Annotated in this window: 54 protein-coding genes and 3 pseudogenes (1 of these 57 cut by a window edge); 36 read left to right on the top strand and 21 right to left on the bottom strand. The window is 56.7% G+C overall.

Annotated features, from left to right (window positions below; translation table 11 throughout):
- The 6 genes from GOX63_RS22280 to GOX63_RS22255 all read right to left on the bottom strand — a co-directional run.
- Positions 1-600: the 5' portion of a phosphotransferase enzyme family protein gene (locus GOX63_RS22280; RefSeq protein WP_170328680.1), read on the bottom strand. 333 nt of this gene lie to the left of the window's left edge; the window shows 600 of its 933 coding nt (coding positions 1-600); its start codon is at positions 598-600; its stop codon lies off the left edge, out of view.
- On the bottom strand, positions 597-1,892 hold the full coding sequence (locus GOX63_RS22275; protein ID WP_170328679.1) for an aspartate aminotransferase family protein: 1,296 nt from the start codon (positions 1,890-1,892) through the stop codon (positions 597-599). The genes GOX63_RS22280 and GOX63_RS22275 overlap by 4 nt, the downstream gene beginning before the upstream one ends.
- A gap of 15 nt (positions 1,893-1,907) precedes the next feature.
- The gene (locus GOX63_RS22270; protein ID WP_170328678.1) at positions 1,908-3,392 is read right to left on the bottom strand and encodes an aldehyde dehydrogenase; all 1,485 of its coding nucleotides are present in this window, start codon (positions 3,390-3,392) and stop codon (positions 1,908-1,910) included.
- A gap of 7 nt (positions 3,393-3,399) precedes the next feature.
- Positions 3,400-4,932 (bottom strand): tripartite tricarboxylate transporter permease, encoded by a 1,533-nt coding sequence (locus GOX63_RS22265; RefSeq protein ID WP_170328677.1) that lies wholly within the window; start codon positions 4,930-4,932, stop codon positions 3,400-3,402.
- An 8-nt stretch (positions 4,933-4,940) separates the two neighbouring features.
- The gene (locus GOX63_RS22260) at positions 4,941-5,477 is read right to left on the bottom strand and encodes a tripartite tricarboxylate transporter TctB family protein (RefSeq protein ID WP_170328676.1); all 537 of its coding nucleotides are present in this window, start codon (positions 5,475-5,477) and stop codon (positions 4,941-4,943) included.
- Positions 5,478-5,539: 62 nt separating this feature from the next.
- Positions 5,540-6,469, bottom strand: a complete 930-nt coding sequence (locus GOX63_RS22255) for a tripartite tricarboxylate transporter substrate binding protein (RefSeq protein WP_170328675.1) — start codon at positions 6,467-6,469, stop codon at positions 5,540-5,542.
- Positions 6,470-6,577: 108 nt separating this feature from the next.
- On the opposite strand from GOX63_RS22255, the gene GOX63_RS22250 reads away from it, so the two are divergent.
- The gene (locus GOX63_RS22250; protein WP_170328674.1) at positions 6,578-7,357 is read left to right on the top strand and encodes an IclR family transcriptional regulator; all 780 of its coding nucleotides are present in this window, start codon (positions 6,578-6,580) and stop codon (positions 7,355-7,357) included.
- 32 nt (positions 7,358-7,389) lie between these two features.
- Entirely contained in the window at positions 7,390-8,742 is a 1,353-nt protein-coding gene (locus GOX63_RS22245; protein ID WP_170328673.1) for an aminotransferase class III-fold pyridoxal phosphate-dependent enzyme, read from the top strand.
- Between the two features lie 36 nt (positions 8,743-8,778).
- On the opposite strand, the gene hpaR is transcribed toward GOX63_RS22245, so the two are convergent.
- The gene (gene hpaR, locus GOX63_RS22240) at positions 8,779-9,219 is read right to left on the bottom strand and encodes a homoprotocatechuate degradation operon regulator HpaR (RefSeq protein WP_170328672.1); all 441 of its coding nucleotides are present in this window, start codon (positions 9,217-9,219) and stop codon (positions 8,779-8,781) included.
- A gap of 105 nt (positions 9,220-9,324) precedes the next feature.
- On the opposite strand from hpaR, the gene GOX63_RS22235 reads away from it, so the two are divergent.
- The 9 genes from GOX63_RS22235 to GOX63_RS22195 are packed head-to-tail and all read left to right on the top strand — an operon-like array spanning position 9,325 to position 18,014.
- On the top strand, positions 9,325-9,723 hold the full coding sequence (locus GOX63_RS22235) for a 5-carboxymethyl-2-hydroxymuconate Delta-isomerase (protein ID WP_170328671.1): 399 nt from the start codon (positions 9,325-9,327) through the stop codon (positions 9,721-9,723).
- Between the two features lie 3 nt (positions 9,724-9,726).
- The gene (gene hpaE, locus GOX63_RS22230) at positions 9,727-11,238 is read left to right on the top strand and encodes a 5-carboxymethyl-2-hydroxymuconate semialdehyde dehydrogenase (protein ID WP_170328670.1); all 1,512 of its coding nucleotides are present in this window, start codon (positions 9,727-9,729) and stop codon (positions 11,236-11,238) included.
- 56 nt (positions 11,239-11,294) lie between these two features.
- A complete protein-coding gene (gene hpaD / locus GOX63_RS22225; RefSeq protein WP_170547257.1) occupies positions 11,295-12,149 on the top strand; it encodes a 3,4-dihydroxyphenylacetate 2,3-dioxygenase in 855 nt (284 codons plus the stop codon).
- 44 nt (positions 12,150-12,193) lie between these two features.
- Positions 12,194-13,036 (top strand): 3,4-dihydroxyphenylacetate 2,3-dioxygenase, encoded by an 843-nt coding sequence (hpaD, locus tag GOX63_RS22220; protein ID WP_170547254.1) that lies wholly within the window; start codon positions 12,194-12,196, stop codon positions 13,034-13,036.
- Positions 13,037-13,060: 24 nt separating this feature from the next.
- Positions 13,061-14,542 carry an NAD-dependent succinate-semialdehyde dehydrogenase gene (locus GOX63_RS22215; protein WP_254436071.1) on the top strand — a complete coding sequence of 494 codons (1,482 nt, stop codon included), beginning with the start codon at positions 13,061-13,063 and terminating at the stop codon, positions 14,540-14,542.
- Positions 14,542-15,396 (top strand): fumarylacetoacetate hydrolase family protein, encoded by an 855-nt coding sequence (locus tag GOX63_RS22210; protein ID WP_170328667.1) that lies wholly within the window; start codon positions 14,542-14,544, stop codon positions 15,394-15,396. The genes GOX63_RS22215 and GOX63_RS22210 overlap by 1 nt, the downstream gene beginning before the upstream one ends.
- A complete protein-coding gene (hpaH, locus tag GOX63_RS22205) occupies positions 15,393-16,193 on the top strand; it encodes a 2-oxo-hept-4-ene-1,7-dioate hydratase (RefSeq protein ID WP_170328666.1) in 801 nt (266 codons plus the stop codon). Before GOX63_RS22210 ends, hpaH begins: the two co-directional genes overlap by 4 nt.
- Before the next feature lie 14 nt (positions 16,194-16,207).
- Positions 16,208-17,263: an aldolase/citrate lyase family protein gene (locus GOX63_RS22200; protein WP_170547251.1), complete on the top strand. Its 1,056-nt coding sequence runs from the start codon at positions 16,208-16,210 to the stop codon at positions 17,261-17,263.
- Between the two features lie 13 nt (positions 17,264-17,276).
- On the top strand, positions 17,277-18,014 hold the full coding sequence (locus GOX63_RS22195; protein ID WP_170328664.1) for a metallophosphoesterase family protein: 738 nt from the start codon (positions 17,277-17,279) through the stop codon (positions 18,012-18,014).
- 196 nt (positions 18,015-18,210) lie between these two features.
- Here GOX63_RS22195 and GOX63_RS22190 read toward each other — a convergent pair whose 3' ends face one another.
- From GOX63_RS22190 to GOX63_RS22165, 6 genes are all read right to left on the bottom strand, one after another.
- Positions 18,211-19,269 (bottom strand): ferredoxin--NADP reductase, encoded by a 1,059-nt coding sequence (locus tag GOX63_RS22190; RefSeq protein WP_170547247.1) that lies wholly within the window; start codon positions 19,267-19,269, stop codon positions 18,211-18,213.
- A gap of 11 nt (positions 19,270-19,280) precedes the next feature.
- Positions 19,281-19,754 carry a hypothetical protein gene (locus GOX63_RS22185; protein ID WP_170328662.1) on the bottom strand — a complete coding sequence of 158 codons (474 nt, stop codon included), beginning with the start codon at positions 19,752-19,754 and terminating at the stop codon, positions 19,281-19,283.
- Between the two features lie 18 nt (positions 19,755-19,772).
- Positions 19,773-20,924: an aromatic ring-hydroxylating oxygenase subunit alpha gene (locus GOX63_RS22180; protein WP_170328661.1), complete on the bottom strand. Its 1,152-nt coding sequence runs from the start codon at positions 20,922-20,924 to the stop codon at positions 19,773-19,775.
- Positions 20,925-20,933: 9 nt separating this feature from the next.
- Complete coding sequence (locus GOX63_RS22175) at positions 20,934-21,197, bottom strand: hypothetical protein (RefSeq protein ID WP_170328660.1); 264 nt, start codon at positions 21,195-21,197, stop codon at positions 20,934-20,936.
- Entirely contained in the window at positions 21,194-21,784 is a 591-nt protein-coding gene (locus GOX63_RS22170) for a TetR/AcrR family transcriptional regulator (RefSeq protein WP_170328659.1), read from the bottom strand. Before GOX63_RS22170 ends, GOX63_RS22175 begins: the two co-directional genes overlap by 4 nt.
- 536 nt (positions 21,785-22,320) lie before the next feature.
- Entirely contained in the window at positions 22,321-23,001 is a 681-nt protein-coding gene (locus GOX63_RS22165; RefSeq protein WP_170328658.1) for a GntR family transcriptional regulator, read from the bottom strand.
- 286 nt (positions 23,002-23,287) lie between these two features.
- On the opposite strand from GOX63_RS22165, the gene GOX63_RS22160 reads away from it, so the two are divergent.
- The 3 genes from GOX63_RS22160 (at position 23,288) to proC (ending at position 26,155) form a co-directional block, all read left to right on the top strand.
- Positions 23,288-24,277 (top strand): TAXI family TRAP transporter solute-binding subunit, encoded by a 990-nt coding sequence (locus GOX63_RS22160; RefSeq protein WP_170328657.1) that lies wholly within the window; start codon positions 23,288-23,290, stop codon positions 24,275-24,277.
- Between the two features lie 74 nt (positions 24,278-24,351).
- Positions 24,352-25,293 carry a D-amino acid aminotransferase gene (locus GOX63_RS22155; protein ID WP_170328656.1) on the top strand — a complete coding sequence of 314 codons (942 nt, stop codon included), beginning with the start codon at positions 24,352-24,354 and terminating at the stop codon, positions 25,291-25,293.
- A gap of 4 nt (positions 25,294-25,297) precedes the next feature.
- Positions 25,298-26,155 carry a pyrroline-5-carboxylate reductase gene (proC, locus tag GOX63_RS22150; RefSeq protein WP_170328655.1) on the top strand — a complete coding sequence of 286 codons (858 nt, stop codon included), beginning with the start codon at positions 25,298-25,300 and terminating at the stop codon, positions 26,153-26,155.
- Between the two features lie 39 nt (positions 26,156-26,194).
- Here the strand turns inward: proC and GOX63_RS24185 are convergent.
- Positions 26,195-26,341, bottom strand: a pseudogene (locus tag GOX63_RS24185) (adenylate/guanylate cyclase domain-containing protein); the annotation flags it as partial.
- Between the two features lie 5 nt (positions 26,342-26,346).
- Here GOX63_RS24185 and GOX63_RS22140 point away from each other — a divergent pair.
- Positions 26,347-26,712: a hypothetical protein gene (locus GOX63_RS22140; RefSeq protein WP_170547244.1), complete on the top strand. Its 366-nt coding sequence runs from the start codon at positions 26,347-26,349 to the stop codon at positions 26,710-26,712.
- An 85-nt stretch (positions 26,713-26,797) separates the two neighbouring features.
- Here GOX63_RS22140 and GOX63_RS22135 read toward each other — a convergent pair whose 3' ends face one another.
- Positions 26,798-27,688 (bottom strand): LysR family transcriptional regulator, encoded by an 891-nt coding sequence (locus GOX63_RS22135; protein WP_302478384.1) that lies wholly within the window; start codon positions 27,686-27,688, stop codon positions 26,798-26,800.
- Positions 27,689-27,783: 95 nt separating this feature from the next.
- Here GOX63_RS22135 and acdA point away from each other — a divergent pair, with 95 nt between their 5' ends.
- Both acdA and GOX63_RS22125 read left to right on the top strand, forming a co-directional pair.
- Entirely contained in the window at positions 27,784-29,001 is a 1,218-nt protein-coding gene (gene acdA, locus GOX63_RS22130; RefSeq protein WP_170328652.1) for a 3-sulfinopropanoyl-CoA desulfinase, read from the top strand.
- Positions 29,002-29,030: 29 nt separating this feature from the next.
- A pseudogene (locus tag GOX63_RS22125) lies at positions 29,031-29,222 on the top strand (thiamine pyrophosphate-binding protein); the annotation flags it as partial.
- Here the strand turns inward: GOX63_RS22125 and GOX63_RS24250 are convergent.
- The 3 genes and pseudogenes from GOX63_RS24250 to GOX63_RS22105 all read right to left on the bottom strand — a co-directional run.
- Positions 29,201-29,428: pseudogene (locus GOX63_RS24250) on the bottom strand (IS6 family transposase); the annotation flags it as partial. The pseudogenes GOX63_RS22125 and GOX63_RS24250 overlap by 22 nt on opposite strands.
- A 501-nt stretch (positions 29,429-29,929) precedes the next feature.
- Positions 29,930-30,688, bottom strand: a complete 759-nt coding sequence (locus tag GOX63_RS22110; protein ID WP_170328651.1) for an SDR family NAD(P)-dependent oxidoreductase — start codon at positions 30,686-30,688, stop codon at positions 29,930-29,932.
- 278 nt (positions 30,689-30,966) lie between these two features.
- A complete protein-coding gene (locus GOX63_RS22105; RefSeq protein WP_170328650.1) occupies positions 30,967-31,620 on the bottom strand; it encodes a GntR family transcriptional regulator in 654 nt (217 codons plus the stop codon).
- On the opposite strand from GOX63_RS22105, the gene GOX63_RS22100 reads away from it, so the two are divergent.
- The 14 genes from GOX63_RS22100 (at position 31,619) to GOX63_RS22035 (ending at position 48,284) form a co-directional block, all read left to right on the top strand.
- A complete protein-coding gene (locus GOX63_RS22100; RefSeq protein ID WP_254436070.1) occupies positions 31,619-32,920 on the top strand; it encodes a Gfo/Idh/MocA family protein in 1,302 nt (433 codons plus the stop codon). The two genes, GOX63_RS22105 and GOX63_RS22100, sit on opposite strands and share 2 nt — an antisense overlap.
- 88 nt (positions 32,921-33,008) lie before the next feature.
- Complete coding sequence (gene dctP, locus GOX63_RS22095; protein ID WP_170328649.1) at positions 33,009-34,019, top strand: TRAP transporter substrate-binding protein DctP; 1,011 nt, start codon at positions 33,009-33,011, stop codon at positions 34,017-34,019.
- A 30-nt stretch (positions 34,020-34,049) separates the two neighbouring features.
- Positions 34,050-34,625: a TRAP transporter small permease gene (locus tag GOX63_RS22090; RefSeq protein WP_170328648.1), complete on the top strand. Its 576-nt coding sequence runs from the start codon at positions 34,050-34,052 to the stop codon at positions 34,623-34,625.
- Entirely contained in the window at positions 34,622-35,917 is a 1,296-nt protein-coding gene (locus GOX63_RS22085; RefSeq protein WP_170328647.1) for a TRAP transporter large permease, read from the top strand. Before GOX63_RS22090 ends, GOX63_RS22085 begins: the two co-directional genes overlap by 4 nt.
- Entirely contained in the window at positions 35,917-37,803 is a 1,887-nt protein-coding gene (locus GOX63_RS22080) for a bifunctional sugar phosphate isomerase/epimerase/4-hydroxyphenylpyruvate dioxygenase family protein (RefSeq protein WP_170328646.1), read from the top strand. Before GOX63_RS22085 ends, GOX63_RS22080 begins: the two co-directional genes overlap by 1 nt.
- Before the next feature lies 1 nt (position 37,804).
- Complete coding sequence (locus tag GOX63_RS22075; protein WP_170328645.1) at positions 37,805-38,677, top strand: shikimate dehydrogenase; 873 nt, start codon at positions 37,805-37,807, stop codon at positions 38,675-38,677.
- Entirely contained in the window at positions 38,674-39,489 is an 816-nt protein-coding gene (locus GOX63_RS22070) for a citryl-CoA lyase (protein WP_170328644.1), read from the top strand. Before GOX63_RS22075 ends, GOX63_RS22070 begins: the two co-directional genes overlap by 4 nt.
- Positions 39,479-40,666, top strand: coding sequence for a Gfo/Idh/MocA family protein (locus GOX63_RS22065; RefSeq protein ID WP_254436068.1), 1,188 nt, complete (start codon positions 39,479-39,481; stop codon positions 40,664-40,666). Before GOX63_RS22070 ends, GOX63_RS22065 begins: the two co-directional genes overlap by 11 nt.
- Positions 40,656-41,330 carry a hypothetical protein gene (locus tag GOX63_RS22060; protein ID WP_170328642.1) on the top strand — a complete coding sequence of 225 codons (675 nt, stop codon included), beginning with the start codon at positions 40,656-40,658 and terminating at the stop codon, positions 41,328-41,330. Before GOX63_RS22065 ends, GOX63_RS22060 begins: the two co-directional genes overlap by 11 nt.
- Positions 41,323-42,513 (top strand): Gfo/Idh/MocA family protein, encoded by a 1,191-nt coding sequence (locus GOX63_RS22055; protein WP_170328641.1) that lies wholly within the window; start codon positions 41,323-41,325, stop codon positions 42,511-42,513. Before GOX63_RS22060 ends, GOX63_RS22055 begins: the two co-directional genes overlap by 8 nt.
- Before the next feature lie 154 nt (positions 42,514-42,667).
- On the top strand, positions 42,668-43,582 hold the full coding sequence (locus tag GOX63_RS22050; RefSeq protein ID WP_170547239.1) for a sugar phosphate isomerase/epimerase family protein: 915 nt from the start codon (positions 42,668-42,670) through the stop codon (positions 43,580-43,582).
- Positions 43,563-44,972 (top strand): aldehyde dehydrogenase family protein, encoded by a 1,410-nt coding sequence (locus GOX63_RS22045; protein ID WP_170547236.1) that lies wholly within the window; start codon positions 43,563-43,565, stop codon positions 44,970-44,972. The genes GOX63_RS22050 and GOX63_RS22045 overlap by 20 nt, the downstream gene beginning before the upstream one ends.
- On the top strand, positions 44,972-46,753 hold the full coding sequence (locus tag GOX63_RS22040; RefSeq protein WP_170328638.1) for a thiamine pyrophosphate-binding protein: 1,782 nt from the start codon (positions 44,972-44,974) through the stop codon (positions 46,751-46,753). Before GOX63_RS22045 ends, GOX63_RS22040 begins: the two co-directional genes overlap by 1 nt.
- A gap of 523 nt (positions 46,754-47,276) precedes the next feature.
- Positions 47,277-48,284, top strand: a complete 1,008-nt coding sequence (locus GOX63_RS22035) for an alpha/beta hydrolase (RefSeq protein WP_170328637.1) — start codon at positions 47,277-47,279, stop codon at positions 48,282-48,284.
- A gap of 283 nt (positions 48,285-48,567) precedes the next feature.
- Here the strand turns inward: GOX63_RS22035 and GOX63_RS22030 are convergent, their stop codons facing one another.
- A complete protein-coding gene (locus GOX63_RS22030) occupies positions 48,568-49,764 on the bottom strand; it encodes an NADH:flavin oxidoreductase/NADH oxidase family protein (protein ID WP_254436067.1) in 1,197 nt (398 codons plus the stop codon).
- A gap of 101 nt (positions 49,765-49,865) precedes the next feature.
- On the opposite strand from GOX63_RS22030, the gene GOX63_RS22025 reads away from it, so the two are divergent.
- The 3 genes from GOX63_RS22025 (at position 49,866) to GOX63_RS22020 (ending at position 52,282) form a co-directional block, all read left to right on the top strand.
- Entirely contained in the window at positions 49,866-50,765 is a 900-nt protein-coding gene (locus tag GOX63_RS22025; RefSeq protein WP_170328636.1) for a LysR family transcriptional regulator, read from the top strand.
- A 288-nt stretch (positions 50,766-51,053) separates the two neighbouring features.
- Positions 51,054-51,557 (top strand): NAD(P)-binding domain-containing protein, encoded by a 504-nt coding sequence (locus GOX63_RS24180; RefSeq protein ID WP_217356268.1) that lies wholly within the window; start codon positions 51,054-51,056, stop codon positions 51,555-51,557.
- Positions 51,452-52,282, top strand: coding sequence for a hypothetical protein (locus tag GOX63_RS22020; protein ID WP_217356274.1), 831 nt, complete (start codon positions 51,452-51,454; stop codon positions 52,280-52,282). The genes GOX63_RS24180 and GOX63_RS22020 overlap by 106 nt, the downstream gene beginning before the upstream one ends.
- Positions 52,283-52,292: 10 nt before the next feature.
- Here the strand turns inward: GOX63_RS22020 and GOX63_RS22015 are convergent, their stop codons facing one another.
- A complete protein-coding gene (locus tag GOX63_RS22015; RefSeq protein WP_170547233.1) occupies positions 52,293-54,227 on the bottom strand; it encodes a BTAD domain-containing putative transcriptional regulator in 1,935 nt (644 codons plus the stop codon).
- Between the two features lie 193 nt (positions 54,228-54,420).
- On the opposite strand from GOX63_RS22015, the gene GOX63_RS22010 reads away from it, so the two are divergent.
- The gene (locus GOX63_RS22010; protein WP_170547230.1) at positions 54,421-55,002 is read left to right on the top strand and encodes a GNAT family N-acetyltransferase; all 582 of its coding nucleotides are present in this window, start codon (positions 54,421-54,423) and stop codon (positions 55,000-55,002) included.
- 135 nt (positions 55,003-55,137) lie between these two features.
- Here GOX63_RS22010 and GOX63_RS22005 read toward each other — a convergent pair whose 3' ends face one another.
- Positions 55,138-55,701, bottom strand: a complete 564-nt coding sequence (locus GOX63_RS22005) for a TetR/AcrR family transcriptional regulator (RefSeq protein ID WP_170547227.1) — start codon at positions 55,699-55,701, stop codon at positions 55,138-55,140.
- Between the two features lie 78 nt (positions 55,702-55,779).
- On the opposite strand from GOX63_RS22005, the gene GOX63_RS22000 reads away from it, so the two are divergent.
- Positions 55,780-56,188: SDR family NAD(P)-dependent oxidoreductase (locus GOX63_RS22000; protein ID WP_170328632.1), on the top strand; the 409-nt coding region annotated here is incomplete at its 3' end.

The following is a 56,188-nucleotide window of genomic DNA, read 5'->3' as shown; positions in this document are numbered from 1 at the left end:
AGCGTGGATCAGGCCGTAATCCAGCTGATTTTCGATCTCTTGCAAATGGCTGTTCGCTGCCTTGCGAAACGCGGTGAGCAAGGCGCGATCCTCGTCCGAAAGCGTGGGGTTCTCCCAAAACCGACCCCAGAGAGGGGCATCGCCCAGCAGCCCGGCGCGGTCCCAGGACCAGCGCGCAAACTCATCGGGTCGGGTCCAGGCATCGCTGACCTCGTGCAGCTTTGCCATTTCGCGTCCGAGAGTCCGGAATATCCCGGTGCGGTCGTCATGGTCGATCCCTGTTCCTGTCGAGCCCAGAGGGCGACCGGGCAGCCAATCCAGCATATCGACCTGAACGCCGTCCAGCAGATGTAGATAGCTGCCATCCGTAGCCGGTACGGGGGTAGGGACGCCGACGCCGTTGGTACCAAGCTCGGCGATCCACAGTAGCTCGGACCTCAAGGCGGCATCCGAGTGCATCCCCTGACGGTGCAGGCGCAGGGCAAAGTTCCTTGTGTCCGTTTGAACCCGGTAGACATGGTTTTCCCGGGCCGCGACCAGCGACCATTCAGCGTCGTTCATGCCCCAAAGGGTCAGGGCTTTCTCGACAATCAGAGTCATAGGGTCAGCGGGGTTTCGGCCAAAACCTCGTCCAGTGTGTCAAACAGCAGATCGGCATTCTCTTTCGAGAACGGCATCGGTGGCCGGATTTTTAGCGTGTTTTTGTGGCGGCCCAGTTTCGAATGGATGATCCCCCGGCGCCGCATCGCATTGATTACCCGATCGGTGAACTCGCTGGCCGGTTCTTTGCTTTGACGATCCAACACCATCTCGGCCCCGAAGATCAGGCCCGAACCGCGCACGTCACCGATGAACTCGTATTTCTGCTGCAACGCTGTCATGCGTGCGCGGGCGTGATCGCCGACTGCTTTGGCATTGGCGACAAGGTTCTTGTCCTCGATTTCTTCCAGCACCGCCATGGCTGCGGCGCAAGAGACTGGGTTGCCGCCGAACGTGTTGAAGTACCGATAACCCTTGCGAAACGTTGTCAGGATTTCGCTGCGCGTCACCACACCGCCCACAGGGTGGCCATTGGCCATCGGTTTGCCCATAGTCATGATGTCCGGCACCACGCCCATTTTCTGATGCGCCCACATATGGGTGCCGGTGCGGCCAAAGCCCGATTGGACCTCATCACAGATCAGCAGGCCGCCGGCCTTGCGCACCACCTCGGCCACAGGTTTCAGCCAGCCGTCAGGATGGTCGGGAAAGCCTTCGTTCAGGAAATAAGGGCATACGACCAAGGCGGCAAAGCCGACGCCGGACTTTTCATGCTCGGCAATCTGTTCGGCCACGGCATCGGCGAACTTGCGGCCGTCCGGGTCCGGATTGCGATAGCTGTCGGGCGCCTCGACAAACCGAAAATACTGACCCAGACCAAAGCCAACGGTCGGCACGTTCGACTTGCTCAGCTGGCTGACCAGAGAGGTGTTGCCGTGATAGGTCGCATCCGTGGCGATGATACCGCGCTTGCCGGTCATGCCCTCGGCCATGCGCAGGGCGATGTCGTTTGCCTCGGACCCGGTGCAGGTCAGGATGGCGGTGGCCAGCGAGGCATCCATCGTGCCGGTCAGCTTCTCGACATAGTCCAGAATGCCGTCATGCAGATAGCGGGTATGGGTGTTCAGCGTCGACGCCTGACGGCAGATCGCCTCGACCACGCGCGGGTTGCAGTGCCCCACATGCGGAACATTGTTATAGCAATCCAGATACTTGCGCCCGTCCGCATCCCAAAGCCAGACGCCTTCGCCTTTCACGATATGAAGCGGTTCATCGAAGAAGGTTGAAACATTCGGACCCAGCAGTTTGGCCCGGCGTTCAACAAGCTCGGCGGATTTCGGGGGAAGCGTCATGCGGTCGGCCCTTGGTCAGAGTTTTATCCAGGCGGTTTTCAGGTCGAGATATTTCTCGAGTGCGTGCAGAGACTTGTCATGCCCGTTGCCCGACTGGCGCACCCCGCCCAGCGGCACGGTCAAGTCAGACCCGCCATAGGTATTCACGTGCACGACACCTGCGCGGATACCCGCGATCATGCGGTGCGCGCGGCTCAGGTTCGACGTCCATACGCCCGAGGAAAGACCATAGACCGAGTCATTTGCCAGCAGGATCGCCTCCTCCTCGTCCTTGAAGGGCGTCACGGCGAGGACCGGGCCAAACACCTCGTTCTGGAACAGGTTGTCGGTGGCTTTCACTCCGGTCATCACCGTCGGCGCCATATAATAGCCGCCGGTTTCCTCAAGGATGCGCCCGCCACCGGTACGGCGCTCGGCGCCTTCTGCCTCGGCCTTGGCGACGAATTCTAGATTGGAGTCCAGTTCGGGCAGCGAATGAACAGCGCCGATTTGCGTGTCCAGATCCAGCGGGTTGCCGACCCGCATCGCCTCGGCATGTTTGACCAGTTCGGCGACGAAATCGTCGTGGATGTCCTCTTGCACAAGCAGGCGCGACCCCGCGATGCAAATCTGGCCCGCGTTGCGGAAGATGCCGCCTGCAGACACTTTGGCGGCCTCGCTCAGGTCCGGGGCGTCGTTGAAGACGATGTTAGGGGATTTGCCGCCCAGTTCCAGATAGCAGCGTTTCATGTTCGAGCGTGCCGAATACTCCAGCAGCCGCCGACCTGTCGCGCCCGAGCCGGTGAACACCATGATGTCCACATCCATCGACAGCGCCAGCGTTTCGCCTACCACCCGGCCCGAGCCGGTGACGACGTTCAGCACCCCGTCTGGCAGTCCGGCCTCAGCGGCCAATTCGGCCAGTTTCAACAGCGACAAGGATGCGCTTTCGGCCGGTTTCAGTACCACCGAGTTCCCGGTGGCCAACGCCGGTGCCAGCTTCCAGCTTCCGATCATCAGCGGCATGTTCCAAGGCACGATTGCTCCGACAACGCCAACCGGTGCGTGGTGGATCAGGCCAAGCACGCTTTCTGCCGTCGGGGCGATCTGGCCATAGACCTTGTCGATCGCCTCGGCGTAATAGCGGAACGTGCCAGCAGCCGACATCGGCTCGGCCTTCATGGCCATGTTGATCTCGGTGCCATTGTCGCGCACACCCAGAACCGCCAGTTCCAGGGCGTGCTTTTCGATCAGGTCGGCCAGTTTCAGCAGCACTTTCTTACGCTCGGCCGGGGAGCGGCGCGACCAGCGGCCATCTTCGAACGCTGCCCTTGCGGCGGCAATCGCGGCCTCCATATCTGCCGGAGTACCTTCGGCAATCTGGGTCAGAACCGCGCCATCAACCGGCGAAAGCACATCCCTGTGACCGCCTTCCGAGGCAGCGACCCAGCGTCCCCCGATGAAGTGCGAACGAGGGGGCAGAACCTGAGATCGCAGGGCGTCAATATCGGATTGGTTCATGGCAGGGTTACCCTTGCTGATTGGGGTGATCGGAATCGACCGGTAGCGCGGTCGGCTCGGGTTTCAGCTTGTTGCGGAACTCGTAGTACAGCGTGCGCAAATGCAGCAGCAGGATCAGCACGATCAGCGCCGTCAGGATCGCCGCGATCGGGCGGTCGACAAAATCCAGCGGGGATTTGACCCGTGCCATGGCGCTGCGCAGTTTGACTTCCATAATGCCGCCCAGAACCATGCCCAGGATGATCGGAACAATCGGCAGGTCCAGCCGTTTGAGGATCAGGCCGAATACACCAAACCCGGCGGCAATGGCGCAGTCGGTGATCGAGTTGCGCAAGCTATAGACGCCAACAAAAGCCAGAATCAGGATCATGATGCCCAAAAACCGGGTCGGGATCTGGATGATCTTGAGCAGCAGGTTGGTCGAGAACAGCAGGAACACCAGAACGATGACGTTCAGCAAGATCAGCGCCATGTACAGCGCCATGACAAAGTCCATCTGGTTTTCGAACAGCTGCGGACCTGGGATGACGTTGTGCACGTAGAACACCGACAGCATCATCGCGGTGAGCGCCTCGCCCGGGATACCCAATGCCAGCAGCGGGATCATCGCGGCACCGGGAACGGCGTTATTAGCGGCCTCAGACGCCACCAGCCCCTCGGGCGATCCATCGCCGAACTTGTCGGGCTCTTTCGAGGTTTTCTGCGCATAGGTGTAGGACAGGAATTGCGAGGTGAACTCACCCGTGCCCGGCACCATGCCCATGAAGACGCCGATGCTTGAGGACACCGTGGCCACGCGTTTGATGCCCAGCAGTTCCTTGAGGCCGGCAAAGATGTTGCCGCTGACATGGGCCTCGCCCGGTGCGTGGTTCTTTTCCAGCAACAATAGCAGCGCCTGACTGATCGCAAACAGACCCAGCACGACCACGATCAGGTCGACGCCCGAGGCCAGCCAGCTTTGGTCAAAGGTAAAGCGGCGGGTGTATTTGACCGGCTCAAGCCCGACGGTGTTCAGGAAAATCCCGAAGGCGGCCAGCATACCGGCGGCAAAAATCTGTCCGCGGTGGGCGAGGATCACCAGAATGATCCCCAGAAGGGCGGCCAAGAAAATCTCTCGGCTGCCGAAATGTGGGGCGATCAACGCCAGAACCGGCGACAGGATCATCAGGCAGATGATGGCAAAGACACCACCAAAGAACGACGCGGAATAAGCCAGTGACAACGCACGATGCCCCTGTCCGCGTTTGGTCATGGGATAGCCGTCATAGGTGGTCAGCGCATTCACCGCCGTGCCCGGGGTGTTGATCAGAATGGCGGGGATCGCGCCGCCGTACATGGACGAGCCATAGATGCCCAGCAGCAGCGTCAGGCCGACAATGGGCTCAAATGCGAATGTAGCGGGCAAAAGGATGGCAATCGCCACCGCCGCGCCGACGCCGGGCAGTGCGCCGATGATGACCCCACCGATCGAGCCGATCAGAAGGGCGACGATCACCTGCCATTGCGTCAGAATAGAAAGTCCGGACAGAAACGTTTCCATAGCGACCCTCAGAGATAAGTCAGCGCAAAGGCGCGTACGGTTTCCGGCAGGTATTCATAGATGGCACCTGCGGGGATTTTGACCTGCAGAAAGGCGCGGAAGATGACCGTCACCGCAACACCGAACGCTGCCGCAAGGCCAATGGCCCCGGCACTTCGGAACCCGGTGCGGATTGCAAGAAAGACCGCGAACAGAACGGTGGATGGCAGGTATCCCAAAAGGGGGACAATCGCGACATAGACCAGAAAATAGGCGACGTATTCAAAGGACCGCAGCCAAAACGCCACCTCGGGCCAGCGCCCCGGAATACGGTCTGAAATGGCCGAGCTGAGCCAGTGCAGAAAGGCAAAGATGGCCATGGCCCAAAGCGAGACCATTGGCCAGAAGCCGGGTTGTGCAAACCATTTGGTCCGTTTGACGACCTGGGTCTGCTCACCCAGCTGGGTCAGAAGGAAAACAGCAAAAACCAGAAAGGCCAACGCAAAAACAACATCGCCGGGCCGGCGGTATCGTTTGAACATGTCCTGCAGTGTTTTGGCTATCATAGTCCCCTCCCTGACCGCTGAAAAAGTCGCGCGGAATGCATCCGCGCGACCTTGTGGTTGGTTTATTCGCCCACGAGGGCCTGGATGGCGCCAATCGTTTCGCTGTCGCTTGCGATCTGGGCGTTTGATGCGTCGGCATCCAGCCAGTAGATCAGAACGCCTGTCTCACCGATCAGGTTCTGTGCCTTTTCGGTCTGCAGCGCCTTTTGTGCTGCTGCGGCGATTTTTTCGCGGACTTCTGCCGGGGTGTCCTTGTGGACGAACAGACCGTTCCAAAGCGCCACATTCAGATCGGGATGCAGTTCGCTGACCGTTGGAGTGTCTGGCGTCAGGCTAATGCGCTCGTTGCCAATGCTTGCCAGAACGTTGACGTCGTCCAGGCAGGGCAGGATCAGTTGCAACGTGGTGTTGATCACGTCGACATCGCCGGAGGCCAACGTGTTGCAGTCCAGCGCATCAAATGCAGCCTCACTGGCAAAATCAAAGCCCGAGCTGATGGCGGCGGCAAATGTCACCTGAGTGGGCGGCAGGAACGAGCCGAAGTGACCCAGCGCCACGTCGTTTTCCTTGCCATAGGCGACCAGTTCTTCCCAGTTGGTGAATGCCGCGTCTTTGCCTGATGCAATCACGAACGGATAGGTCATGAAAATGCCGATCGGCTCGAACGGGTTGGGGGACAGTTCGGGAATGCCGATCTGGGGGCCGCCGATGGGAACGTCCGTCACGAAGGACCCGATGGTATAACCATCCGCTGGGGCGGTCGCCACTTCGACAGCGCCGGGGAAGGGGCCGCCGCCACCGCCGGGTTTGTTCACGACCGCGGCAGGAACGCCGTACATCTCTTGAAACTCGTCCGCGATGATCCGTGTCAGAACGTCTTCCAGATCGCCCGGAGGCCACGGAACGACAAAGGAAACCGGCTTCTCTGGATACTCGGCCAGTGCGGCGGTTGCAGAAGCAACAAACGCTGCGGCTGTTAGAACTTTCTTCATTGACACCTCCCGTTAGTGGTTCAATATTTGATCCGCGTTAGCAAGAATAATGTTGCTTTGTTAAGCTTGTTCTGTCAAGTATTACCTTAACGGGAGGATGTGAATCATATGGGTACCGCCCTGAACGCCTTGAAAATGCTAAACTACTTTTCGAACGCTCGGCCGGAGATTGGGCTGAGCCAGTTTGCGCGGTTGTCCGGATTGAACAAAGCCACCGCGCTGCGCCACCTTCGGGCGCTTGAAGAATACGGGCTGATCGAACAGAACCCCATGACCAAGTCCTACGCGGTTGGGCCCGCCGCGCTGCGTCTGGCGGCGTTGCGCCAGATCGCCCGTCCCGGGATCGAGAGTGCCCGCCAGAGAATGCAGGTCGCTATGCAGGATGTTGGCGAAAGCCTGCATCTTTCGCTGCTTGAAAAGGACTCGCTTCAAACCGCGCTGGTGGTCGAAACGAACCGCCACAGCGTGCGGGTCAGCCTCGATCCCAGCGAGATTCTTCCGATCAATGCGACCGCATCAGGTCTTTGTATGCTTAGCTTTGGACCATCCTTCTTGCTGGAGCGTCTCGGGCAGGAAGAACAAGTGCGATACACGGACGCCACGCTGACCGATCCGGCCAAAATCAAAGAGCGGGTCGCGACGATCAGCCGAGCCGGTTGGGCGAACAGCAGTGGAAGCTATGAAAATGGCGTTTTTGGCTATGCTGCCCCCATATTCGGCATTGATCAGGTGGCGCTGGGAACCATTGCGATTGCCGTTCCCGAAGGCCGTGCCGACGACGAACGGCTGCCCGAAATCCTAACCGCCCTGCACGCTCTTTCGACTGACCTGACCGCAAGTTTTGGCGGTCAGCTACCCGATACATTTCCAACCGAATTCCACCCTTGAACGGGTGGACACAAACCCCGGAGACCCGAGAAATGAAAGACTCGAACTTTCTGAAAGAAAACAACGCTCGTTACTTCTGGCACCCGATGGCTCACCCCGCCGATAGTCAGAAGAACCCGCCGACCATTCTGAACGGCGGTGAGGGTGTCAGTATTATCGATGTCGATGGGCACAAGGCGCTGGATGCGGTCGGGGGGCTTTGGAACGTCAATCTGGGTTATTCCTGCGAACCGGTAAAGCAGGCCATTGCCGATCAGCTGAACGCGCTGCCCTATTATTCGACCTTCCGTGGCACCAGCAACGACAAGGTGATCGAACTGTCGTATGAGCTGGCTCAGTTCTTTGAGCCTGACGGCCTGACCCGTGCGTTCTTTACCTCGGGTGGCTCGGATTCAGTCGAGATCGCGCTGAAACTGGCGCGGCAATACCACAAGGTCCGTGGTGAGGCCGGGCGCACCAAGTTCATCAGCCTGAAGCAGGGCTATCACGGCACCCATTTTGCTGCGGCCTCGGTCAACGGCAATCAGAAGTTCCGCGCGGCCTACGAGCCGATGATGCCGGGCTGTTTCCATGTGCCCGCCCCGTGGACCTATCGCAACCCGTTTGACGAAACCGATCCGGAACGTCTGGCACAGCTCTGCGTCAAGGCGCTTGAGGCCGAGATTGCGTTTCAGGGCGCGAACACAGTTGCTGCCTTTATCATGGAGCCGGTTCTTGGGGCAGGTGGCGTGATCCCACCGCACAAAAGTTTCATGCCGATGGTGCGCGACGTGTGCTCGAAACACGGTATTCTTCTGATCTCGGATGAGATCATCACCGCCTTTGGTCGTACCGGCAGCGAAAGCGGCGCGCGGCATTGGGGCGTGCAGCCCGACATCATGACCACGGCCAAGGCCATCACCAACGGCTATTTCCCGTTTGGCGCGGCGATGATCTCGGGCGGCGTTGCAGAGGTGTTCGAAAGTGACACAACAGGTAAGGCGTCGGTCGATCAAGGCTATACCTATTCCGGCCACCCGGTTGGTGCCGCAGCAGCCCTGGCCGCGCTGTCCGAGATCAAGCGCCTGCGTGTTTGGGAAAACGCCGCCGCGCGCGGGGAGGAACTGTTTGCCGGATTGCAAAAGCTGGCCGAGAAATACGATGTCATCGGGGATGTGCGCGGTGGCGAGGGGCTGATGTGCGCGCTGGAACTGGTCTCGGATCGAGCGACCAAGGCGCCTGTCGCCAAACACCTGCCGCTGCAGGTTCAGAAAGCGGCTTACGAAGACGGCGTGATGGTGCGTGTGTCCGGCAACAACATCATCCTGTCACCACCGCTGATCATCACCTCCGAGGATGTGGCCAAGATCCTGTCGGCGCTGGATACCGGTCTGGCGACTCTTTAATCACCACTCACCTGACCTCGCCCGCCACGGGCGGGGTCAGACTTTTACGGCCTGCAGTTCTTCAAGCAAGTCCAGCAGTTGGTCCAGCTTCTCGCGGCCCATCTGTGCCTCGATATTGCTGGAAATCGCCAACGACGTGGCAAGGTTGTCTTCCAGAACTGCGCGGCCCGCATCGGTAATGCGAACCATAGTGCGGCGCTTGTCTTCGTTGTCCTGGCGACGGGTGATCTGGCCCTCGGCCTCCATCGTGCGCAGAATGCGGGTGAGGCTGGGCAGCAGCAAGCAGGCCTCGTGGGCGATGGCGCTTTGTTCAATCTCGCCCAACTCGTCCAGAACCCTCAGGATGCGCCACTTTTGTTCAGTTAGCTGAATGTCATGCAGCATATCCCGGATCGGTGCCATGACGGTTTCCCGTGCGCGCAACAGTGCAATCGGAAGAGATCGGGAAGTTCTTTTTGTGTGGCTTTGGGTGGTCATGCGGCCTTCTAAAGCGCCATTTCCGAAATTGCAAAGATTAACAAGGCAAGTTCTTGACAGTGTGATTGCAAAATAGTAAACATGTTAAGCAATAAGGGAGGGCACATGCCACATTTTCACGTCGAATATTCCAGGAACCTGGAGGACAAGGTCGACATGGGTGGTCTGTGCGAGTGCATCCGGGCCACGGCTGCCGAGATCGATACCTTCCCGATGCCGGGCATTCGCGTCCGTGCCGTTCGGGTCGATCACTATGCCATTGCAGACGGCAATCCGGCGCATGGCTTCATCGATATATCGATCCGTCTGCGCGCCGGTCGGTCCGACGACGTCAAGCAAGACGCCACGCAGCGCATTTTCGAAGCGGTCAGAACGTATCTGGCCCCCGCCTTCCTACACCATTCCATCGCACTCTCGCTTGAGATGCGCGACATCGACCCAAAGCTTTCGCCCAAGACCGGTACAATCCGCGATCACCTTGGCGCGACCACGCAGGAGACCTGAACCATGAGCGCACTGGATACAAACATCGAAAAACTCGCGGGCTTTTTGGCGCGGTTCAAAGAAACAGGCATCAAGAACCGCATTGCAGGTGAGGACGTTGCCGGTGCCGCAGGGGTGTTTCAATCCACCTCGCCGGTCGACAAGTCGGTGATCTGCGATGTTGCCCGCGGCACGGCGGATGACATCGATACCGCCGCGAAAGCGGCCCATGCGGCCTTCGCCGAATGGCGCGACATGCCCGCCACCGAGCGCCGCCGCATTCTGCTGAACGTGGCTGACGCCATCGAGGCGCGCGCCGAGGAAATCGCGCTGTGCGAATGCTGGGACACCGGCCAGACGCTGCGGTTCATGTCCAAGGCGGCCCTGCGTGGCGCCGAGAATTTTCGTTACTTTGCAGATCAAGTGGTGCAGGCGCGGGACGGTCAGCATCTGAAATCGCCGACCCTGATGAATGTCACCACTCGCGTGCCGATTGGTCCCGTGGGCGTGATCACCCCATGGAACACGCCCTTCATGCTGTCGACCTGGAAAATTGCGCCCGCTTTGGCCGCAGGTTGCACAGTGGTTCACAAACCGGCCGAGGATTCGCCACTGTCGGCTCGCCTGCTGGTCGAAATCGCCGAAGAGGCCGGTCTGCCAAAGGGTGTGCTGAACACCGTGAACGGCTTTGGCCCCGACGCGGGTAAGGCGCTGACCGAGCACCCTCTGATCAAGGCCATCGCCTTTGTCGGTGAAAGCCGCACCGGCAGCATCATCACCAAGCAGGGTGCGGATACGCTGAAGCGGATGCATTTGGAACTGGGTGGCAAGAACCCGGTCATCGTCTTCGATGACGCCGATCTGGATCGGGCGCTGGATGCGGTGATCTTCATGATCTACTCGATCAACGGCGAGCGTTGCACCTCGTCTTCGCGCCTGCTGGTGCAGGACAGCATCAAGGAAGAGTTCGAAGCCAAGCTGATCGAACGCGTGAACAACATCAAGGTCGGCCACCCGCTGGATCCGGCGACCGAAATCGGCCCGCTGGTGACGGAAGAGCACTACAACAAGGTCACCAGCTATTTCGACATCGCCAAAGAGGACGGCGCGACCGTCGCGGCCGGTGGAGTGAAGCTGGGTGACGAAGGGTACTTCATCCGTCCGACCCTGTTCACCAACGCCACCAACCAGATGCGCATCGCGCGCGAGGAAATCTTTGGCCCAGTCCTGACCTCGATCCCATTCTCGACCGAGGAGGAGGCGCTGCAGATGGCCAATGATACGCCCTATGGTCTGACCGGTTATGTCTGGACCAACGACCTGACGCGTGCACTGCGTTTTACCGACAAGCTTGAGGCCGGGATGATCTGGGTGAACTCGGAAAACGTCCGTCACCTGCCCACACCCTTTGGTGGCGTCAAGGCCTCGGGTATCGGGCGCGACGGCGGCGACTGGTCGTTCGAGTTCTACATGGAGCAAAAGCACATCGGCTTTGCCACCGGTCAGCACAAGATCATGCAACTGGGCAAGCTATAACGGCCTGCCCAGACAGAACCTGGAAACGCGCGCACTTCAACATTCAGGAGGAGAAAATGGGAGAAATCGTTCTCGCAGCCAAAATGACCCATGTGCCGACCATGCTGATGTCCGAGCAGGAAGGTCCGGTCAAAGGCGCGCGTCAAGCCGCGATTGATGGCCACCGGGAGATTGCGCGGCGCGCAAAGGAGCTGGGTGCTGATACCGTGGTGATCTGCGATACGCATTGGGTTGTGAACGCGGGTTTCCACATCAACGCGAACAGGCATTTCGAGGGCCTGTTTACCTCCAACGAATTCCCGCAATTCATCAAGGACCTGCCTTACGCATATGACGGTGACCCGGCGCTTGGGGATGCCATTGCCGATATCGCCACGAAAAAGGGCGTGCACACGCTCAGCCATCAGGTGGACAGCCTGGAGCTGGAATACGGCACCCTTGTTCCGATGCGTTTCATGAGCCGCGAGGCGGATTTCAAGGTGGTCTCGATTGCCGCCTGGTGCACCGTTCACAGCCACGATGAAAGCCGCCTTGTCGGCGAAGCCATCCGCGAGGCGGTCGAGGCCAGCGACAGTAAGGTTTTGCTGGTCGCGTCCGGATCGCTGAGCCACAAGATCTGGCCGAACAAGGATTATGCCGCAAACAATGGTACATTCACCATCAGTTCGGAATTCAACCGCCAGGTGGATCTGCATGTTCTGGATATGTGGCAGGCCGGAGATCACGCCACATTCCTGAAAATGCTGGGTGAATATGCCAATTTCTGCTGCGGCGAAGGGTCGATGCACGACACGGCCATGCTTTACGGTGCGCTGGGATGGGACACGTATGATGCGAAATGCGAGGTTGTCACCGAGTATTTCCCGTCCTCCGGCACGGGACAGACAAACGTGATCTTCCCGGTGACCTGAACGGGCTGACAGGCGCGCATCGCAGTTATGGAGAGGAGACGATCATGGGAAAGATTGTACAGGCAGCGAAGATTACGCATGTGCCAAGTATCTGGATGTCCCACACGATGCCGAAATACAAAGGCATCCGCCAACCTGCCATCGATGGGTATGCGCGCCTGCGTCAGGATGCGATCGACCGCAAGGTCGATACCTTCGTCATCTTCGACACGCATTGGATCACCAATCAGGGTTTTCACCTGAACACGAAGGAGCACCACAAGGGCCGTTTCATCAGCCACGAACTGCCGCACATGCTGGCGGATATGGAGTTCGACTATCGCGGCGATCATGAGTTGGGGGAAACCATCCTTGATGTTCTGCGCGAGCGTGGTGAGCGGGCCTTGGGTCATTCGCACCCCGATATGGGCATGGAATACGGCACCTTGCTGCCGATGCACTTTATCAATGATGGCGTGAATGCGCGGGTTCTGCCCGTGGCAGTCAATCAGTTCTCGTCGATTGCTGAAAACCGGGTCTGGGGTGAGGCGATTGCCGAGGCCGTCAAGCGGTCTGATCGGAATGTATCGATTCTGGCCTCGGGGTCGCTGAGCCATGATTTCACGCCCAATGAACGCTCGGTCGATGGTCTGAATTCGGTAAACGGCGAGTTCAACCGCCAGATGGACATGCGCGTGCTGGATCTGTGGGAGCAGGGCCGTTTTGAAGAGTTCCTCAAACTCCTGCCCGACTACGCCAAGAAATGCGCCGGCGAATGCGCCATGAATGATACCGCCTTGCTGTTCGGAGCTCTTGGCTGGGGCAGCTACAAGGGCAAGATCGACATCTACACCCCGTATTTCGGAAGCTCCGGAACGGGTCAGGCCAATATCAGCTTCTCGGTCTAAGGCCGGAAACACAGGAAAATTCGAATGACTGAACTGCGTCTCAACGATCCCAGCCTGCTTGCCGAAATGGCTCTGGTCGGGTCCAGATGGGTGGATGCCACCGAGGCTGAAAGCGCGATTGATGTAACCAACCCGGCCACGGGTGAATTGATCGGCCAGGTGCCTAATCTGGGTGCTGCGGAAACGGCGGAGGCGATTGCAGATGCGCAGCGTGCCCGGAAAGATTGGGTCAAACGCACCGCGAAAGAACGCAGTCAGATTCTGCGTCGTTGGTATGATCTGATGATGGAAAATCAGGATGATCTGGGTGCAATCTTGACCACCGAACAGGGAAAGCCACTGGCCGAGGCCAAAGGTGAGATCGCTTATGGCGCCAGTTTCATCGAGTGGTTCGCCGAAGAGGCGCGCCGTGCTTACGGTGATGTCACGCCCGGTCATGCGCCGGACAAGCGGATCATCACGGTCAAACAGCCCATCGGTGTTGTGGCCGCGATTACGCCTTGGAATTTTCCCAATGCCATGATCACCCGCAAGGCCGGTCCGGCCTTTGCTGCGGGCTGTTCAATGGTGCTGAAACCGGCAAGCCAAACTCCATTCTCGGCCATTGCGCTGGCTGTTCTGGCCGAGCGCGCGGGGCTGCCTGCAGGTCTGTTCTCGGTCCTCACCGGTTCGGCGCGCGCCATTGGCGGCGAGATGACGTCGAGCCCGATCGTGCAGAAACTGACTTTCACCGGATCGACCGAGATCGGCGCGATGCTTTATGCGCAATGTGCTCCGACGATCAAGAAGCTGGGGTTGGAGCTGGGCGGCAACGCGCCGTTCATCGTGTTCGACGATGCCGACCTGGATGCCGCCGTCGAAGGGGCCGTGATCGCCAAGTTCCGTAACAATGGCCAGACCTGCGTTTGCGCAAACCGCATCTATGTACAGGCGGGTGTCTATGATGCCTTCGCGGAGAAACTGTCGGCCAAGGTCGCGACCCTGCCGACCGGCAACGGGTTTGACGAAGGCATTATCTTTGGCCCGCTGATTGATCAGGCCGCCGTGGACAAGGTGGCCGAACATGTCGAGGACGCGACTTCGAAAGGTGCCAAGGTTACGCTTGGTGGCAAACCCCACGCGCTGGGCGGCACCTTCTTTGAACCCACCATCCTGACCGGCGTGACCTCGGACATGGCGGTGGCAACCGAGGAAACCTTTGGCCCCGTCGCGCCCTTGTTCAAGTTCGATGCCGAACGCGAAGTCGTAGCTGCTGCCAATGATACCGAGTTCGGGCTTGCCTCGTATTTCTATTCCCGGGATCTGGCCCGCGTCTGGCGTGTGTCCGAGGGGCTGGAATATGGCATGGTTGGCGTCAACACCGGCCTGATCTCAACCGCCGAAGCTCCATTTGGTGGCGTCAAGATGTCGGGTCTGGGGCGCGAAGGCTCACGCTATGGGCTCGATGACTTCATGGAACTCAAATACATCTGCATGGGTGGCATCGACGCCGCCGAGGAGGCCTGATGCGCTTTGCGACTTACTCTGCCAATGGAGAAACCTTTTTTGGCGCAATCACGGATGCCGGCGCCATCGCGCTGAATAGCGAATTTCCCTACTACGGAACCCTTTACGAGGTGATTGCCGCCGGGGCGTTTGACGATCTGGTCAAAGCCGCAGAGGGCAAAGCGGTGACCCATACCGACTTTACCTACGAAATGGTGATGCCGGATGCGCGTCGCATCCTGTGTGTCGGGGTGAACTTTCCGGATCGCAATGCGGAATACAAGGATGGCAGCGCGCAGCCGAAATACATGTCGCTGTTCCCGCGTTTTGCCAGCGGTTTCACCGGTCATGACCGCCCGCTGATCCGCCCACCGGAAAACCATACGCTGGATTACGAAGGTGAAGTGGCCATTGTCATCGGCAAGGCTGGGCGCCGGATTTCGCAAGAGAACGCCTATGACCACATTGCAGCCCTGACCCTGTGTAACGAAGGCACGATCCGCGACTGGGTGCGCCACGCCAAGTTCAACGTCACCCAGGGCAAGAACTGGGACATCTCGGGTGCCATCGGTCCGTGGCTTGTGCCCTTCACCGATGCGGCGCAACTGGATGACGCCCGCATTAAGACCCGTGTGAATGGCGAGCTGCGTCAGGACGATACTCTTAACCGCATGATGTTCCCGATCCGGCGCGAGATCGAGTATATCTCGACCTTCATGACCCTGCAGCCGGGCGATATCATCGTCACCGGAACGCCGACCGGGGCAGGGGCACGGTTTGATCCTCCGAAATATCTGGCGCCGGGCGACGTGGTTGAGGTCTCGGTCGAAGGCATCGGCACGTTGCGCAACACGGTTGAGGACGAACAGCCATGACCCCCGAGGATCATACACGTGCCGCCGCTGATCTGCTGCAGGCTGAACGTACGCGTGAGCAGATCGGTCTGCTGACCCTGCGCCATCCCGAGATGGGGATGGACGACGCCTATGAGGTGCAAAACGCCATCTATCGCCAGAAACTGGCCAAAGGGCGCAAGGTGATTGGCTGGAAGATCGGACTGACCTCGAAAGCCATGCAATACGCGCTGAACATCGACATCCCTGACAGCGGCATCCTGTTTGATGACATGGCCTTTGAAAATGGTGGAACGGTTCCGGCGGGCCGGTTCATCCAGCCGCGGATCGAAGCCGAGATTGCCTTTGTGATAAAATCTGCGGTTGGCGGCGAAAACGTCACCCGCGACGATATCATTGCCGCCACGGATTACGTCACGCCCTCGATCGAAATCCTCGACACCCGTATTCAGCGGGTCGACCCCGAGTCTGGCAAAGCGCGCACGGTGTTCGACACGATCAGCGACAATGCGGCTAATGCGGGCATCGTGCTTGGGGCGGAGCGTCATGCGGTGGAAGCCGTTGACCTGCGCTGGGTCGGTGCGTTGACCTTCCGTAATGGCGAGATCGAGGAAACCGGTCTGGGTGCGGGTGTGCTGAACGATCCGGTCGAAAGCGTTGTCTGGCTGGCCCGTCGAATGGCGCAATACGGCCAAAGCATTGAACCCGGTCAGATCATCCTGTCCGGCAGCTTTATCCGCCCGGTCGAGTGCCCATCGGGAACAGAGATCCATGCCGATTTCGGGCCGTTCGGCTCGGTTGATATCAATTTCGCCTGAAAGGAGCGCCGCAAATGCCTGCACCGAAGAATACGTTCAAAGCCGCTCTCAAGGCCGAACAGCCGCAGATCGGGTGCTGGATAGGGATGGCCAACGCCTATACGGCTGAGATTGCAGCAACCGCGCAGTTCGACTGGCTGCTGGTCGACGGTGAGCACGCGCCGAACGATCTGCGCTCGATCCTTGAACAGGTGCAGGTGATCGAGGGATCGGGCAGCATTCCGGTTGCGCGCCTGCCGATTGGCGAGACCTGGATGATCAAGCAGTATCTGGACGCAGGGGTGCAGAACCTTCTGGTGCCCATGGTCGAAAGCGGCGATCAGGCGCGTGAGCTGGTGCGGGCGGTGCAATACCCGCCTAATGGCGTGCGGGGCGTGGGCTCGGCACTGGCGCGAGCCTCGCGGTTTGCGGCGATTCCGGATTATCTGAAAACGGCGGATGAACAGATTTGTCTGCTGGTGCAGGTTGAAAACCAAAAGGGTCTGGCGGCGCTGGACGACATTCTGGCAACTGATGTGGACGGGGTGTTTATCGGCCCATCCGATCTGGCCGCCGATATGGGTCATATCGGCAATGCGGGTCATCCCGATGTGGTCGCGGCAGTGTTGGATGCGCTGACCCGTATCGTGGCTGCGGGCAAGGCCGCAGGTATCCTGACGCTTGATCCGGCGATGCAGCGCAAGTGCCTGGATCTGGGGGCCACATTCGTGGCAACCAATATCGACGTCACACTGTTTGCAACAGCGATGCGTAATGCCGCCAAAGCCGGGCTGAGCCTGTTGCCGGACCAGACAGCCTCGGGCGTCGCGGAAACCGCTGCGGCCAGTAAGTACCTGCAGCAACTCTGCAAGCACTGGTCGCACAAGGCTGAGGTTTTCTTTGACGAAACGAAAGGCAGCGTGGCCTTCCCGGATGGCGACAGCGTGACCCTCGAAGCAAATGACAGCAGCCTGACTGTAACTGCGGCGACCGGTCCGCGGGGGGATTTGGCGCGCTGGAAAGACGTGATCGAAGCCCATCTGGTGCGTTTTGCTTTTCGGGAAGAGTTCCGCATCGATTGGTCTGAGTAAGAGCGCCTGAAAAATGCCAGAACCTATCTATGCCATCGGCGATATCCACGGTCAGTTGCACATGTTGGAAGACGCGCTGGCACGCATCGAAAACGATGGCGGGTCCGATGCCCAAATTGTCTTTATCGGTGACTACACCGATCGCGGCGCCCATAGTCGCGAGGTTCTGGACCTTCTGGTGAAAGGACAGTCCGAAGGCAAAAACTGGACCTTTCTACGCGGCAACCACGACCAGATGTGCGCTATGTTCCTTGAGGACTATCCACGCAACGATGCCCGCCTGTTGGTCGGGTATCACTGGCTTCATCCCCGGATAGGAGGCGTTGAAACGCTGAAGTCCTATGGCGTTGAGGTGAAAGAAGGGGATCGAACCTATCAGATCCACGCCAAGGCCAAAGCCGCTGTTCCGCAGGCCCATGTCGATTTTCTGGTGGGTCTGGTGCCTTACCATCTACACGAAGACCTGTTGTTTGTGCATGCAGGTATCCAGCCCTGGGTTCCCTTGCATCGTCAGGACCCCGACGATCTGATCTGGATACGGGAAGAATTCCTGAATTGCCCCGATCCTCACCCCTGGCTGGTTGTTCACGGCCATACTCACGTCACTACCCCTGAACATCACGGAAACCGTGTGAACATAGATACCGGGGCAGGATATGGTAAACCGCTCACGGCCGCAGTTTTTGAAGGCTCAGAGTGTTGGATATTAGAGGGCAAGGGGCGAACGCCCCTGACCTGCGACAGGTTATGAATGGGAAACGGGGGCACTTTCTCGCAGAGCGACGCGCAAGGCCCGTTCCGCAACCAACTCTGACTGTCTTGAGCGACACCCTTACCCCGCACTCAAGGGATAACCGCCCCTGCAGACCCGCCGCCGTTACTTCCTTTTGGGAAGCGACCTGGTTTCTAAAGCTCGTAGGCGTGAAGGCTGAAGCCCATCAAAGAAATTAGTCCTCAAACCTCAAAGCAATGTTCTTTTGCGTGGCAACACTTTGGCAGCACAGAATGAGCCCCTTAAAGATATCATCGTCTTCAAGCGCGATCCGGTTCCGCATATGGACGGTGCCTTCGGTCAGGTGGGCCATGCAGGCCCCGCAAACTCCGGACTGGCAACTGAATGGTGGGTTTAATCCTGCTGATCGGGCAGCTTCGAGTAGGGTCTGGCCCTCAGCAACCGGAACGTCATGCCATGCGCCATTCAGCTCAATTTGGGCCGTTGCCGCGATCCCGGATACACTCAGGTCGCCTTCGGTATCCCCGCCAAAGCTCTCCATGTGAATGCGGTCATCGGGAACGTCCAAATTTTGCAGCGCTGCCCGAATATCCGTGTTCATGCTGCCGGGGCCGCAGATCCAGTATTGGGCGTCCTGTGCAACCGGAGGCGTTTCGCCAATTGCGGCCCCGATGGCAGCGGCGTCCAACCGCCCCGTGCGCCAGGGGCTGAACCAGCTGAGCAAGGCGGGGTGGGAAAGAACATGGCGTAGAGTGAAACGCTGCGGGTATTGCGCCAGTATCTGCTCCAACTCCTGTTGGAAAAGGATGTGGTCAGCGTTTGTGTTGCCAAAGACCAGATGCGCTACGGAATGAGGCTCGTCTGCCAGAACGGCGTTGATCATTGCGTATAACGGCGTGATGCCACTGCCGGCACCAAAGAAATAGTGGGTGCGGCGTTTCAGGGCTCCGGGGTTCAAAGTGAACTGTCCGAAAGGGGGCATGACTTCGACCGTATCCCCCGCCGACAGGGTGTCGCCGATATAGTTCGAGACGATCCCGCCTTTCACGCGTTTGACAGTGATACGCAGCGCGGATCCGGGCGGGTTCGAGATCGTGTAGCTGCGCCGGTGCTCCTCTCCGTTGATCAGAAACCTGACCGTTAGATGCTGCCCGGCTGTCCATTGAAACAGATCGGTCAGGGCCAGAGGGACGTCAAAGGTGACGCTGGTGGCCGCGCCTCCGATCTCCGTGCGGATTTCAGATACGGTTAGTGGATGAAAGTCACGTTGCATCGGGATACCCATCATCGGTAGTCGTAAGTCGTGGACAAAGACCGGATCACCGATCCACCCAGGTAGGGTTCAAAGACAAACTCATCGGTCTGACGCATTTTGCCAGCATATCCCTGCCAATCGTAATCGACGTGGGTCACTGCGGTGACGTGTTGGACGCCATCTTCGGATCGTGCAGTAACCTGAGGCACGGACCGTGTGGTTTCTATGTACCCCTCCAACGCCTTGGCGAGTTCCGGATCTTCCGCATCGGTGACATCGGCGATCCGGTATGAGAAGACGTCATCCGCTTGCCCCATGCCATATTTGAGGATGACCCGATGCGTGGCGTCGGGGTGCCAATTGTCCCATGTGGCCAGCAGGCTTTGTTCGTCTTTGGCTTGCACGATGCGTGCGGCGATGTCCTCAGGCGCGTCTGCCTGCGCCGTCAGCACCAGACCCGAAGCAAGCGCAATACCGATCAGGGTGGCATGTACTGGTTTCATGATCAGCCTCAGCATAGCTCAGTCGTCCTGCATGAACGCCAGAACAGCTTTCTGGTGCTGTGTGATCGGGCTTTCGCCAACCCCAGCCGGACCGATTTCAAGGTACGGGCTTTTCAAAGACTTCTGCTGTTGTTCGCAGGCATAGATATCCTCGGCCGTGAAATCTCCGGATGCCATCGGGTCGTCTTCGCCTGAGGCATCATCCCCGTGGTATTTTGCGCCGCCGAAATCCTTCCAGAAGCCCCAGCTTTTCCACTGTTGTTTCTGAAACGTCCAGTCCGATACGTTCGCCAGTTTTGTGCGGTTCTCGACCCGCGTCAGGTCCGGGGCAAGCGGAGTGATGATGAACAGGTTCCAGCTTTCCTCGCTGGCCCCGATGCCAATGCCGGGAAACAGCATCGGAACCCATGCCCCGACATGCGGTTCGGGGATCGTGCGCGGCATCGGGATGTTGGCTTCGTGGTTCTTTGCATAATCCGCCGCCGGGGGTTCCCAAAAGTGATAGTGCGGCCCTTGCCATCCGTATTCGGCCTTGGCGTGGTCATACATATGCAGGGTATTCGAATGCAGATGGCTCAGGTGGTAGACATCGATGTAGTTCTCAACGACGATCTTCCAGTTGGCCTTGATCTCGTAGCTGTTACGTCCTTCTGTGTATTCGACAAGTTCTTCAGGCTTGTGAGGGCCGAGGTGCGGGTCCACTGCCCCAAACCACTCCGCCAAGGTTGGCGCGTCCGGGTCGGGATGTACGAACAACATGCCGCGCCAGACATCCACGCTGGCCGGCTTTAGGCCAAGGCAGGACTTATCGACACCGTTTGGAAACTCGGATGCCTCATCGGGCACCGAGATCAGATTGCCTTCCAAATCGTATGTCCAGTCATGATAGGGGCAGGTGAGCGCCTTTTGTGTCTTGCCAACGGCCCGGATCAGTTGGGTGCCCCGGTGGCGGCAGATATTATGAAAGGCGCGCAGGCGGTGATCGCGTCCCATCACGATGAACAGATTGTTCAGGCCCGCCTGAACGGAAAGATAGTGCCCCGGACCTTCGATATCCTCGATCAACCCCGCGAACCTCCAGGTGCGCGAAAAGATCATCTGTTGTTCTCGATCGAACCAGTCCTGTGCGGTGTAAGCCTCGACCGGCAGATGGTGATACATTTTGGTCATCTCAAAACCTCAGGCAAGCAGATGGGCGTATTGGGGAAAAAGGCTGGCGGCGATCATCATCAGACCAAGCACCGCCCATAGACCGACGATGGCCCAAAACAAGATCGGGTCCTCTGTGCGGTTGATCTCGAAGACCAGAAAGGCCTGCCCGTTCAGAATTGTCGGGACGACCCACCATACAAAGAGCAATCCCCACACCCAGTAGAGACCCAGCGCAGTGGCTGCCAACAGGATGGGTAGAGCGATATAGTTCGCTGTTCTGGCGTGGCTCATTGTTTGGTCTCCAAGGTCGAGGCCAGCAAGGAGGCCGCCAGTTTCAATTCGGCGCGCCAAATTGCTGGCGGCTCCAATGGAGACAGGGCATCCATGCTGACAAAAATTGCCGAGATTCCCTGTGTCACCGCACGAATGCGTGCATCCGACGCATCCGGGGTGGCGCGTTTCAGGATATCCTCGACCACGTCAAAGAATTCCGTGAGGCTGTCCATCAGGTCTTGCCTCAGATCCGGTCGAGCCGGAACAGCTGTCACCAGCGCCTGATATGCCAGCATCAACCGCGGATCGGTTCCGCTGTCGTCGGCAAACAGCATGTCTACAAGATCAGACGGCGTTGCCCTGTTCGGTAAGGCCTGACGAAGCCCGTCCAGCGATTCTGCAAACCCGGCAATGACATAGTCGGCCAGTGATGTGATCATCTCATCCTTGTTGCCCAGGTAATGACGTAGAAGTGGGCGTTTGACGCCAGCTTCCTCGGCAATCCGTTCCTGTGTCGCACCTTCGAGCCCGAACCGCGCCACGCATGTGAGGTACGCATCCAGAATCTCTTGGGACCTTTGATCTTTCAGCGAAGGTCTTGGCATTTGGGCTCCTTAAATTGTCACAATTGACAAATAAAGATCGACCTTAGTTTGTCAATGGTGACAATAAACTTTTTTGAAACACTTATTCAAACGAAGCCGCGCGCGATCAGCAGAGATCTAAAAGGCGAAGGAGACACCTCCGCCAATCGATTTTTAACGGAATGGGCGGAACGAGAGCCTTCGCTGTGCCAGCGATCAGCGCGGCACCGAAGCCCAAAATCAGGCTTCCGGATCGTGCTTGTATTTGTGAAAGAAAATTACTTCGAAACCCCTGAACTCGATAGGTCTTTTCAACAAGCTCAGGGGTCTACTTCCAAGGACACTATTCTGAACCGTTGCTTTCGCCGCCACGTCTGTGGCCTCAGATCTCTGCCAACGCACCCTCTGGTGCCGGTACCATTATGTGCCAGAGGCAATGAAGATCCCCATCGGCTACAGCCACTGCAAGGTGTTCACTGAATTTTGCTCAAGTGGTTCAACCGCGATATGTCGCCCATCAAGTGAAAAGGGCTTGATCCAAGGGAAACTGACGCGACTTATGTAGCGTTTCTTTCATTCAGAAATTTCATCGTGTTTTCCAATCCTTGCCGCATGTGGTCTTCAAGGTGAACCAGCATGTCATCCAAGCTGTCACCATTGGCGAGCTCGATGTATTTGTCGTGAGATTCCCGCAACGGACCGCCCCGCCCATGCGCCTTCTGATGCATGGCAAAATAGAATTGGAGGTTGGGTTTCAGGCGTTCCCAGCTTTGCAGCAAAAGCGTATGCCCCGAAAGTTCATAGCACCATGAGTGGAGGTGCATTTCGGCCATGATCGCGCCGTAGGGATCGTTGTCAGATATGCAATCGCATAGCCTGTTGTTCCTCATCTGAAGGTCGGCGAGGCTGATGAGGTCACGCTTGTCCCAGCAGAACTGAAAAGCCATCTTTTCGAGCCCGGTCCGGAAAGAATAGATTTCGTCCAGATCAACTGGATCCAGTGTGCGAAGGAAGGTTCCGCGGAACGGGATGTAAACAAGAAGCCCGATCTCACCCAATTGAACCATCGCTTCGCGCAATGTGGCGCGGCTGACATCCAGCTGAGCAGCAACCTGGGTTTCAAGCAGTTTTGCCCCGGGCTCCATATCTCCGGTCAAGATCAGCTTCTGGAGTCGCTCCAGTGTCCTGTCTTTCAATGTATCGCCGGATTTCTCGGCCGAAGATGCTTGTCGTGTCATGTCGATCCCGTTGCTGGAACACCCAATAGATGGAACGCGAGATTACTTTGTGCGGCCAGGATAGCCAGAAAAATGACTGCGGCAGCTCAATCTCAAGATAACGGGTCACTCGGATATTGTCGACAATGTTTAAAATTGTCGACAATTTAAGAATCTTGCTGTACCGTCTTGGCAGGTGGGGATTCGAAAAGCTCCGAACCTTGGCTGCGATTGCCCACTCCATCGGCAAGAGATGATCACCCGGTCTGGAACCGGGATGACACAATAGGTGAAAAGGGAGTTATTCATGTTGTCGACCGGCATCCTCAAAAAGAGAATACATACCGGGCTTGCAGCGTTTGGCGCGGCCGCGTTGCTGGCTGGTGCCCCGGTAAAAGCAGAAGAGTTTCTGACAATCGGCACCGGCGGTGTCACTGGCATTTACTATGCTGTTGGCGGCGGTATCTGTCGGCTGGTTAATCAGGGCCGGAAAGAGCACGGCATTCGCTGTTCGGTCGAAAGCACCGGTGGATCGGTTTACAACCTGCGCACCATGCGCGAGGGCGAGTTGGAGATGGGAATTGTGCAGTCAGACTGGCAGTTCCACGCCTTGAACGGGACCAGTCTTTTTGAAGAGGATGGTCCTGACTCCGAACTCCGAAGCCTGTTTTCGCTGCATCCGGATACCGTTATTATCGCCGCGCGCAAAGACACCGGGATTGAGTCTCTGGACGACCTCGGCGGCCGGACCATCAATCTGGGCAACCCAGGTTCCGGAACGCGCGGAACAGCCGAAGTGCTCGTAGACGCGTTAGGCTGGGACATGGATCATTTCGGGCTGGTGACCGAGTTGAAATCTGCAGAACAATCTGCTGCCCTGTGCGACAATACTATTGAGGCCTTTCTGATGGTTGCCGGCAACCCGGTGGCCAACGTTCTGGAAGCTGCCACGACCTGCGACATCAGCATAATTCCTGTTGAAGGTGAGGCCGTACAGGCACTGGTCGAGAGCAAGCCCTACTACGGCAATGTCACAATTCCGGGTGGCCTTTATCGCGGTGTAGACGGAGATGTTCCGTCCTTCGGTCTTCCGTCCACGTTTGTGACGTCTTCAGATGTGCCTGAGGAAACAGTCTACGTGATGGTCAAGTCCGTATTCGACAACTTTGATGCCTTCAAGTCCTTCCATCCGGCCTTTGCCAACCTCAAGAAAGAGGAGATGGTGGTAAATGGGTTGTCGGCACCGATGCACCCCGGTGCTGAGCGCTATTTCCGCGAAGTCGGACTGTTAAACTGAACACGCTAAACGGGGGCGGCGGTCAGCGTCGCCTCTGCACCTTTTCAACGCAACGGCCAGCTGTGAGCGACGACATGAGCGAGCAAAACCCAAGCCATTCCACACATGACGCGCAGGAAGACACGCGCAATCAGGACATCAAAATCTTTCTCAACGGAAAGATCGTGCCACGTAGCGAAGCGTTGGTCTCAGTCTATGATTCCGGGTTCATGTTGGGAGATGGAATGTGGGAAGGGCTGCGACTCTATAACGGTACGTGGGCGTTCTTTGACGAACACATGGATCGGTTTTTCAACAGCTGCAAAGCTGTCTCAATTGACGTTGGCATGACCAAGGATGAGGTCCTGCAGGCGCTGAATGACACTGCCGAGGCCAACGGAATGACAACTGACGCGCATTGCCGTTTCATGGTAACCCGCGGGCCAAAGGATAAGCCGTTTCAGCATCCGGGGCTGTCACGCTCCGGGCCGACGGTGGTTGCGATCGTGGAACACTCAAAACCAGCGGACAGCCTTATGAGCCAGGGCATTCGATTGGCCACCGTTCCTCAGGTGCGCGGCCTGCCGATGAGCCAGGACGCCAAATACAACAGTCACTCGAAGCTGAATTGCATTATCGCATGTCTGCAGGCCGAACAAGCGGGTGCCGACGAGGCCCTCATGCTGGACCCGCATGGGTTTGTGAACACTACGAATGCGTGCAACTTCTTCATTGTTCGCCGTGGTGAGGTTTGGACCTCCACTGGTGATTACTGCATGAACGGGGTGACACGCCAAAAGGTCATTGACCTGTGCCGGGCCAACGACATTCCGGTGTTCGAAAAGAATTACTCGCTCTACGAAACCTATGGAGCTGACGAGGCCTTTCTGACCGGAACATTTGGCGCGCAAACTCCCGTTGCGTCCATAGATGGGAAAAAAATTGGAGAACATGAAGGTGCTGGTCCGATGACCCGCCGCCTGCGCGAGCTTTACAAAGAGCTTGTGCAACGCAGCACCTTGAAGGTTGCGAGCTGATTGCATGGCACAGGTTGTGGACCCAGAAAGTCGGAGCCGTTTGGATGTCGGCGATCGTGACCTGTTGCTTTTGGGGTGCGGCAAGATGGGCTCCGCCTTGTTGAACGGCTGGCTCAATGCCGGGCTGGATGCCGAAAAGATTATCGTTCTGGATCCGCGTCCATCTGACTGGCTGCAGAGCCTCACGCATCGCGGCCTTCGCCTGAACCAACAGCCAGAAGAGCCGCCTACTGTCGCGGTGATCGCGACGAAACCTCAGGTCATGACTTCTGCTTTGTCGGACCTGAATTCTCTCGGGTCTGGGCAAACTCTTTTCGTATCGGTTGCCGCCGGCACTCTGATTTCGACCTATGAGGAGTTGCTGGGCTCGCATACGCCAATCGTTCGCACAATGCCAAACACACCCGCAGCCGTTGGTTCTGGCATTACCGCGCTTGTCGGCAATGCCTGCACAACAACCAATCATATGGATCTTGCAATACAACTGATGCGGGCAGTTGGAGAGACCGTGGTTCTTGATGATGAGGACATGCTTCACGCCGTAACCGCGATTTCTGGAAGCGGCCCGGCCTACGTTTTCGCGCTGACAGAGGCATTGACGGAAGCTGGACGAGAACTGGGTTTGGCGCAGGAAGTTGCGGCAAAACTGGCAAGCGCAATGATCTCGGGGAGCGGCGATCTTCTGCGATCCAGCCCCTTGTCACCTGCCGACCTTCGAAATGAAGTAACTTCTCCGAATGGGACAACAGAGGCGGGGCTGCAAGAGTTGATGTCCCTTGAGAAAGGGGTGTTCCCGCTCATTCAAAGGACGGCGCAGGCTGCTCATAGTCGCAGCATCGAGTTGTCTCAACGCACTGAGTGAATTTGAAGCCCAAATGCACTCAGGCTGCCCGGTGCTTTCCATCCGCGAAGCCAAGCTCACGGTATCGCCCCAAAGGTCATAGGCGAACTTTTTTTTGCCGATTACTCCGGTGACGATTTTTCGTGAATGTGTGCCGATACCAACCTCGCATTTCGCCTGTGCCAGGGCGGCGCAATTGTTCCGCACTTTTCATGATCTCTAAAGCAAGAGCTGCAGCTCTTCCCAAGGCAAATGGTCGAAACATCATCTCGGCACATGAGACCGATGTGTTCTCGTTGTCTCAAGAACTGAAAGAGAAGTTCGGTGACTATGCACTTCCGCTCCGAGCGTTGCCCAAGTTCATGGCTTGGCTCGTTGGACCACCCGCAGGAGGCGGCATCACTAGCAAGTTTGGATCCCGGAACGTCAATGACCCCTTCAGGGCAGGCAATTCAAAAGGGATACGCGAATTCAACCTGAGCTACCGCCCGTTACAGAGTTCGATTGAAGATATGTTCCAGCAGAAGATTGACGCTGGGCAATTCCAGAACCTTGAGTGGGATCAGGGCCGTCTTTGAACGTGAATGTCACTGTATTGCTCAGAGCTACCCAGTTGCTTCAAGGTCCTCGTCGATTCAGCCGAGGCCACGAGCGTAGGAAAGGTCAGTCTTTTTCGCTCGCAGCGTGAGCCGCGCCGGCCGAAAACAACGCCGCGAGCACGGCCTCCCTTCCAGCCAGTGCGCCCTCGCGCACGGTTGCAAGAACAAGTTTTCTGGCTGAAGTTTGGGGAAGACGGATGGTTTTGACGTCGTCAGACCGATACCGCATAACATCGGGTGCAGGCAGAAGCGTAAAACCTAGACCCGCCGAGACACACTCCATGATCGCTTCAAGGTTATCGAGGACAATCGTCTCGGAACCCTTTGGTCTTTCGTGTTTAAGCATCTCTCCAGCAATGAGTTTGCCGATCCCTGTGTCGGGCATGAAGTGAAAGAATGGCTGCGCATTCAATAAACCGCCGAGGCCGTCTTTCAGCAAGCTTTCATGGGCCGCGAAGGCAAAGGGTTCCTCTCGAAGCACCAGTTCCGCAAGCGCGTCAGGAACACCTTCGGCATCCGTGACAAGCGCGGCATCAAGCTGTCCGCTGACGACCTTCTCCTGTAGAGCCTTGGACAGGCCGGTTTCAAACGAGAAGGTCGCTTGCGGTGCGTGATGCTTTGCGTTGTTCAAGAAGCCCGGCAGCAGGCGAACGGCAGCTGTTGTGACAAATCCAATTCGGAAATGCCCGACCAGCGTGTCTGTCGGGCGGCAGATTTCGAGAAGGCTATCTTCATGCTGCAGGAGGGGGATTGATGCCTCGACGATGGCCCGACCGATTGGCGTAAGTCGCGGTGGTCGCACGGTGCGGTCAAAGAGGTCAACGCCAAGCTCCGTCTCTAGTGCCTTCATCTGCATGGAGAGTGCGGACAATGACATGTTTTGTTGCTCGGCCGCCTTTGCAAAGGAGCCGACCTTGGAGATCCGCATGAGGGTTCTGAGAGAGCGTGTCTGCATAACTTAAGAAACTATGTACTTGATGTTAAAACTTATTATATTGAGTTGTATTTCCGCAAGCGTATTCTGGTGAAAGCAGAAACGAGGGACACGCCATGACGCATCCGCTTGTGAACGTTGCAAGAGAACTGGCCCCAGGATTTGAGAAACGCGCCGCAGAGTGGGACAAGTCGCGCGCCTATTGCTGGCAGAACGTTGGTGAGCTGGCCGATGCTGGCATCATGGGCATGTCTATTCCAAAGCAGTATGGCGGGCATGGCGCGAGTTTTCTGGATGTGACCATGGTGGTCGAAGAGATCGCGAAAGCCTGTACCCTGACGGCCCGCATCGTTGTCGAAGGCAACATGGGTGGCATCAGCGCGGTCATGGGTTATGGCAATGACGAGCAGAAGGTTTTTTGCGCTGAACATGTGTTGGCAGGAGACAAGCCCGCGATCTGCATCACGGAACCTGACGCGGGAAGTGCCGCGACTGAAATGCAGACTACCGCCCGGAAACAGGGTAACACATACATCCTCAACGGGACCAAACACTGGATCACAGGTGGAGGGGTTTCGAAGCTCCACTTGGTATTTGCCCGCGTGCTCGATGAGGCAGGCGTGGATCAGGGGATTGGCGGCTTCATTCTGTTTGCTGATCCGATCTCGGATAACATGCCAATGGGGTTCACCGTAGTGGGCTGCGAATACACGATGGGCCTATGCGGTATGCCCGAAGCAGAATTGCGGTTCGAGAATGTCGTGATCGACGAGAAATGGCTGGTCAAACCACCTTCGGGTCTCAAGCGCGGTTTCGCCGACCTGATGAACGCCTACAATTCGCAACGCGTTGGTGCCGGCACCATTGCCATGGGTGTCGCGGCAGGGGCGCTTGAACATGCCAAAAGCTATCTCTTACAACGCGAACAGTTCGGACGCCCGCTCGCTGAATTCCAGGGGCTTCAATGGATGCTCGCCGATATGGACACGCAAGTTCATGCGGCCCGGCTGCTCCTCCATGAAGCGGCGCGTTCGCGCGGTCCAAAAGGCAGCCAGTATCCTGACATGACGATGGCCGCCCGCGCCAAGCTCTTTGCGTCCGAGATGGCAATAAAGGTGGTCAGCGACGCGCTGCAAATGTTTGGCGCACGCGGCTACAGCGATCGTGAACCTCTGGAGCGGATGTATCGCGATGTGCGCATGTTCACCATCGGTGGCGGTACCGCGCAGATACTTCGAACTCAAGTGGCTGGTAACATTCTTGGCATCAAGACACCGCAGACGCGTGACGGATATATGCGCCTCACAGACATAACGCGTTACGCGGCTGAATAGGAGAACCTACGAAAACAGACGATGACTTTCTGGCTGCCGACCTGCTCGCGCGGCGGCTCTAGGAGGCTGGTTGCCGGTACGCCTTTGGGATGCCCGGCGGGGAGGAGTTGACTATTGTTGACGCCCTCGTAATGGCCGGTATCAAATTCGTTTTCGGCAAATTTGAGAGCAGCGCTGGCTTTATGGCCGAGAGGGCGCATCACATGAATGCCGCACCAAGTTCGCGCCACTCGGTGAGAGGGTGGACTATCTCAATGTGAAGGTGCCTCTGCTGGCTAGCGATCTTCTTGTTGAAGTGGTTGTGGACGGTGGAATGGACGAAGGCGAATTTCTCTAAACTTAGCATGCGCCTGAACCTTTGCACGGCGCGTTCGAGTCGTCGAAACAGGAGGTGCGAATTCTCGACACGATTGTTGAGCCGCCTGCCCACCTCAACCAAAGATCTTCTGACAAGACCCTCAATTGGATTGGAATGTGTTATAGTAGCGCTGGATGGATGATTTTTAATTGTACTTTTTAATTTTGCAAAGAAAGGAGCTTCAAAATGTTCGCTCTTTGTCGCCATCAGGTTTCTCTCGTATTCATTCTGCTAGTATTGACGTTTCCTTACCCAGTTACGGCGGACAAACTAGCTGAGTTTCTCTTTTGGGACTCGATGGGATCGCAGGCCGGTAAAGCAGCTGTATCTACGTGAAGGGGCTGAGGATCGTACGTAAGTGCAAAGTCAACAATCGCGCCTTCGGTGAGAGTAAGCCCAGCTGTTTCGAAGGTATCTCCAACTGACAGATCGTGGAAATACTTGCTGCTGGTCATTCCAAAATCATATTCGGCAGGAGAGTTGTCAGTCAACGAGGGCCCTGATCCACCATCTGCCAACCATATTGGGCGATCGCAGCTACCTACGAGCAACGAGACTCCGAAGCTGACGTCAATCGAGGTGAATTCCTCCGTCAATCACTACCGTCTGCCCTGTGACCGATGGACTCTTGCAAAAAGTAAAAACCTGTTGGGCGACGTCGTCGATTGATGTCGTCGCGCCCAAAATCGATCTGTCGCGCCAGAGTGCAACAAACTCATCCGGAGCGCCGGTAGACATCTGTGTGCCCTCCATTAAGCCTGGGGAAATGCAGTTTACAGTGACCTCCGGAGCCAACGCCGCCGCCAAAAACCGGGTAAGTGGCACCACGGCTGCTTTGCTGGGGGCGTATGCCGCTGCTGCGCCCCAAACCCCGTGCCCAATAGTGGATGAAAGGTTGATCACCCGGCCCCATTTGGATGCGCGAAGAAAGGGTGCGGCTGCTCTGGTCAAATAATACGGCCCGCTTAGGTTCACGTTAAGCATTTCGGTCCAGATTTCTGGTGTGAAAGTTTCGAGATCTCCCTTGGGGAGGCTATACCCCCCTGACGCCATGCCGGCATTGTTGACCAGAATATCCAAAGAACCAAATGTGCCAACAACGTCGTCAATACACTCGGAAACAGACACAGGGTCGCAATGATCAATCTTGACCGCTTTCGCCGCATGGTCCTGGTCGATGATGCTCTGGCAGACGGAATGCGCCCGGTCAGCGCCACTCTGGTATCCGACGATCACCTTGACGCCATTGCCGGCAAGTAAGTGGCAAATCCGAGATCCAAGTCCACCACTGCCACCGCTCACCAAGGCCACGCTGCCTGCAATATCCATTTCTCACCTACGTTAGACCCAAATTCACTCGGGTAGTGTACCAGATTAGAAACGGTTCTACGGACAGTCATTTGCGCAAGTTTTACCCAATCCGATATCCTCGACATATTACGTTTGCGAGGAACGTCCGCAACGCGGGCTGCGGTTGCAGCATTGTAAGCGGGTGCCGAATGTCTCTTTCGGGCCGTTCACAAACGTCAAGATTTAGATGTAGAATTTTGAGATATTCCCTGCCAAATCGACCTGAAGACGTCGAAGCACGCAATCAGCGTGCCGCCTTACATTGCCTCCAACGTGTGGGTGAGGCCGTTACGGATGTGATCTTCCAACAGTTTCTTGGCCGTGTCGGCGTCTCTGGCCAGCGCGGCATCGAACATGCCCTTGTGTTCCTTGACGGCCTCTTCGCCGCGATATGTCAGCACGAGCATCTGATACCGCAGATACTTGTCGTAGATGATCGAGTGCAGAGACAGAAGATTCTTGGAGTTGCAGGCCGCGATCATCGCTTGGTGAAACTCCCAATCATATCGTTTCCAGGTTTCTTTCTCGGACTCGTCGCCCTTGAGAAGCTGCTGTTCCATCAGGTGCAGTTTGTGGTGTGCGGCAACGAGGTTGCCTTCCCAGTCCGTGTCGCCATTCGCAATGGACAACTCCAACGCGTGGCATTCCAACAGTACGCGCAGCTCTGAAATCTCGGTCAGGTCTTCTCGTGAAACTGGCGTGACCAGGAAACCCCGTTGCTCGGGAGCTTCGACAAATCCGTCGCTGGCGAGCCTGTTCAGCGTTTCACGAAGTGTCGAAAGGCTTGCCGAGTAGCGTTCCTTCAAGGCGTCCAGCTTCAGTTTGGAGCCGGGCTGCAACTCCCCGAAGATGATGTCCCGCTTGATGCGCTGATAGGTACTTGCACCTATCGTAGACGGCTGTTTCGCCATGCGTTTCACCCGATATTATCAGTTTCCTCGTTCAATTAGCATTTTTCAGAGACATCAGCAATCCAAACTGATGTATGGTAAAAATAAAAATATCATACATTATTGCGGAATCGCGAAAACCCCAATACGGTCGTGGCCAAGTTGGGCAAAGCAGCCCGATCGCAATCATCGGTTTCGGGATTTTCCGGACCCTCCGGAAGGAAGCAAAGTGTCTAAGAACTTTCGCATTGCCATTGTCGGCATTGGCCTTGTTGGACGCCGCCACGCAGACGCTATACGAGCGTTGCGCCATGTTGATCTCGTCGCGGTGGTCGACCCCAGCGATGAAGGCCGTGCTTACGCAGTTGAACACGGGGTCACATGTTACGAGACCCTCGAGGATATGTTTGAAAATCAGACGCCGGACGGAGCTGTGCTTGCTACCCCGACCACGCTTCATGTCGAACAAGGCCTTAAGTGTGTTCGACATGGCTGTCCCGTTCTCGTTGAAAAACCGATCGCTGTGGAGGCCGTCGCAGCGCTGGAACTTGTCCAAGAAGCGGAGAAGGCCAATGTACCGCTGATGGTCGGACATCATCGTCGCCACAATCCTCTGATCAGGTCAGCTAAGGCAGCCATTGTCGATGGAAAGATTGGAGATGTGCGCGCTGTCCACGCGAATTGCTGGTTCTATAAGCCAGACGAGTATTTTGATGCTGCGCCCTGGAGAAAGAAACCCGGTGCAGGGCCCATCTCGGTCAATCTTGTCCACGATGTGGATCTGCTGCGGTACCTGGCCGGAGAAGTCATGACCGTACAGGCGCAGTCGGCTGCATCGCAGCGGGGTTACGACAACGAAGATGTTGCCGGTGCTCTGTTGACGTTCGAAAGCGGAGCGATAGGAACCATAAGTGTGTCCGACAGCATCGTTGCTCCATGGAGCTGGGAGATGACGTCTCAGGAATATCCAATCTATCCTTCAACCACTGAGAGTAGCTACATGATAGGTGGCTCTCACGGGTCGTTGTCCGTTCCCGATCTTCGGCTGTGGAGTTACCAGAGCGAGCAAAGGGATTGGTGGACGCCAATCTCATCAACCGCGCTGAAGAAGGGTGCATCCGACCCTCTGGTCAATCAACTCAGGCACTTTGTTGAAGTCGCTCGGCGCGAAGCAGATCCTATTGTGTCCGGCTGGGAAGGCTTTAGGACGCTCCAAGTCATTGAAGCTATTCAGAATTCCTGCAGGTCGGGCGGGACTGTCAGGATCAGAAGCCTTCAGGATATGCAGCAACAGAGACCGCAGATAATGAAAAATATCTGATATTTTGTAAAAAATCTTGCAAAAACTCCAAAATAGGTCAAAACTTAGAATCGGAAAAATGCATCATGATGTCTCAGGGAGGAGCAAAGTGATTACCAAACTTACCCGCCGGGCTGCTGTATCAGCCCTTGTTGCAACCGGTGTTCTGTTTAGCGCGACAAGCGGTGCGCTGGCGGAAGACAAAGTGCAACTTCGCCTCGCAACGTCAGGATCGGAGACCGACCAGCGCTCGGTCGCTATGGCCGAGGTTTTCGCGCCCATGGTCGCTGATTTCGCAAGCTACGAGCCCAGCTATAATGGAACCATCTTCGCCCAAGGCACCGAGCTGGATGCCATCAGCCGGGGTAACCTGGAAATGTCGATCACCTCGGCGCAGGAACTGGCACAGTTCTTCCCCGAGTTTTCGATCTTTACCGCAGGCTATGTCCATCAGGACGCCGCGCATCAGGTGGCTGTCTTCAACGATCCCTTGATGGATGCCTTCAAGCAAAAGGCCGAAGAAGAACTGGGCGTCAAACTGCTGTCGGTCATGTATCTGGGCCGTCGTCAGGTGAACCTGCGCCAGCCCAAGGAGGAACTGACCGTCAGCACTCCGGCTGATCTGGAGGGGGTGAACCTGCGGATGCCGGGCACAGATGCGTGGCAGTTCCTTGGCAAAGCGCTGGGTGCTGCCCCGACACCAATGGCGTTCTCAGAGGTATACACAGCTCTGTCGACCGGTGCCGTTGACGGTCAGGACAACCCATTGCCGACTGTGGTTGATGCCAAATTCTACGAAGTGACCAATCAGATCATCCTGACATCGCACTTGGTCGACTTGAACTATATCGCCATCGGTAAAGAGGTTTGGGACGGGCTGACACCGGAACAGCAGGCCAAGGTTCAGGAAGCTGCGGATGCAGCGGCTGAATCCGGTCGCCAGAAGCAGCTTCAGAAAGAAGAGGACCTTGTCAGCTTCCTCAAGGAACAGGGCATGGAGGTCTACGAACCCGACCTCGCGGCGTTCCGCGATCAGGTACAGTCGATGTATCTGGAAAGTGAATTCGCCGGATCATGGCCCGACGGTGTGCTTGAGCAGATCAATGCTCTGGGCAACTAAGGTCGTCTGAAGAAGGGAGGGAGAACCACGATGAAAGGCTTCATAAAGGGGTTCTCCCGACTAACCGAAGCGATTGCCGGCGGGATGCTGGCGGCAATCTTCCTAATCTTCCTTCTGCAAATTCTTCTTCGATACTTCTTTACCCCCGCCGGTTGGACGCTTGAACTGATCGGCATCCTCTGGGTCTGGGTGATCTTTTTTAGCTGCGCGTTCATCGTGCGCGAACGGGATCATGTGAAGTTCGACATCATCTACCTTTCGGTGCCGATGCGCGTGCGTCAGGTCTTTGCGATGCTGGCCGCCGCGGCGATTGTGGTCGGGATGCTCTACAGTTTCCTGCCGACGTGGGACTACATCGATTGGATGAAAATTCGCAAAACCTCGACCGTGCGCAACCCGTTCTCGGGCGAGAAGATACCGCTTCGCACCGTGTTTTCGATCTATGCGGTGTTCATGCTGGTCGTGGCTGCGCGGTATGGGTGGCTGTTCTTTGACATCCTGCGAAATGGCCCACCTAAAACCGAGCTGGAACTGGTCGTTGGGTACAACGTGGTTGACGATCATCCCCGCGTCGACGGTGAAGACGACGAGGAAGCAGACAAATGAGTTTTGAACTTCTTTCCTGCCTGCTCGCTCTCTTTCTTCTGGCAGGCATCGGGACGCCTATCGGCTATTCCATCCTCTTGGCCTCATTGGTGTACCTTGGCACGGCCGGATTGGACGTCGCCCTCGCGGGCGAGAAGATCTTGCAAGGCTTCTACAAAAGCACGATCCTGCTTGCCGTGCCTTTGTTCATCGTTGCCGCGAATATCATGAACGCGGGGTCGATCACAGACCGCTTGCTGAACTTCTGCGTCGCTGCGGTCGGGCGGTTCAAGGGCGGCCTCGGGCACGTCAACGTGGTTGCGTCGTTGATTTTCTCCGGCATGTCCGGCTCTGCCGTCGCGGATGCTGCCGGGATCGGCAAGATCATCATTGAGATGATGACCAAGGATGGCCGCTACAGCCGAGGTTATGCTGCTGCTATTACCGCGGCGTCGGCGACGATCGGCCCGATCATTCCGCCCTCGATTCCAATGGTCCTTTACGCGCTGGTGTCGAAAGCCTCTATCGGGTCCTTGTTCCTGGCTGGCATTCTGCCTGGCCTGATCATGGGCGTCGTTCTTATGGCGATGAACTATTATCTGGCCGGAAAGCGGAACTTTGCTTTGGAAGAACCTGTTCCACTGCGCGAATTGCCTGCAAAAACCGCCAACGCATTCCCGGCACTGCTGATGCCCGCAATCCTGCTGTACGGCATATATGGCGGCGTTACCACTCCGACCGAAGCCGCCGCAGTTGCTGCATTCTACGCTTTGCTACTGGCAGCGTTGTTCTACCGCGCGCTGACCTTCCGTGGCCTTTATCAAGTGTTCGTCGACAGCGCGCGCTCCTCCGCCGCCGTCGGGGTTGTCATTGGCGGCGCGTTCATTCTGAACTTCATCGTCATTCAGGAGCAAATTCCTCAGTCGATCTCGGCACTGCTGGAGGGTTCAGATGTTAGTCCGATTGTTTTCCTGATCCTGGTTAACCTGCTGATCCTCGCGCTGGGTTGCGTGTTGGACGCGACAACGATCATTCTTGTGATCGTGCCCCTGTTCATTCCAACCTGCGAAGCGCTTGGGATTGATCTGGTGCATTTCGGAGTGCTGGTCGTCGTGAACTCGATGATCGGTCTGATCACGCCGCCCTATGGCATTCTACTCTTTGTGATCAACGCCGTGACGGACATTCCGCTGCGCGAAATCATCTCGGAAATTTGGGCCTTCCTCGCGGTTCTCATCTTCGCTCTGGTGATAATGATGCTGATGCCGGATCTGGTCCTGTGGTTGCCGCGTATGTTTGGATATCAGGGATAATGTGCCTCTCGGTTTCGACAACGTCGATCCCCGGTGATCTGGCCGAAAAACTAAGTGCTATCGCTGAAGCGGGATTCGGGGGCTTCGAATTACACGAACCGGATTTGACCGCTTTTGACGGGCCGCCATCGCAAATTCGGAACATTGCATCAGATCTCGGCCTGAAGATTTGCCTGTTACAACCCTTCCATAACCTTGAAGGCCAGGCCGACGCCGGACGGGAGCGCGCCTTTGATCGGCTGAAGCGCAAACTCGACCTGATGAGCGAGTTGGGTACGGATCTGCTGCTAATTGGGTCCGCATTCGAGGTCGATGCCGCTGCGACCGGAGAACAGGTAATCACAGATCTTGGCGAGGCGGCTGAGATCGCGAAAGAGATGGGGTTGCGTCTGGCCTATATGGGCTTGCCATGGTCGGATCTTATTCACTCGGATGAACAGGCGTTAGGCGTCGTTGAAGCCATCGACAGCCCTCATCTGGGGTTGGCTTTGAACTCATTCTTCTCGCTCGCTGACGGGTCCAAACCCGCCCGCCTTCGGGACATTCCCGGAGAGCGGTTGTTCCATGTGCAACTGTCCGATGCACCCCGGCTTGAGATGGATATCCGCAGGCTCAAGCGGCACTTCGGGCTTTTGCCCGGTCTTGGATCGCTGAACCTTGCGGGCTTCGTGCGGGTGTTGTCCCGCGCCGGATACAAGGGGCCTTGGTCTATTGCGCGCGTCAACGAAGCAGCTCCTCAACCCGGTGGCCGAACACTGGCCCGGGACAGCTACAGGTCGCTGGTGAACCTCCTGGATGAGGTATCAAGGACCGAGCCGGGGACCGATTTCGGCATCCCGGATCTGCCGGAACGCGTCTATGCGTCAGGCTTTGAGTTTGTCGAGTTCACAGCCGACGAAACAAGCGGCGCGCAGCTGGCAGACATGCTGTCTGCAATGTGCTTTCGAATGGAGCGAAAGCACGTCACCAAGTCCGTCGAGCTGTGGCGGCAGGGTGCCATAAACATCGTTGTGAATACTGAAAAGGAAGGTTTTGCCCATTCGGCGTTCCTGGGCCACGGTCCCTCGGTGTGTGACATGGGGTTGCGTGTTAGAGATGCGGATCAGACGGTTCAGCGCGCGACCGCGCTGGGCGCACCGAATTTCTCACAACCGGTGGGGACTGGGGAGCTGGACATCCCGGCCATCCGAGGTGTCGGCGGCAATGTCGTCCATTTCATAGATGAAAAATCCGATCTGCATCGAGTTTGGGACATCGAGTTCGAGCCAGTTGCCAAAACTAAAGCGACCCAGCCTGCCGGTCTGCGCCGTATCGACCATCTGGCACAGACCATGCGTCACGATGAGATGCAAAGTTGGCTGCTTTACTACATTTCAACTTTTGAGATGGCAAAGTCTCCTATCGTGAACGTCGCCGACCCGTCCGGTGTCGTGCAAAGCCAGGCTATCGAAAGTCCCGAAGGCGAGGTGCGCCTGAACCTGAACGGGGCCGTTGGGCGTAGAACACTGGCAGCGTCATTCCTTGAAGATGGGTTTGGGGCCGGTGTTCAGCACATCGCCTTCCAGTCGGACGATATTTTTGAAACGTCGGATCAGTTGCGCAAATCAGGCTTTCCCAGTTTGACGATCCCAGAGAACTACTACGCCGATCTGCAGGCGACCTTCGGATTGGATGATGATCTGATCGCCCAACTGCGCGAGGGCAACATTCTCTACGACCGGGCAGCGGGTGCCGAGTACTTTCAGATCTACAGCCGCCCTATCTTTAATGGCTTTTTCTTTGAAATTGTTGAGCGCCGAACTGGCTACGCCGGCTATGGCGCGCGTAATGCTGCGTTTCGATTAGCGGCGCAAACGCGACACCACGTGGCGGAAGGAACAACCTAATATGAGGGCCGCACTAATCGGACAAGGGATTTCTGGCTCCATGACGCCTGAGATGCACGAAGCGGAGGGCCGGGCGCAGGGTGTCGATCTGAGCTACGGTAGGATCGACACTGCAAAAGAGCCATTTCGTGGAATGTCAGTCGCTGATTTACTGCATTATTCCGTTGAATTAGGCTGTGCAGCGGTCAACGTGACACACCCCTACAAAGCATCAGTCATTGATCATCTTGATGAGCTTTCCAAGACTGCTGAGGAGCTTCAAGCTGTCAACGCGGTGGTTTTTTGTGACGACCGAATGGTTGGCCACAACACCGATTACATAGGTTTCCACAGTGCCTTCGGAGATTTTTTGGGGTCATCGAAGACTGAAACGGTTCTCTTGTTTGGTGCTGGTGGCGCGGGCAGTGCAGTCTCTTTGGCTTTGCTTGATTCAGGCGTTCGAGATCTGGAGATCATCGATCCCGACTTCCGCCGAGCGCAGGCGCTGGTCAGTCGACTAAAGGTCTTGCGCCCTTATGCAAAGCTTCAGGGTTCCCCCTCGATTTCGTTGGATCGGGTCAAATTTGTGGACGGAGTGGTAAACGCAACACCGCTCGGGATGGATAAGTACCCCGGGTCGGTAATTGATCCATCATTGTTGCGGCCGGACGCTTGGGTGGCAGATATAGTATATTTCCCGCTCGAGACACACCTTCTGAGCAGCGCCCGCACAACTGGGTTGAAAGTGATGAATGGTGCTGGAATGGCAGTTTATCAGGCTGCAGCGTCTTTTGAAATCTTCACCGGCTGCACCGCCGCAATCAGTCGTCTTCAAAACGTTTTCGATTCACTTCGTCAGCAGCGCATGCGCGAGTTTAGAGGTGCAACGGTATGACAAACGACGAGCAAGCTATCCGCCAATGGTGGCGTACCTCCATCATCGACATGAAGCCCGGTCAGATCGCTTTTCGTGGCAACGCCATAGAGGATCTGATCGGGAACGTATCTTTCCCGAAGATGATCTGGCTGATGGTGCGGGGTGATCTGCCTAGCGACGCACAGGCGCGCCTGTTCGATGCTGCTTTGGTCGCAGGCGTGGATCACGGTCCGCAGGCCCCCTCGATTGCGGCTGCGCGTATGGCAGCCACCTGCGGGGTAGGTCTCAATAATGCGATGGCGACTGCGGTGAACATGCTGGGCGACGTGCACGGCGGGGCAGGAGAGCAGTGTGCAGAGCTGTACTATGATATCGCAGTCCACATGGATGCGGGAGCTTCGCTGAATGACGCTGTTCGGGATGGCTTGGACAGCTGGCGCGAGACCTACGGCAAAATCGTATCGGGCTTTGGTCACAGGTTTCACAAGCCCGTCGACCCACGCGCACCACGATTGATGCAACTTGTTCGAGATGCGGCGGCAGAAGGCACAGTTTCTGGCCGGTTTGCCGATATCGGAGAAGAAGTTCAGGCCGAACTCGGTCGTCAACGCGGCGGTCGGCCAATTGCCATGAATATCGACGGCGCGACAGCCGTGATTTTCTGCGAGCTTGGCTTTCCTGCGCCCTTGTCGCGGGGGCTGTTCTGCCTGTCCCGCTCGGTCGGAATACTCGCCCACGCCTGGGAGCAGATGGGGCAGGGCGGTCGGAACAAAGGGCCGATGCCCCCGAATTACTTACCCCTCTACGAAGACAGGAATGATGACACGTGAGACATCGAAATCCTTCCGGGTCGGCCTTATCGGCTGTGGTCGTATCAGCGATATCTATCTAAAAACACTATCAAAATTTTCGAACGTCAAGGTTGCGGCTTGTGCAAGCCTTGATCCTTCGGAAAGCCGCGCCAAAGCGGAACAATACGGTGTCGCCAAGGCCTGCACGCCAGATGACGTGTTTGACGATCCGACGATTGACTGCGTTCTGAACCTGACAATTCCGGCGGCGCATGCCGAAATCAGCCTGCGTGCGTTAGAGGCGGGCAAGCACGTATATTCCGAAAAGCCACTGGTCATGAACCGATCGGATGGAAAAGCGATCCTGCATACGGCCACTGAAAAGGGGCTACTGGTCGGTTGCGCACCCGACACGTTTCTGGGCGGTCGTTGGCAGACCGTTCGGCGCTTGATCGATGAAGGCGCTATCGGGAACCCAACAGGGGTTTTTGCCCATGTCGGGACCCACGGGACGGAGCGCCACCATCCCAACCCGGATTTCTACTACCAGACCGGTGGCGGGCCCTTGCTGGACCTTGGCCCCTATTACCTGACCGCCATGATTTTTTGCCTTGGGCAAATTGACCGGGTCGCCGGAATGGCTCGGCGCACGTTCGACAAAAGGATGATCGAAAATGGCCCTCGCAACGGCGAATGGATGGATGTCGAAGTCGACACGCACTCCCTAAGCCTGCTTCAGTTCTCATCCGGAGCTATAGGGTCGATGACCATGAGCTTCGACGTCTGGGATAGCGAAACCCCACGGTTCGAGATCTATGGTGAAAACGGAACCATCAGCATCCCTGACCCTGACCCGGTTCACGGAGCCAACATCTTTCAGGGGGATGTCTGGCTGAAAACGCGAGACACCTCGCGCTGGTCTCATCAGCCTCGTCCAACCGGTCGCGAAGACTGGCAGGTGGTCGAAAACAAACACGGGTTCAATGAAGACAGCCGCGGTCTCGGCCTTTTGGATCTGGCCCTGGCGGCGCAAGAAGGACGCCAACTCCGTGCAAGTGGAGCGCTTGCCTACCACGTTTTCGAGGTCATGGACGCGATCGAACGGGCGCCGAAATTCGGCGCCTATCAAACGATAGAAAGCCGTTGCGCGGCTCCGGAGCCTTTGCCGGTCGATTTCCTTGACGATGAGAGGAAGGAATTGGTCCATGCCGATTGAGACACTCGACTTTGCTCAGCCCTTCTTTCGCGTCCAGCACATAACTGACGAGCGCAGAATTTCTATCGAGGGTCGCGCCATCGTCCTTAACCTTGGGGGGCGAAATCTCTCTGTCGAGGATCAGACCGTTGCACCGCTTTCTTCCGTGATCGTGCAAAACAGCACGCTTGGCGGCGTGGAATGTGCAGTCATTGTCCACGGTTTCGATGCCCATGCCGATGAAAACGAGTTGTTCGCATGGGTGAAAGATACGTGGCCATCTGCTTTTGATGTTCGCCAAGAGGAGCGTCTGCGCGGTGTCAGCCACTACATGTCGCCAAAGGTCTTCGTAGGTGATCTTGGACTGACCATGTACCATTCCGGTTCGGTCCCATTGAATGTCGGATTGCACAAGGATCATCCGTTCTGCCCGGTACCGGGGTTTCGCGAAGTGCATACGCAAATCGTAGGCTTTGGCAAAATGCAGCAATGCCGTGAGCGGGATGTTGAGACCCTTTACCTCGAAGAATTCATGGCCCCGGGGGCGACACACAAGCCGATGTATGACGCCGAAGGCAACTATCCCTGGCATCAATACGAGACGATTACCCCCAGCATTTTCATGGCGGTGGAAATGCTGCCAGAAGGCGTACGGGTCCCGGAAATGGAGATTCAGAATGGCTGAGAGACTTTTACCCGAAGACCTGAACTTTGACGGACCTTTCCCCCGGTTGTCTCGCCGTTTGCGGCTGGGCGTTGTTGGCGGCGGACGTATCTCTGTCACGCAGGCAACGGCCGCGCGGATGACCGACCGGTGGGAGATCACCGCGGGAGCGCTCAGTTCTGACGCCGCGCGAAGCAAGGCGCGCGGGGCCGAGTGGTTCCTGCCGGCCGACCGGTGCTACGCGTCGTTCGAGGAGATGGCACAGGCCGAGGCGGCACGCCCGGATGGCGTTGATGCCGTCATGATCACTACCCCGAACCACGTTCATTTTGAAGCTTCCAAAGCGTTTCTGGAGGCAGGCATTGATGTACTGTGCGACAAGCCCCTGACCAACGAAGTTGCCGAGGCCGAGGGGCTTGAGGAGATCGCCGCGCGCACGGGACAGACCTTTGCCGTCGGATATGCGATGTCGTGCTTTCCAGTGATCCGGCAAGCCAAGCAAATCGTGGCCGACGGAGCTATCGGAAAAATCAACCAAATACATGTTGAGTTTATGCAAGACTGGATGACGCCCGAAGATGTGGCCGATGCGCCTCATGTAAAGTGGCGGCTGGACCCAAAGATTTCTGGCCCGACCAGCTGTGTCGGCGATATCGGCACCCATGCCGCGCATCTGGCCAGTTTTGTCTCGGGCCTGCCCTTGACCGACCTACGGGCCGAGTTTCATGTCTGCGGCGCGCCAAAGCCTTTGGAAGACACGGTGTTCATGTTCACCTGTTACCAAAATGAAGTCCCCGGAACCTTGATGGCAACACGCCTTGCCCCCGGAAACCGGGGTGGGTTGCGCCTGCGCATATTCGGGAACGAAGGAGGCCTCGAGTGGGACTTGGAGAACTCGGAGCAGCTGAAGTTCAATCGGTTCGGTGAGCCGGATCGTATCATCAGCCGAGGTCACGGGCATGGTATCGGACCCGGTGCGGAACGACTGATCCGTACCGCGCGCGGCTTCCCCGAAGGGATTATCGAAGCCTGGGCCAACCTCTATACGGAGTTTGCCATGGCCGTAGCAGCGCGCCGGGATGGTGTCGCGGTTCCGGCCGATTGGCTGACCTATCCCAGTGTCAATCAAGGCGCAGACGGTGTCCGATTCATTGATGCCTCCGTGCGCTCTCACCAGTCCGGAGGTGACTGGGTCACTCTCTAAGGCTCTGTCAACACGAATGTAAAACACGCCCGGGCCGTTGCCCGGGCGCTTTCATTTACGGTTCACTATTAAAAGTTGATATTTTTTAAAATATCAGATATTTTTTACTACGTGTGATGAAATTGAGATTCGCAGACACGTGGAGCTGTCGTTCATGGTGAAACCCGAAGAGGCTGGCGCAAGCCCCTCTCTCTATTCCTTGGCGCATCTGACGCTGATTGGCTGTACGCCGCCCGAGTTGGTCTATATCGCCGCGCGGGCCGGTTACGATGCCGTCAGCCCCCGCTTCATTCCGATGCATGTGCCCGGTGAATTCACTCAATCTCCAATCGACAAGGCACAGGTGCATGCCACCAAAACTGCTCTCTCTACCACTGGCTTGAAAGTCCTCGATGTCGAACTTGCGCGCATCACCGAAGATGTCGATCCACGCAGTTTTGAACCTTCTCTGGAGATTGGTGGGGAGCTCGGCGCTAAGCGCATAATCATGAGCGCATGGACCAACACCCGCGATGATCGTGACTTTCTGATCGACGTCTATTCCGAGACCTGCGAACTGGCGGCGCCCTACGGGTTAACGGTGGACCTGGAGTTCCCGAGCTTTTCCCGCCTGCGCACTCTGGATGAGGCGCTTGATATCGTGCGTGCCTCCGATCAGCCCAACGGCGGTATTCTGGTCGATACGCTTTACCTGCACCTCAGCCGCGTTGATTTGGGAGAGTTGCTACACGTCCCCTCGGATCTGTTTCATTTCCTGCATATCTCTGATTGCCTGCCTGGCATCGCCGATACACGCGAGGGCATGATCCAGCTGGCCCGTGATGCAAGGTTGTATCCCGGCGAAGGCTGGATTGATTTCACCGGCATCATCGAACGGATGCCGCCCGTCGACTACTCCATTGAATTGCCCAACCAAAGCCGCGTTGCCGAGTTGGGATATGAAGAACACGCGCGTCGCTGTCTCAGCCACGCCAAGCGAACATTCGGCGAGGCGCGGTCACAGCGTCGTGTGCCCGATGCTGCAATTCTAAAACACCAAGAGGATCATCATGGGCAAAGAGCTCACTGAAAACGACCGCAACATGGCGGCCGATATGCTGACGCGCGCGCGCGCTGCCATGGCCGAAATCGAGGATTGGGATCAGGACAGGCTGGATCGCCTGTCTCAGGCCATTGCATGGTACGCAGGGAACGAGAAAACCTTCACCCGTCTGGCCCAGCAAGGCGTGGACGAAAGCGGCATCGGAGATCGCGAAGGGCGTCCAGCGAAACGATTCAAGATTCACATGGTACTGCGTGATGTCCTGCGCACTCCATCGACCGGTATCGTCGAAGTGGATGAGGAAAAAGGTCTGGTGAAATATGCCAAACCTGCCGGTGTGATCGCCTCCCTGATCCCGATGACCAACCCGGCAATGACTCCACCGGTGACCGGCGTGTCCGCCGCGAACGCCCGGAATGCGGTCATTTTCAGCCCGCATCCGCGAACCGCCCATACTACCCTTGAAATGGTCGAGGTCATGCGTGCAGCTTGTCGTGCTGCCGGTGCCCCCGAGGACTTGTTTCAATCTATTCGCAAACCGTCGATCCCATTAACGCAACATCTGATGGAGATCTGCGACCTGACTTTGGCGACGGGTGGCAAGCCCATGGTCAAAGCAGCCTACAGCTCGGGACGTCCGGCCTATGGCGTCGGCGCGGGCAATTCATCCATTGTCATCGATGAGACAGCCGACTTGGACATTGCCGCTCAGAATACACGCATATCCAAAACCTCTGACTTCGGGTCCGGTTGCTCGGCCGACGGCAACATCATCATCCAGCGCTCGGTTTACGACGATATGGTCAAAGCGCTTGAGGCCGAAGGTGGATACCTCTGTTCGGATGAAGAGAAAGCCATGCTCGAAGCGGCCATGTGGGACGAGAAGGGAAACCGTACGTTCCCGACCATCGCCTGTCCGCCGCAGCAAACGGCCAAAGTCGCCGGTTTTAGCATCCCAGAAGATCGCAAGTTTCTGATGGTTGAAAATCAGGGGCAAATCGGCCCGCAGCACAAGTTCTCCAAGGAAAAACTGACCACTCTGATGGCGCTTTATCACTTCGACACGTTCGATGACGCGCTGGAAACGGTCAGTCAGATCTACAACACCGGGGGCAAGGGCCATTCCTGCGGCATCTACAGCCACAATGACGATCACATCGACCGGTTGGCGCGTCTTGCTCCGGTCAGCCGTATGATGGTTCGACAGCCTCAGTCCAAGGCCAATGCGGGTGCCTGGACCAATGGCATGCCTATGACCAGCAGCCTGGGTTGCGGCATCTGGGGCGGCAACATCACCAATGAAAACGTCACTATGAAACATATGATGAACTACACTTGGGTCAGCCGCCCGATCCCCGAGGATCGCCCCTCGGAGCAGGACCTGTTCGGTGAGTTCTACGGACAGGAGGTCGCGTGATGGACGGAGCGAAACTGGACGGCAAAACCGTTGCCGAACATATCGTTGACTTTCTCGAACGCCGTGAGATCAAGCATGTATTTGGCCTTTGCGGGCACACGAACATCGCGGTTCTGGCTGCGTTGGCGGAAAGTCCCATCGATTTCGTCACCGTGCGGCACGAACAAATCGCCAGCCACGCGGCGGATGCATATGCTCGCGTGACGGGCAAGGCCTCGGTGGTGTTGTCCCATCTCTCCCCGGGGCTGACCAATTGTGCAACCGGGGTCGCCAATGCCGCATTAGATTGTATCCCGATGGTGGTGATCGCAGGCGACATTCCCACGCATTACTACGGTAAACACCCTCATCAGGAAGTGAATCTACATGCAGATGCCGCCCAGTGGGAGATCTATCGACCCTTCGTCAAACGTGCCTGGCGGGTGGACCGGGCAGACCTGATGGCCGAGATCCTGGAAAAGGCGTTTCATCTCGCTGAAAGTGGCCAGCCGGGGCCGGTACTGGTCAATGTCCCCATGGACATCTTTTCCGAGGTGATCCCCTCGGACAGCTTCGACCGTATCCGCGACAACACGCGCGCGCTCAAGAAACCGTCGATTGACGACGAGACAGCGCGAGAGATTGTCGAAGCGTTGGCTAAAGCCGAAAACCCAGTTGCTTATGTCGGAGGTGGTATTCTTCTGGCACAGGCCAGCGAGGAGTTGCGAGAATTTGTTGACCATATGGGCCTGCCAGTCGCGCATTCCCTGATGGGTAAAGGCGCGTTGCGAGACGACCATCCGCTTGTGTTGGGAATGACCGGGTTTTGGGGCACTGAATTGGTCAACCAGTCCTGCTTGAATGCGGACTACATCTTTGCCGTGGGCACTCGGTTCAAAGAGGCTGATTGTTCAAGTTGGTACCCTGGCTACACTTTCAACATTCCCGGATCGAAGGTCATTCATATCGACATTGAACCGCAGGAGATCGGTCGGAACTATCCCACCGAGATCGGAGTCGTTGCTGACGCCAAGGCCGCATTGCGCGTCCTCAACCGGGTCGCCCGCGAGATGTATCCGGACGGCTTCAAGCGCCCCACGCTGGAGCAGAATATCGCTGGCTTCCGGACGGACTTCAAAGCGCGCAACGTGGAAATGGCGACCTCATCGGCCTTTCCAATGATGCCCGAGCGTATTCTGGCAGATACCCGCAAGGCACTGCCCGAGGATGCCATCATCACCACGGACGTCGGGTGGAACAAGAACGGTGTCGGGCAACAGTTCGACATTTTGACGCCGGGTTCAATCCTGACCCCGGGCGGGTTCGCGACGATGGGTTTCGGTCCTCCGGGCGCGATCGGCGCGAAACTGGCGGCACCTGATTGCGTTGTCCTCAGTCTGGTCGGTGATGGTGGCTTCGGTCAAAACCCGTCGATGCTCGCAACGGCCGTCGAACTCGATCTGGGCATTATCTGGCTGGTTATGAACAACAACGCCTTCGGAACCATAGCAGGTCTGCAAAAGGCGCATTACGGTCTGACCTATGGAACAACGTTCCCCGGATCGGCCGCAGCTCCCGCAAACGGGCCGGGTTATGCCGACATAGCGCGAGCCTATGGCGCGGAAGGACACAGACTCAGCGCTGCCGACGAACTGTTGCCTGCACTGGAAGCGGCAATCGCCAGCGGCAAGCCAACCGTGCTCGATGTGCCAATGATCAACAACCCAACACCAACGACCGGACATTGGAACATCTTGGACATATACTCGCCGGACAAAGAGGTATCTCACGTCGCGACTTGACGAAACTGGGCGCGTTCAGACGCGCCCAGTTTCTTGTGTCAATGCTCATCCGTGTTCGAGCAAATATCAACAGCTTCGAGGCGGCGCAGTCTTCGTTGTTGTGTGTCTGAACTTTTTTGTTGGTTAGCTACTTTCACCGAAGCACGTGAGACAATGTCAAATTGCAATAACACTGAAGTATGTGCGTTCTTAGCGTTCAAGTTTTCGCTCCCGTAGCGAATGGCAGGTTCGACGGGATGCGTCGCGGCATCACCAACAGGTAGCCAACGGCAGCTTAGGGCCGTTCCAATCTGAGCGAGGTGGGGCGGTCGAGAAGATGTCGCGATTGCTTCGATGCCAGCGTCGAGCCCAACACGGCAGTGCAAAAGACACACTTCGCCGGCCAGCGGCAGACGACAAATTTGCCCATCCGGGAGGGGTTGAGTTTTCTCCAATCGAGCGGTTACGCTCTAAGCCCCTTACAATTCAATTGCATGACCCTTTTCCGTGAAACCCTTTCTCAACATTTACGCGAGGTTCCGAATTGCAAAAGTTTAGCAAACTCAACGTAGGTGCTCTGGCCGTTGTCTTCCTTGCACATGCATTGATTGCAGCCCCTCTGGAAGCGCAGGAGGGCGCCCCGGAGACCTATGCACTGGAAGCAGACGTGGTTTACGGACAGGGGGTCGTGACGAAAGAGGGTAAGGAAGTTTCGCGCGACTTGTGGATGGACATCTATCATCCGACGGAAGCCACAGCCCCGCCGCGACCGGCTGTAATCCTCACCTTCGGTGGCGCATTCCATCGCGGCAGTCCACGGCTTACGTTTCAGTCCGGTGGTGCTCAGGATACCTCGATGGGCAATTATTGCCGTCGGTTTGCCGCGCGGGGCTATACGTGCTTTGCAATCGATTATCGGCTGACGCCCGAAGGGCCTGTGCCATCGGGTGAAGGTTATCAAGCAGATTGGATCGCGCCCGACAGTCTGTTGTCTCTATTGCCCCAAGCCAACCTTATTCGGGGGACTATGGACCTGCCGCCGTTTGATTTCAGCATCCCCGAACAAGAGAAGATAATGGTTGATGGTGTGATCTCGGCGGCCGAAGATTTGCGCACAGCGGTGCTACATATCCGGGAAACCGCTGCCACTTACAATGTTGATCCGAACCGTATTGTGCTTGGCGGGTTTTCCGCAGGCGCAGTGACGTCTTGGAATGTTGCACATGGTATGGGGGTTCCTGTTTCTGGTGTCTTTCTCCTGTCGGGAACAGATGCCGGGTTTGACGTGAACAAGGCGGTTACAGCTTCGTCAGACAGACCGCCGATCCTCATGTTTATGGGTCAGTATGATCTGGCTGGCGCGCTGTCTTCCATTCCCCTCCTTATCGCTCACTACGAAAAAGTTGGCGTGGATCATGAGTTTGCGTGGGTGCCGGGCTTTGGTCACTTCTATCCTGCCGGTGCAGCCAGCTTGGGTGGCGATGCAGTGAGCACGTCCGTGGAAGGTCGGATTGCCGAGTTCTTGGAACGTGTTATCGGCAACGGGCAGTGACCCAGAGCTTAGTAGCTGCAAGCGGCGGTTGGCTGCTGTCTGAGCATTGATCGCCTTGAGAAATGCCCGCTTGTTGCACCAACTGTGATTTCGGTAACCACCAAATTTCGCTACTGCAGCGAATGTCTCCTCTGACGGGCCGCATCGCAGCGACGGAACTCGTTGGCCAACGGCAGTTCAGGGCCGTTCGAAGCACCTGAGATTGGACGGATTCCTGCCTTTCGCTGCAGATTGGTTCAACGACAGATCTCGGGGAAAACCGCCCTTCCAAGGCTGGAACACCTTACGGAACAGAAAACCTTCTCTTCCACTGAACAACACGCAATTCATCGCGTTTCTCATATTCTGTAATAGCTTCTCCGATGTCCCGGTGAACTTGATCCTCTCGATCTTCTCCGAGATCGGTCATGCGCATGGTGAACCAAGCGGTCATTCCTCCGGGCGGCAAGGTGGCAAAGCGAGGGAAAGAGGGGTCACTTTTGCCTGTCTGCCATGTTACGGGCAAGGAGGGATCAAGGACAATGCCCCGTGCCACTCCCACGAAATCGACATCCCCTGATCGAACTGCAGATTCAGCCTCCTCTTTGCGTTTGAAGCCGCCGGTGACCATAAGTGGAACCGAAATCAGTCGACGCGCAGCGCGTGCAAACTCGACGAAGTATGGCCCCGTCGTCGCGCGTTCCGAACTGGAGGGTGCCCCGGGGAAATAGGTCCCGCCGCTGACATCCAGAAGGTCGACATCCTTGCCTTCAAGCCCGGCAACGACTTCGAGTGCTTCGCCTTCCGTCAGGCCTCCGTCGAGTTGATCAGTTGCATTTAGCTTTACTGCTACCGCAAAGTCGGATGGGACCGACGATCGAACGGCTTCGACCGTTTCAAGGAGTAGCCGCATCCGCGCCTGTATCGAACCGCCATAGGCATCAGTTCGGCGATTAAAAAGTGGCGACAGAAACTGGCTCAGGAGGAAGCCGTGTGCGGCATGGATTTGCACGCCGCCAAATCCCAATTCCGCCGCACGCAGTGCGGTGCGGGCAAAACAATCTGGGACGGCCCTTATCTCGGCGATTGACATGGCTTCGCTGCGGAAATCAGGAAAGTCGATGGCGCTTGGCCCACGGGGTTTGCTGATCGGAAGATGAGCCATTGCCCCCGCATGCCCAAGCTGCAACCACAATTGGGCTCCGTTAGCCGACCCGCGCCGCGCAAGGTCGCGAAACGCTTTCAGGTCGGCGGCATCATCCAGAACCAGATTGCCCGGTTTCTCGGGATACCGCGGATCACCTTGCACCTCGCCGATGATCGACGCGGCAAGCCCCCCTTCAGCCCAGCGTTCATAAAGCCGCATCTGAGCGGGAGTTGGGTTTCCCTGGCCATCCGCCAGCGAATCCGACATCGCTGATTTGATGATCCGGTTCTTCAATACACGACCATTTGGCAATGTGAGTGGTGAGAAAAGAGAGACATTCGAAGCGGTGTGCAAAGCGGTTTTCCTTGGAGTTTTCATCTCCACCTGAGATACTTTGGATCACTTTGCATGATAAGTTGGCTCCTTGGATCATATCTTGATAGATTCTGGAACAGATGACACAAAAGACAGAAATCGAGATCCTTCTGGCCGTTGTTGATCACGGCAGTTTCTCAGCCGCCGCCAGAGTGTTGGGATACACCCCGTCCGCTGTGGGCAAACGGGTGCATCAACTGGAGCAGCGGTTGAAAGTGCCGCTTCTTGTCCGCTCAACCCGGCGCATGGCCTTGACCGATGCAGGGCAGCGATATGTGGAGGAAGCGCGGGGTCTTCTTGCTCGCCTCACAGCGCTGGAAGAGGATATTGCCGATGATGGCGACAGGCTGCGCGGCACAATCCGCGTGACAAGCGCCGCGGCTCTTGGCCGCCTGCATGTAGTTCCATTGACGATCGAATTCATGGAACGACACCCTGAGGTTGAGATCGAATTACTACTGACCGACAAGTTGGTCGATTTGGTCGGAGAAGGCTTTGACCTTGCGATCCGCAGTGGTGTCTTACGCGACTCGTCCCTGGTCTCGCGAAAACTTATGACCAACCGGCGGGTGCCATGTGCCGCACCTGCCTATCTCAAACAGCATGGCGCCCCTCAGCAACCGGAAGAGCTTATCACACACAAATGTCTACGCCTGGGCAATGAGAGGCACCTTTCGGATTGGGGGTTTGCCCGAGCACCACACGGGCATGCACGGCTTGGCCCCGGGTTCATTTGCAACAGCCTGGAAGCACTCCATTCAGCATGCTGCGCGGGGCGGGGCATTGCTTGGCTGCCAGAGTTTCTCATCTCCCAAGACCTGTCAAATGGCCACCTGATTTCGGTGTTGACTGATTGCACTGAACAAGACGCCGGTGGTGGGGTCTTCATTCTACGCCCGGAAACAACTTTCTTGCCGCGACGGGTACGGGTTTTGATCGATTTCCTGGTGGACCACTTCCCTGGCATTCGAGCCGATTGAGCCGGGGGAATCTCGCACTTGCCGCGAACTGCAATGCTGACTGCAACTGCAGAAATGACTTAGAGCGACTTATGGCAGGAACGGGCCGTCCTTGAATGTCCATTCCATCAGAACCATTCGAGGGAAACGGTTTCTTGAGCTTCCCAACTGAAACCCCGGGGCCTTGGTTCAGAAATCGAATTTTTGACGCAGAATAGACGCTGATTTGCTGGCGGGTGGACGATCCGCTGACAGCAGGCGTCGATGCTGTCTCCCATCAACTGAATAAATTTGCAGGAGATTGGAGCAATGAAACACGTAAACACAGTAATTATCGGTGGTGGAACAGCGGGCCTGTCCATGGGACGATGCCTAGTCGAACACAGCGTTGATCATGTCATTCTGGAGCGGGGACAAATTGCTGAACGATGGAGGAGTGAACGTTGGCACTCCTTGCGTATGTTGACGCCGAACTGGCAAAGCCGCCTGCCGCATTGGCAATACACTGGGACTGACCCGGATGGATTCATGACAATGTCCGAGTTCATTGACCACCTCGAAGCATATGCCGAGTCCTATGATGCACCGGTCGAAACCGGCACCACAGTGACAGACGTCCAAAAGCGATCGGATGGTCGGTTTGTAGTGACTACGAACAGAGGTATCTGGATGGCGACTAACCTTGTGGTAGCCACTGAATTTTCGATTTGCCACGTGTTCCGGAATTTGCTTCGAATGTGCCGCAGGATATCACTCAAATTGTCCCGGCCGAATATCGCAATCCAGCGCAAATCTCCGAAGGAGGCGTCCTGATTGTTGGGGCGTCAGCAACGGGCTTGCAAATTGGTGAAGAGCTTTTGAATGCAGGGCATGAAGTCACTCTGGCCGTTGGCACACATATCCGCGTGCCCCGTCGTTACCGCGGTCGGGACATCCTTTACTGGATGGACACAATCGGTGCCTTTGCCGCCGAAGCCAGCCCGGCTGACGAGCGTGGCATGCCCCCACCTCAGTTGGTCGGTTCGTTGGACAATCACGATCTGGACATTGGTGTTCTGCAAGGCCAGGGGGGCCGCCTGGTTGGTCACGCGACAGGTATCAGTGGCCGGACTATGCAATTTGCACCGGACCTGGGCGAAACAATTGGAAAAGCAGATAATCAGATGTTCCAGTTACTTGAAAAAATTGACGGCTTCATTGCCGCCAATGAAATCCAGCCACCAATGGATAAACCAGGTGCTGTTCGTCCAATCGACATTCCCGCAGCACCTCAAGCCTTGCATCTCGATGCCGAGAATATCTGCACCATCGTATGGGCGACAGGTTATGTGCGCCGATATCCGTGGCTTCGAATGCCTGTGCTGGATTCGCATGGCGAGATCTTGCACGAGAACGGTATCACTCCGATAGACGGGCTTTATGTCTTGGGGATGCGGTTCCAAAGGACCAAAGGGTCGAACATCGTGGATGGTGTCGGTCGGGACGCTGAGTACCTGAGCGAGCATATGCTGCGGCGCGAAACCGTTCAGGCGGCATAGGTCGAGATAACTAAGGCAAAGCCAGCCGAAGCGTGTTGAGAATCAAGGCCCGATCCTCGACACGTTCGTAGGGAAGGGTGTCCGTAAAGGCCAGGACATCGAAATCAAGTGAAGTTTGGTGAAGGGCATCCAAAGCTCTTTGTCGAGCATCATGATCCGCAACCTTCGTGCTGGCGACAATGGTGTAAACCAGATCGTCGATACGCGGACGAGCGATCTGTTGAAGAACGTCGAGAGCGTCGGCATAGAGACCCTGGTGGACCAATGCGCGGGCAAGGTGGCTCCAATACCGCTGGGGATGGTAAGGGTTCAGTTTCAAGGACTGCCGAACCCATCTCTCACCTTCTTCAGCCTCACCGGCAAAGGTCAGCAACTCGCCCATCGCACAGATTGACCGATCGTCATTGGGATTCAGAAACAGTGCCCGCCGCTGATGCCAAAGCGCGCGTTGTAAGTTGCCACGAGACAGGCTCACTTGAGCCAGTACCCGGTGGCATTCGCTTTCATCCTCGTCGAGCTCAAGCCCTCGTTCGGCAGCAGCTTCTGCAAGATCAACGAGTTCGGGCACATCACCCAGGTTGTGAACCATTGCCTGACCGTATCCGCAGGCCAGCCAAGCATGGGCAATCGCGTAATTCGGATCACGCTTTATTGCCAGATCAAAACATTCAATGCAGGCCTGACAATCTTTGGCGGTGAAGAAATGGTGGTGATATTTTCCGCGCAAAAGGATGTCATAAGCATCAAGTCTTTCGACGGGCACCGATCGCACCTGTTTCAGGCGCGCAGTTTCAACACGGCCAACCAGCGTGACCACCAAAGTTGAAACAATTTCATTCTGCAATTCGAACACATCTTTCAGCGGTCGGTCATATGTTTCAGCCCAGACGGTAAGACCCCGCTCGCAATCCAAAAGCTGGACAGTAATCCGCGCGATAGTATCGGATCGGCGAACGCTGCCGCGCACAAGATAATGCGCGCCCAACGCGGCAGCCATCTCGGCTTCGGGGACATCTTTGCCACGATAGGCAAAGGACGAGCCGCGTGAAATCACCTGTAGATCGTGGAACCGGGAAAGTGCGGTTGTCAGGTCCTCGGTGATGCCGTCGGCAAAATACAGGTCTTCTTCCCCGGACAGGTTATCGAAAGGCAGTACAGCAACTACAGGGGTGGACGAATTGTCCTGGCCAAGGTGCAATTCAACGACCTCGTCTTGCCCTGCGTTCAACAGCCCATCCCTGATCTGCTGAAGCAGGGCTTTTGTTTCTGCTTCGGGCTCGACACCGAGTTCACGGTGGAGGGCTTCTTCGCACAACTGGTATTGTCTCAAAGCGTCCGTCCGGCGATTGGTTCGTGCCAACAGCGACATAAGCCCTCGGTGAGCGGACTCACACAGGGCATCCATCTGGAGACGCTTCCGATAGGCATCTTCAGCTGCTTCCAAACTCCCTTGCCGCACAAGTAGATCAGCCAATTGACCAATGGCAGAGCAGGCGCGGGCACGGATTTGCATACGAATATCGCGCAGCCAGTCTTCAAAAGCAGGTGACCGCACCTGGATATTTTCCAAAAGGTCTCCCTCGTAAAGTTTCAAGCAGGCTGCCAGCTTAAATTGGTCATTGCTGATCGCCCCCGATAGAAATTCCGCGATGTCAGAAGCGCAGTCTTGCCAGTCGAGCGCAACCAGATCCCCGTCAGTAACTATTACAGGCCCGCAAGACTGCCGAATGCTTGACAGAGCCTGTCGCAAATTGTGGCGCGCGCGCTCATCGCCCAGATTGCCCCAAAGGAGATCCGCCAAGTGGTCACGGTTGTGAGGAGTGTTCCGCTCTATTGCCAGATAGCCCAATAGCGCCTGGGCCTTTTTCGAGGTCGGCGTCAGGATACGATTTTTAGAAGATACCTCAAAATTACCCAGAACTTTCAGATGTATCCGATCGATCATGATCGGAGTATATGTGAAATTCTCTTGTAAGGAATGAGCTTTCTATGCGTGTCGCGCCTCGTTCTTCATAAGACGAGATCCGCAAAAGGTCAGAGGCAGCTTGGTGCCGAGGCGCCTATTTCGAACGCGTTAAAACCGCTACACTGGTTTGGGTACACTGGCTGGCGCCATCTCCCGACCACTGGAGGAATGAATGATTGAGCTGAAACCACCGCTGCGACTGGCCAGGGAGTCGGATGCTTCTCAGCTCGCTGAACTCGTGAATTATGCGGGAGAGGGCCTGCCTTATTACATCTGGACGGGTCTTGCGGAAAACGGCCAAGACCCTTGGAAGATCGGACGCGCACGACAGGCCGAAAAAGCGCGAGACGGTCAGATTGTCGTGGTGGATCTCGGAAGTGGAGCGGTTGCGAGCTTGACCGGCTACAAGATCGGGGCGGCACCGATGGAGATAGGCGAGGATTTCCCGGCTCTGTTTCGGCCATTGCAGGAATTGGAGAACCAAGCGCTCGAAAGCTGGTATGTGAATGTTTTGGCGTGCTATCCCGAACACCGCGGTCAGGGCTATGGGTCACGCTTGCTGGATTTGGCGGACGAAATCGCTCGGGCCGAGGGCTTAACCAGGATGAGCGTCATCGTGGCCGAAGACAACATCGGCGCGCGGCGTCTGTATGAACGAAAGGGATACAAAGAGGTCACTCAAGCCCCGTGTCTGAAAGAAGATTGGGAAACAGATACCGAGCGTTGGGTGCTTCTGACGAAATCGCTCTTGTGATCACGTTCCTTTTGAGACCGCGCAGACGGCCTTCCCAGACACCGTTTATGTGCAACCGCAGTGAAAGGCAGCTTTGAAGGGCTGCACCGCGGCGTTAAGGTTCCAGGTCGAGCGTCCGGTGTGGGCCGAGCCCGTCTAAACGCTGCTGGTGACTTTCAACGCCGACATTCGCAAAGCGGACAGCAATTCGATCAAGTGTTTCTTGTTCTTTGCGCTGTACTTGGTCGCTGTTGAAGAACGCTGGATGAAGTCCGCGTACTGATCAACAGTCAGGTCACAGCTTTCAATCGCACCCGAATACGGCTCCAGGACACGTGCGATGATCTCGGTGTTTCGCTTTGCGCCGGCCTCCAGCTCTTTCTGACTTGTCGAGGTCACGCCAGCAATGATGTCCTCGGCGTTGGGCGAAGATTGCAAGAAGTCATAGTGCTCTATGACAGCGTGTTTGAAGACGACATCGAGTTGAGCACCAAGACCGTCAGCTTTTTTGAGACCGTCTTCGATATCCAGAACTACTCTGTCTGCCAGCGACCGGATCGTGGCCCGCAACACCTCGTCTTTGTTCGCGAATGCCTTGTAAAGAGTTTGACGCGAGATACCCGCCTCTTGGGCGATGTCGCTCATACCCGTTCGCTTCACGCCGTAGCGAAGAAAAAGCCGTTTTGCGGCTTCGAGGATATAGTCATGGCGATCTTCCATGATTTACATATTGACAAATGGGCGCTTCGTGTCAATATTGACAGTTGCCCATGATGTGTCAATTTGTCAGGATGTGAGATGCCTAAACAATCTGGAAAAGTCGCGATCGTCACTGGTGCAAACAATGGTATCGGATTTGAAACAACGGTCGGTATGGCCGAAACAGGTTTCCACGTCGTCATGGCGTGCCGCAGCCTTGAAAAGGCCGAAGCGGCCAAAGCAAACGTTCTCGCGCGGATTCCTTCCGCATCAATCGACATCCTCGTGTTGGACTTGAGCGATTTAACTTCGGTTCGCGCGTTCGCTGAGGCTTTCCGCGACCGGTACTCCACGCTGGATGTGCTGATAAACAACGCGGGTATTCTGCTTTACTCCGCTCAAACGAACGCTGATGGTGTCGAGTTGCAATTCGCAACCAACCACCTGGGACATTTTCTGCTGACCGCACTTCTGATCGACATGTTCCCGGACGACCCCGCATCGCGGA

The organism is Ruegeria arenilitoris (assembly GCF_013031355.1).
GTDB lineage: Bacteria > Pseudomonadota > Alphaproteobacteria > Rhodobacterales > Rhodobacteraceae > Ruegeria > Ruegeria arenilitoris_C.
This window is presented reverse-complemented; position numbering and strand designations above follow the sequence as displayed.

What these genes read in the sequence shown, in the direction of transcription:
- hpaR (WP_170328672.1), bottom strand. Translation starts at nt 9,219, where the DNA reads ATGACCACCCAAAGCCACACAAAAAGAACTTCCCGATCTCTTCCGATT.
- GOX63_RS22075 (WP_170328645.1), top strand. Translation starts at nt 37,805, where the DNA reads ATGAGGGCCGCACTAATCGGACAAGGGATTTCTGGCTCCATGACGCCT.
- GOX63_RS22270 (WP_170328678.1), bottom strand. Translation starts at nt 3,392, where the DNA reads ATGAACCAATCCGATATTGACGCCCTGCGATCTCAGGTTCTGCCCCCT.
- GOX63_RS22185 (WP_170328662.1), bottom strand. Translation starts at nt 19,754, where the DNA reads ATGAAACCAGTACATGCCACCCTGATCGGTATTGCGCTTGCTTCGGGT.
- GOX63_RS22135 (WP_302478384.1), bottom strand. Translation starts at nt 27,688, where the DNA reads ATGCAGACACGCTCTCTCAGAACCCTCATGCGGATCTCCAAGGTCGGC.
- GOX63_RS22140 (WP_170547244.1), top strand. Translation starts at nt 26,347, where the DNA reads ATGATCTCTAAAGCAAGAGCTGCAGCTCTTCCCAAGGCAAATGGTCGA.
- hpaE (WP_170328670.1), top strand. Translation starts at nt 9,727, where the DNA reads ATGAGCGCACTGGATACAAACATCGAAAAACTCGCGGGCTTTTTGGCG.
- GOX63_RS22010 (WP_170547230.1), top strand. Translation starts at nt 54,421, where the DNA reads ATGATTGAGCTGAAACCACCGCTGCGACTGGCCAGGGAGTCGGATGCT.
- GOX63_RS22200 (WP_170547251.1), top strand. Translation starts at nt 16,208, where the DNA reads ATGCCTGCACCGAAGAATACGTTCAAAGCCGCTCTCAAGGCCGAACAG.
- proC (WP_170328655.1), top strand. Translation starts at nt 25,298, where the DNA reads ATGGCACAGGTTGTGGACCCAGAAAGTCGGAGCCGTTTGGATGTCGGC.
- GOX63_RS22105 (WP_170328650.1), bottom strand. Translation starts at nt 31,620, where the DNA reads ATGGCGAAACAGCCGTCTACGATAGGTGCAAGTACCTATCAGCGCATC.
- hpaD (WP_170547257.1), top strand. Translation starts at nt 11,295, where the DNA reads ATGGGAGAAATCGTTCTCGCAGCCAAAATGACCCATGTGCCGACCATG.
- GOX63_RS22160 (WP_170328657.1), top strand. Translation starts at nt 23,288, where the DNA reads ATGTTGTCGACCGGCATCCTCAAAAAGAGAATACATACCGGGCTTGCA.
- GOX63_RS22195 (WP_170328664.1), top strand. Translation starts at nt 17,277, where the DNA reads ATGCCAGAACCTATCTATGCCATCGGCGATATCCACGGTCAGTTGCAC.
- GOX63_RS22015 (WP_170547233.1), bottom strand. Translation starts at nt 54,227, where the DNA reads ATGATCGATCGGATACATCTGAAAGTTCTGGGTAATTTTGAGGTATCT.
- GOX63_RS22005 (WP_170547227.1), bottom strand. Translation starts at nt 55,701, where the DNA reads ATGGAAGATCGCCATGACTATATCCTCGAAGCCGCAAAACGGCTTTTT.
- GOX63_RS22070 (WP_170328644.1), top strand. Translation starts at nt 38,674, where the DNA reads ATGACAAACGACGAGCAAGCTATCCGCCAATGGTGGCGTACCTCCATC.
- GOX63_RS22210 (WP_170328667.1), top strand. Translation starts at nt 14,542, where the DNA reads ATGCGCTTTGCGACTTACTCTGCCAATGGAGAAACCTTTTTTGGCGCA.
- GOX63_RS22265 (WP_170328677.1), bottom strand. Translation starts at nt 4,932, where the DNA reads ATGGAAACGTTTCTGTCCGGACTTTCTATTCTGACGCAATGGCAGGTG.
- hpaH (WP_170328666.1), top strand. Translation starts at nt 15,393, where the DNA reads ATGACCCCCGAGGATCATACACGTGCCGCCGCTGATCTGCTGCAGGCT.
- GOX63_RS22060 (WP_170328642.1), top strand. Translation starts at nt 40,656, where the DNA reads ATGCCGATTGAGACACTCGACTTTGCTCAGCCCTTCTTTCGCGTCCAG.
- GOX63_RS22190 (WP_170547247.1), bottom strand. Translation starts at nt 19,269, where the DNA reads ATGCAACGTGACTTTCATCCACTAACCGTATCTGAAATCCGCACGGAG.
- GOX63_RS22050 (WP_170547239.1), top strand. Translation starts at nt 42,668, where the DNA reads ATGGTGAAACCCGAAGAGGCTGGCGCAAGCCCCTCTCTCTATTCCTTG.
- GOX63_RS22100 (WP_254436070.1), top strand. Translation starts at nt 31,619, where the DNA reads ATGCGTTTCACCCGATATTATCAGTTTCCTCGTTCAATTAGCATTTTT.
- GOX63_RS24180 (WP_217356268.1), top strand. Translation starts at nt 51,054, where the DNA reads ATGAAACACGTAAACACAGTAATTATCGGTGGTGGAACAGCGGGCCTG.
- GOX63_RS22090 (WP_170328648.1), top strand. Translation starts at nt 34,050, where the DNA reads ATGAAAGGCTTCATAAAGGGGTTCTCCCGACTAACCGAAGCGATTGCC.
- GOX63_RS22025 (WP_170328636.1), top strand. Translation starts at nt 49,866, where the DNA reads ATGACACAAAAGACAGAAATCGAGATCCTTCTGGCCGTTGTTGATCAC.
- GOX63_RS22260 (WP_170328676.1), bottom strand. Translation starts at nt 5,477, where the DNA reads ATGATAGCCAAAACACTGCAGGACATGTTCAAACGATACCGCCGGCCC.
- GOX63_RS22055 (WP_170328641.1), top strand. Translation starts at nt 41,323, where the DNA reads ATGGCTGAGAGACTTTTACCCGAAGACCTGAACTTTGACGGACCTTTC.
- GOX63_RS22045 (WP_170547236.1), top strand. Translation starts at nt 43,563, where the DNA reads ATGGGCAAAGAGCTCACTGAAAACGACCGCAACATGGCGGCCGATATG.
- GOX63_RS22255 (WP_170328675.1), bottom strand. Translation starts at nt 6,469, where the DNA reads ATGAAGAAAGTTCTAACAGCCGCAGCGTTTGTTGCTTCTGCAACCGCC.
- GOX63_RS22085 (WP_170328647.1), top strand. Translation starts at nt 34,622, where the DNA reads ATGAGTTTTGAACTTCTTTCCTGCCTGCTCGCTCTCTTTCTTCTGGCA.
- GOX63_RS22110 (WP_170328651.1), bottom strand. Translation starts at nt 30,688, where the DNA reads ATGGATATTGCAGGCAGCGTGGCCTTGGTGAGCGGTGGCAGTGGTGGA.
- hpaD (WP_170547254.1), top strand. Translation starts at nt 12,194, where the DNA reads ATGGGAAAGATTGTACAGGCAGCGAAGATTACGCATGTGCCAAGTATC.
- GOX63_RS22175 (WP_170328660.1), bottom strand. Translation starts at nt 21,197, where the DNA reads ATGAGCCACGCCAGAACAGCGAACTATATCGCTCTACCCATCCTGTTG.
- GOX63_RS22250 (WP_170328674.1), top strand. Translation starts at nt 6,578, where the DNA reads ATGGGTACCGCCCTGAACGCCTTGAAAATGCTAAACTACTTTTCGAAC.
- GOX63_RS22180 (WP_170328661.1), bottom strand. Translation starts at nt 20,924, where the DNA reads ATGACCAAAATGTATCACCATCTGCCGGTCGAGGCTTACACCGCACAG.
- GOX63_RS22235 (WP_170328671.1), top strand. Translation starts at nt 9,325, where the DNA reads ATGCCACATTTTCACGTCGAATATTCCAGGAACCTGGAGGACAAGGTC.
- GOX63_RS22170 (WP_170328659.1), bottom strand. Translation starts at nt 21,784, where the DNA reads ATGCCAAGACCTTCGCTGAAAGATCAAAGGTCCCAAGAGATTCTGGAT.
- GOX63_RS22165 (WP_170328658.1), bottom strand. Translation starts at nt 23,001, where the DNA reads ATGACACGACAAGCATCTTCGGCCGAGAAATCCGGCGATACATTGAAA.
- GOX63_RS22040 (WP_170328638.1), top strand. Translation starts at nt 44,972, where the DNA reads ATGGACGGAGCGAAACTGGACGGCAAAACCGTTGCCGAACATATCGTT.
- GOX63_RS22155 (WP_170328656.1), top strand. Translation starts at nt 24,352, where the DNA reads ATGAGCGAGCAAAACCCAAGCCATTCCACACATGACGCGCAGGAAGAC.
- GOX63_RS22275 (WP_170328679.1), bottom strand. Translation starts at nt 1,892, where the DNA reads ATGACGCTTCCCCCGAAATCCGCCGAGCTTGTTGAACGCCGGGCCAAA.
- GOX63_RS22065 (WP_254436068.1), top strand. Translation starts at nt 39,479, where the DNA reads ATGACACGTGAGACATCGAAATCCTTCCGGGTCGGCCTTATCGGCTGT.
- GOX63_RS22080 (WP_170328646.1), top strand. Translation starts at nt 35,917, where the DNA reads ATGTGCCTCTCGGTTTCGACAACGTCGATCCCCGGTGATCTGGCCGAA.
- GOX63_RS22215 (WP_254436071.1), top strand. Translation starts at nt 13,061, where the DNA reads ATGACTGAACTGCGTCTCAACGATCCCAGCCTGCTTGCCGAAATGGCT.
- GOX63_RS22245 (WP_170328673.1), top strand. Translation starts at nt 7,390, where the DNA reads ATGAAAGACTCGAACTTTCTGAAAGAAAACAACGCTCGTTACTTCTGG.
- acdA (WP_170328652.1), top strand. Translation starts at nt 27,784, where the DNA reads ATGACGCATCCGCTTGTGAACGTTGCAAGAGAACTGGCCCCAGGATTT.